47 protein-coding genes, 4 tRNA genes and 1 pseudogene (1 of these 52 running past the window's edge) are annotated in these 57,671 nt (G+C 46.3%); 29 read left to right on the top strand and 23 right to left on the bottom strand.

The features are described from left to right. The 9 genes from ftsH to ACJJI4_RS16575 form a co-directional block, all read left to right on the top strand. Positions 1-1,563 carry the 3' portion of an ATP-dependent zinc metalloprotease FtsH gene (ftsH, locus tag ACJJI4_RS16615; RefSeq protein WP_444896163.1) on the top strand. Its footprint begins 357 nt before the window's first position, so only the last 1,563 of its 1,920 coding nucleotides appear in the window; its start codon lies off the left edge, out of view; its stop codon occupies positions 1,561-1,563. Positions 1,564-1,654: 91 nt separating this feature from the next. After that, entirely contained in the window at positions 1,655-2,500 is an 846-nt protein-coding gene (gene folP / locus ACJJI4_RS16610) for a dihydropteroate synthase (RefSeq protein WP_444925835.1), read from the top strand. 94 nt (positions 2,501-2,594) lie between these two features. Further along, positions 2,595-3,947 (top strand): phosphoglucosamine mutase, encoded by a 1,353-nt coding sequence (gene glmM / locus ACJJI4_RS16605; protein WP_444896165.1) that lies wholly within the window; start codon positions 2,595-2,597, stop codon positions 3,945-3,947. Positions 3,948-4,066: 119 nt separating this feature from the next. Further along, positions 4,067-4,801: a triose-phosphate isomerase gene (gene tpiA, locus ACJJI4_RS16600; protein WP_444925834.1), complete on the top strand. Its 735-nt coding sequence runs from the start codon at positions 4,067-4,069 to the stop codon at positions 4,799-4,801. 70 nt (positions 4,802-4,871) lie between these two features. Further along, a complete protein-coding gene (gene secG / locus ACJJI4_RS16595) occupies positions 4,872-5,306 on the top strand; it encodes a preprotein translocase subunit SecG (RefSeq protein WP_413663227.1) in 435 nt (144 codons plus the stop codon). A 9-nt stretch (positions 5,307-5,315) separates the two neighbouring features. Beyond that, positions 5,316-5,401, top strand: a tRNA-Leu gene (locus ACJJI4_RS16590). Between the two features lie 156 nt (positions 5,402-5,557). Further along, complete coding sequence (locus ACJJI4_RS16585; protein ID WP_444925833.1) at positions 5,558-5,776, top strand: Arm DNA-binding domain-containing protein; 219 nt, start codon at positions 5,558-5,560, stop codon at positions 5,774-5,776. Next, positions 5,777-6,205 carry a tyrosine-type recombinase/integrase gene (locus ACJJI4_RS16580; protein ID WP_444928241.1) on the top strand — a complete coding sequence of 143 codons (429 nt, stop codon included), beginning with the start codon at positions 5,777-5,779 and terminating at the stop codon, positions 6,203-6,205. Further along, entirely contained in the window at positions 6,190-6,546 is a 357-nt protein-coding gene (locus ACJJI4_RS16575; protein ID WP_444925832.1) for a tyrosine-type recombinase/integrase, read from the top strand. The genes ACJJI4_RS16580 and ACJJI4_RS16575 overlap by 16 nt, the downstream gene beginning before the upstream one ends. Positions 6,547-6,994: 448 nt before the next feature. Here the strand turns inward: ACJJI4_RS16575 and ACJJI4_RS16570 are convergent, their stop codons facing one another. The 3 genes from ACJJI4_RS16570 to ACJJI4_RS16560 all read right to left on the bottom strand — a co-directional run bounded on the left by ACJJI4_RS16570 (position 6,995) and on the right by ACJJI4_RS16560 (position 11,145). Continuing rightward, a complete protein-coding gene (locus ACJJI4_RS16570; protein WP_444918128.1) occupies positions 6,995-7,534 on the bottom strand; it encodes a serine protease external chaperone in 540 nt (179 codons plus the stop codon). A 13-nt stretch (positions 7,535-7,547) separates the two neighbouring features. Next, positions 7,548-10,184 (bottom strand): S8 family serine peptidase, encoded by a 2,637-nt coding sequence (locus tag ACJJI4_RS16565; protein ID WP_444925831.1) that lies wholly within the window; start codon positions 10,182-10,184, stop codon positions 7,548-7,550. 835 nt (positions 10,185-11,019) lie between these two features. Beyond that, positions 11,020-11,145 (bottom strand): hypothetical protein, encoded by a 126-nt coding sequence (locus ACJJI4_RS16560; protein ID WP_444925830.1) that lies wholly within the window; start codon positions 11,143-11,145, stop codon positions 11,020-11,022. An 859-nt stretch (positions 11,146-12,004) separates the two neighbouring features. Here ACJJI4_RS16560 and ACJJI4_RS16555 point away from each other — a divergent pair. From ACJJI4_RS16555 to cas6e, 8 genes are all read left to right on the top strand, one after another. Next, positions 12,005-12,319, top strand: a complete 315-nt coding sequence (locus ACJJI4_RS16555) for a hypothetical protein (protein ID WP_444925829.1) — start codon at positions 12,005-12,007, stop codon at positions 12,317-12,319. Positions 12,320-12,347: 28 nt separating this feature from the next. Beyond that, positions 12,348-13,510, top strand: a protein-coding gene (locus ACJJI4_RS16550; protein ID WP_444925492.1) for an IS3 family transposase whose coding sequence is annotated in 2 segments (ribosomal slippage) — positions 12,348-12,606 and positions 12,606-13,510 — 1,164 coding nt in all. Because the reading frame shifts where the segments join, the coding sequence is not laid out codon by codon here. A 67-nt stretch (positions 13,511-13,577) separates the two neighbouring features. Next, positions 13,578-13,829: a hypothetical protein gene (locus tag ACJJI4_RS16545; RefSeq protein WP_444925828.1), complete on the top strand. Its 252-nt coding sequence runs from the start codon at positions 13,578-13,580 to the stop codon at positions 13,827-13,829. Positions 13,830-14,567: 738 nt separating this feature from the next. After that, complete coding sequence (casA, locus tag ACJJI4_RS16540) at positions 14,568-16,169, top strand: type I-E CRISPR-associated protein Cse1/CasA (protein ID WP_444925827.1); 1,602 nt, start codon at positions 14,568-14,570, stop codon at positions 16,167-16,169. Continuing rightward, on the top strand, positions 16,169-16,747 hold the full coding sequence (gene casB / locus ACJJI4_RS16535; protein WP_444896171.1) for a type I-E CRISPR-associated protein Cse2/CasB: 579 nt from the start codon (positions 16,169-16,171) through the stop codon (positions 16,745-16,747). Before casA ends, casB begins: the two co-directional genes overlap by 1 nt. A gap of 183 nt (positions 16,748-16,930) precedes the next feature. Then, positions 16,931-18,007 carry a type I-E CRISPR-associated protein Cas7/Cse4/CasC gene (cas7e, locus tag ACJJI4_RS16530; RefSeq protein WP_444915608.1) on the top strand — a complete coding sequence of 359 codons (1,077 nt, stop codon included), beginning with the start codon at positions 16,931-16,933 and terminating at the stop codon, positions 18,005-18,007. A gap of 8 nt (positions 18,008-18,015) precedes the next feature. Further along, positions 18,016-18,774 carry a type I-E CRISPR-associated protein Cas5/CasD gene (cas5e, locus tag ACJJI4_RS16525; protein WP_444925826.1) on the top strand — a complete coding sequence of 253 codons (759 nt, stop codon included), beginning with the start codon at positions 18,016-18,018 and terminating at the stop codon, positions 18,772-18,774. A 10-nt stretch (positions 18,775-18,784) separates the two neighbouring features. Further along, positions 18,785-19,555: a type I-E CRISPR-associated protein Cas6/Cse3/CasE gene (gene cas6e, locus ACJJI4_RS16520; RefSeq protein WP_413663212.1), complete on the top strand. Its 771-nt coding sequence runs from the start codon at positions 18,785-18,787 to the stop codon at positions 19,553-19,555. 512 nt (positions 19,556-20,067) lie between these two features. Here cas6e and ACJJI4_RS16515 read toward each other — a convergent pair. The 4 genes from ACJJI4_RS16515 to ACJJI4_RS16500 form a co-directional block, all read right to left on the bottom strand. Then, the gene (locus tag ACJJI4_RS16515; protein ID WP_444925825.1) at positions 20,068-20,217 is read right to left on the bottom strand and encodes a hypothetical protein; all 150 of its coding nucleotides are present in this window, start codon (positions 20,215-20,217) and stop codon (positions 20,068-20,070) included. A gap of 121 nt (positions 20,218-20,338) precedes the next feature. Continuing rightward, a complete protein-coding gene (locus tag ACJJI4_RS16510) occupies positions 20,339-21,697 on the bottom strand; it encodes a hypothetical protein (RefSeq protein WP_444925824.1) in 1,359 nt (452 codons plus the stop codon). Between the two features lie 343 nt (positions 21,698-22,040). Next, positions 22,041-22,544 (bottom strand): endonuclease V, encoded by a 504-nt coding sequence (locus ACJJI4_RS16505; protein ID WP_507021921.1) that lies wholly within the window; start codon positions 22,542-22,544, stop codon positions 22,041-22,043. Between the two features lie 42 nt (positions 22,545-22,586). After that, positions 22,587-23,321: a tetratricopeptide repeat protein gene (locus ACJJI4_RS16500; protein ID WP_444925823.1), complete on the bottom strand. Its 735-nt coding sequence runs from the start codon at positions 23,319-23,321 to the stop codon at positions 22,587-22,589. Positions 23,322-23,557: 236 nt separating this feature from the next. Here ACJJI4_RS16500 and cueO point away from each other — a divergent pair, with 236 nt between their 5' ends. Beyond that, entirely contained in the window at positions 23,558-25,129 is a 1,572-nt protein-coding gene (gene cueO, locus ACJJI4_RS16495; RefSeq protein WP_444925822.1) for a multicopper oxidase CueO, read from the top strand. A gap of 20 nt (positions 25,130-25,149) precedes the next feature. Here the strand turns inward: cueO and ACJJI4_RS16490 are convergent, their stop codons facing one another. Then, positions 25,150-25,584, bottom strand: a complete 435-nt coding sequence (locus ACJJI4_RS16490; RefSeq protein WP_282931385.1) for a helix-turn-helix domain-containing protein — start codon at positions 25,582-25,584, stop codon at positions 25,150-25,152. Between the two features lie 22 nt (positions 25,585-25,606). On the opposite strand from ACJJI4_RS16490, the gene ACJJI4_RS16485 reads away from it, so the two are divergent. Then, positions 25,607-27,118, top strand: coding sequence for an MFS transporter (locus ACJJI4_RS16485; RefSeq protein ID WP_444925821.1), 1,512 nt, complete (start codon positions 25,607-25,609; stop codon positions 27,116-27,118). 282 nt (positions 27,119-27,400) lie between these two features. Continuing rightward, positions 27,401-27,928, top strand: coding sequence for a hypothetical protein (locus ACJJI4_RS16480; protein WP_444925820.1), 528 nt, complete (start codon positions 27,401-27,403; stop codon positions 27,926-27,928). A 164-nt stretch (positions 27,929-28,092) separates the two neighbouring features. Here the strand turns inward: ACJJI4_RS16480 and ACJJI4_RS16475 are convergent, their stop codons facing one another. After that, on the bottom strand, positions 28,093-29,046 hold the full coding sequence (locus ACJJI4_RS16475; protein ID WP_444925819.1) for a hypothetical protein: 954 nt from the start codon (positions 29,044-29,046) through the stop codon (positions 28,093-28,095). 896 nt (positions 29,047-29,942) lie between these two features. On the opposite strand from ACJJI4_RS16475, the gene ACJJI4_RS16470 reads away from it, so the two are divergent. Then, positions 29,943-32,378 (top strand): glycoside hydrolase family 19 protein, encoded by a 2,436-nt coding sequence (locus ACJJI4_RS16470; RefSeq protein ID WP_444925818.1) that lies wholly within the window; start codon positions 29,943-29,945, stop codon positions 32,376-32,378. A gap of 147 nt (positions 32,379-32,525) precedes the next feature. On the opposite strand, the gene ACJJI4_RS16465 is transcribed toward ACJJI4_RS16470, so the two are convergent. From ACJJI4_RS16465 to ACJJI4_RS16445, 5 genes are all read right to left on the bottom strand, one after another. Continuing rightward, on the bottom strand, positions 32,526-33,341 hold the full coding sequence (locus ACJJI4_RS16465) for a NosD domain-containing protein (protein ID WP_282931390.1): 816 nt from the start codon (positions 33,339-33,341) through the stop codon (positions 32,526-32,528). 395 nt (positions 33,342-33,736) lie between these two features. Further along, the gene (locus ACJJI4_RS16460; RefSeq protein ID WP_444915619.1) at positions 33,737-34,960 is read right to left on the bottom strand and encodes a hypothetical protein; all 1,224 of its coding nucleotides are present in this window, start codon (positions 34,958-34,960) and stop codon (positions 33,737-33,739) included. 278 nt (positions 34,961-35,238) lie between these two features. Continuing rightward, positions 35,239-35,403 carry a hypothetical protein gene (locus tag ACJJI4_RS16455; protein ID WP_282931392.1) on the bottom strand — a complete coding sequence of 55 codons (165 nt, stop codon included), beginning with the start codon at positions 35,401-35,403 and terminating at the stop codon, positions 35,239-35,241. Positions 35,404-35,531: 128 nt separating this feature from the next. Beyond that, the gene (locus ACJJI4_RS16450; protein WP_444925817.1) at positions 35,532-36,890 is read right to left on the bottom strand and encodes a hypothetical protein; all 1,359 of its coding nucleotides are present in this window, start codon (positions 36,888-36,890) and stop codon (positions 35,532-35,534) included. Between the two features lie 511 nt (positions 36,891-37,401). Beyond that, positions 37,402-37,512, bottom strand: a complete 111-nt coding sequence (locus ACJJI4_RS16445) for a hypothetical protein (RefSeq protein ID WP_353057086.1) — start codon at positions 37,510-37,512, stop codon at positions 37,402-37,404. A gap of 1,177 nt (positions 37,513-38,689) precedes the next feature. On the opposite strand from ACJJI4_RS16445, the gene ACJJI4_RS16440 reads away from it, so the two are divergent. After that, positions 38,690-39,529: a right-handed parallel beta-helix repeat-containing protein gene (locus tag ACJJI4_RS16440; protein WP_282931394.1), complete on the top strand. Its 840-nt coding sequence runs from the start codon at positions 38,690-38,692 to the stop codon at positions 39,527-39,529. Positions 39,530-40,074: 545 nt separating this feature from the next. Here ACJJI4_RS16440 and ACJJI4_RS16435 read toward each other — a convergent pair. From ACJJI4_RS16435 to ACJJI4_RS16410, 6 genes and pseudogenes are all read right to left on the bottom strand, one after another. Then, positions 40,075-40,449, bottom strand: coding sequence for a cysteine peptidase family C39 domain-containing protein (locus tag ACJJI4_RS16435; RefSeq protein WP_282931395.1), 375 nt, complete (start codon positions 40,447-40,449; stop codon positions 40,075-40,077). 425 nt (positions 40,450-40,874) lie between these two features. Next, on the bottom strand, positions 40,875-41,969 hold the full coding sequence (locus ACJJI4_RS16430) for a hypothetical protein (RefSeq protein ID WP_444925816.1): 1,095 nt from the start codon (positions 41,967-41,969) through the stop codon (positions 40,875-40,877). Between the two features lie 156 nt (positions 41,970-42,125). Further along, a pseudogene (locus tag ACJJI4_RS16425) lies at positions 42,126-42,230 on the bottom strand (hypothetical protein); the annotation flags it as partial. A 1,049-nt stretch (positions 42,231-43,279) separates the two neighbouring features. Next, a complete protein-coding gene (locus ACJJI4_RS16420; protein WP_444925815.1) occupies positions 43,280-44,590 on the bottom strand; it encodes an autotransporter outer membrane beta-barrel domain-containing protein in 1,311 nt (436 codons plus the stop codon). Between the two features lie 492 nt (positions 44,591-45,082). After that, a complete protein-coding gene (locus ACJJI4_RS16415; protein ID WP_444925814.1) occupies positions 45,083-46,378 on the bottom strand; it encodes a hypothetical protein in 1,296 nt (431 codons plus the stop codon). A gap of 580 nt (positions 46,379-46,958) precedes the next feature. Continuing rightward, positions 46,959-48,254: a hypothetical protein gene (locus tag ACJJI4_RS16410; protein ID WP_444925813.1), complete on the bottom strand. Its 1,296-nt coding sequence runs from the start codon at positions 48,252-48,254 to the stop codon at positions 46,959-46,961. A gap of 583 nt (positions 48,255-48,837) precedes the next feature. On the opposite strand from ACJJI4_RS16410, the gene ACJJI4_RS16405 reads away from it, so the two are divergent. Continuing rightward, the gene (locus ACJJI4_RS16405; RefSeq protein WP_444915623.1) at positions 48,838-48,996 is read left to right on the top strand and encodes a hypothetical protein; all 159 of its coding nucleotides are present in this window, start codon (positions 48,838-48,840) and stop codon (positions 48,994-48,996) included. Between the two features lie 585 nt (positions 48,997-49,581). Then, positions 49,582-50,964 (top strand): MFS transporter, encoded by a 1,383-nt coding sequence (locus tag ACJJI4_RS16400; protein WP_444925812.1) that lies wholly within the window; start codon positions 49,582-49,584, stop codon positions 50,962-50,964. A 40-nt stretch (positions 50,965-51,004) separates the two neighbouring features. On the opposite strand, the gene ACJJI4_RS16395 is transcribed toward ACJJI4_RS16400, so the two are convergent. After that, a complete protein-coding gene (locus tag ACJJI4_RS16395; RefSeq protein WP_444925811.1) occupies positions 51,005-52,366 on the bottom strand; it encodes a hypothetical protein in 1,362 nt (453 codons plus the stop codon). Between the two features lie 661 nt (positions 52,367-53,027). Here ACJJI4_RS16395 and ACJJI4_RS16390 point away from each other — a divergent pair. Continuing rightward, complete coding sequence (locus tag ACJJI4_RS16390) at positions 53,028-54,188, top strand: NnrS family protein (RefSeq protein ID WP_444907373.1); 1,161 nt, start codon at positions 53,028-53,030, stop codon at positions 54,186-54,188. Positions 54,189-54,270: 82 nt separating this feature from the next. Here ACJJI4_RS16390 and ACJJI4_RS16385 read toward each other — a convergent pair whose 3' ends face one another. Together ACJJI4_RS16385 and ACJJI4_RS16380 are read right to left on the bottom strand one after the other, a co-directional pair. Next, complete coding sequence (locus tag ACJJI4_RS16385; protein WP_444896197.1) at positions 54,271-54,693, bottom strand: GFA family protein; 423 nt, start codon at positions 54,691-54,693, stop codon at positions 54,271-54,273. An 82-nt stretch (positions 54,694-54,775) separates the two neighbouring features. After that, positions 54,776-55,567, bottom strand: coding sequence for a PhzF family protein (locus ACJJI4_RS16380; protein WP_444925810.1), 792 nt, complete (start codon positions 55,565-55,567; stop codon positions 54,776-54,778). Positions 55,568-55,761: 194 nt separating this feature from the next. Between ACJJI4_RS16380 and ubiM the strand changes: the two genes are divergently transcribed. The 4 genes from ubiM to ACJJI4_RS16360 all read left to right on the top strand — a co-directional run bounded on the left by ubiM (position 55,762) and on the right by ACJJI4_RS16360 (position 57,525). Next, positions 55,762-56,928 (top strand): 5-demethoxyubiquinol-8 5-hydroxylase UbiM, encoded by a 1,167-nt coding sequence (gene ubiM / locus ACJJI4_RS16375; protein WP_444925809.1) that lies wholly within the window; start codon positions 55,762-55,764, stop codon positions 56,926-56,928. 288 nt (positions 56,929-57,216) lie between these two features. Further along, positions 57,217-57,293: transfer RNA gene (locus tag ACJJI4_RS16370), tRNA-Met, on the top strand. 41 nt (positions 57,294-57,334) lie between these two features. Then, positions 57,335-57,411: transfer RNA gene (locus ACJJI4_RS16365), tRNA-Met, on the top strand. A 37-nt stretch (positions 57,412-57,448) separates the two neighbouring features. Then, positions 57,449-57,525 (top strand) — tRNA-Met (locus ACJJI4_RS16360). Positions 57,526-57,671: the final 146 nt, after the last annotated feature.

Raw genomic sequence — 57,671 nt, 5'->3', positions numbered from 1 at the left:
ATGCGCCAAATGCAGGGCGGAGCCGGCGGTCGCTCAGGTCCTATGGCATTTGGTAAGAGTAAGGCGCGCCTGCTGGGCGAAGACCAGATCAAGACAACTTTTTCCGACGTTGCCGGAGTAGATGAAGCTAAGGAAGAGGTACAGGAGCTGGTCGAGTTCCTGCGCGATCCCACCAAGTTCCAGCGACTGGGTGGCAATATCCCCCGTGGCGTACTGATGTGTGGCCCTCCCGGTACCGGTAAGACCCTGCTTGCCAAAGCAATTGCCGGCGAAGCAAAAGTACCTTTCTTCTCCATCTCCGGTTCTGACTTTGTTGAGATGTTCGTTGGTGTGGGCGCTTCCCGGGTGCGGGATATGTTTGACCAAGCCAAGAAGCAGGCTCCCTGCATCATCTTTATCGACGAGATTGACGCTGTTGGCCGTCACCGTGGAGCCGGCGTTGGCGGCGGTCACGATGAGCGCGAGCAGACCCTGAACCAGTTGCTGGTTGAGATGGATGGTTTCGAAGGTAATGAGGGTGTGATCGTAATTGCAGCGACCAACCGCCCGGATGTACTGGACCACGCCCTGTTGCGCCCGGGTCGCTTTGACCGCCAGGTATTTGTTGGGCTGCCGGATATTCGTGGCCGCGAACAAATCCTCAAGGTTCATATGCGTAAAGTGCCTATGGACGACAAGGTGAATCCGCAAACTATTGCCCGTGGAACCCCTGGTTTCTCCGGTGCCGATCTGGCTAACCTGGTCAACGAAGCCGCCCTATTTGCTGCGCGGGCCAATAGACGCACCGTAACCATGGAAGAGTTTGAGCGCGCCCGTGACAAGATCATGATGGGTGCCGAGCGCAAGTCCATGGTGATGAATGAAAAGGAAAAGGTGAATACCGCTTACCACGAGGCCGGTCACGCCATTATTGGTCGACTGGTACCCGAGCATGACCCGGTACACAAAGTAACTATTATTCCCCGTGGCCGCGCTCTGGGCGTCACCCAGTTCCTGCCTGAGGAAGACAAGTACAGCCTGTCCAAGCGCGCGATTGAATCGCAACTGTGCTCCCTGTTTGGCGGCCGTATTGCCGAGGAAATGACCCTGGGTATCGACGGTGTTACTACCGGCGCTTCCAACGACATTGAACGGGCCACTGACTTGGCGCGCAGTATGGTGACCAAGTGGGGCTTGTCCGAAAAGCTCGGCCCATTGCATTACGGCGAAGATGAAAGTGGCCAGCCCGGTCAGGGCAATCCAGTTTCCGGCAAGACTTCCAATGAAATTGATGTGGAGGTGCGCCGTATTATCGATGTCTGCTACGAGCGAGCACAAAAGCTGCTGGAAGATAACCGCGATATTCTTGAAGCGATGAAAGATGCGCTGATGGAATATGAAACCCTGGATGCGGAGCAGGTGGACGATCTTATGGCTCGCCGCAAAGTTCGCGCACCAAGGGACTGGGAAGACAATAACTTCGGTTCTGGTGGAAACAGCCCGACCCAGGATACTGAAACCACAGAGGCCTCAACTGAGGCGGATAAGAGCAATACCGTCGGCGGCCCATTAAACGGCCACTGATTCTCCGAAGCGACTAACTGGACAAAACCAAATGCCGGGTTGGGGATAGGGCGATAGCCTGTTCCGATCCGGCATTTTTTTATTTCAGCCAATGAAAATTATCTGTGGTAACCACACCTTAGACCTCTCCCAACCGGTGGTTATGGGGGTTCTGAATACAACGCCAGACTCCTTTTCCGACGGTGGTAATTACTATGCCTCCGGTAGCCTGGACTTGACCCTGGCTCTGCAAAGAGCAGAACAGATGCTCTCTGAGGGAGCGAAAGTCCTGGATATTGGCGGAGAATCGACACGCCCTGGCGCATCGCCGGTCACCGAGCAGCAGGAGCTGGATCGGGTAGTGCCGGTGGTGGAGGCAATCAAAGCTAACTTTGACGCGATTATCTCTGTCGATACCAGTACTCCGGCAGTGATGCGTGAGTCAGCTGCGGTAGGGGCGGGACTGATCAATGATGTTCGTGCCCTGGAGCGCCCGGGTGCACTGGAAGCAGCCGTCGAGAGTGGCTTGGCGATCTGCCTGATGCATATGCAGGGTCAGCCCGGCACTATGCAGGATGATCCGTCTTACACTGATGTTGTAGAGGATGTCGCCAGGTACCTGCAGAAACGGGTCGATCTCTGTATCGAACTGGGGGTGGCACGGGATCGGCTCATTCTCGACCCAGGTTTTGGCTTTGGCAAAACCGATGAGCACAATTTGACGTTGTTGCGTAATTTGTCGCAGCTGGCGCCGGCGGATATGCCCATACTGGCAGGCTTGTCGCGCAAGTCGATGATCGGCCGCCTGCTCGATCGAGATGTAGATGGCCGACTCCCCGGTAGCCTGGCCCTGGCCATGTTGGCTGCGCAAAAGGGCGCAAGAATTTTACGTGTCCACGATGTTGCGGAAACCGTGGATGTGTTGCGCATGCAGCAATTGGTTTGCAGCGAAATTTGATGAGTGATGTCTTACAGAGACCTTAAGCCGCAGGGTCCTGTTGTGGTTTTCCGACAGAATAGAAAAGCGGCGAAGTACACAATTGAGAAGCGTTATGGAAAGAAAGTATTTTGGTACTGATGGTATTCGTGGTCGCGTTGGTACGGGAGCAATTACTCCCGATTTTATGCTGCGCCTCGGATACGCTGCGGGCAAGGTATTAGGGAGAACTTTCAAAGAGAAACATCACCGTCGACCTCGCATTCTTATTGGTAAAGACACCAGGGTTTCCGGCTATATGTTCGAGGCGGCTCTCGAAGCAGGTCTGATTAATGCCGGTGTTGATGTCGCCCTGTTGGGGCCAATGCCGACTCCGGCGATTGCCTACCTGACCCGGACTTTCCATGCCGGTGCAGGCATTGTTATCAGCGCTTCCCATAACCCTTACCATGACAATGGCATCAAGTTTTTCAGTGCTGAAGGTACCAAGTTGCCGGATGAGGTTGAGCTGGAGATCGAAGCCGCTCTCGAGCTGCCAATGGAAACTTCTGACGATCTCGGTCGCGCCTATCGTGTTGATGATGCAGCCGCGCGTTACATTGAGTTCTGCAAGGCTTCCACGCCCTGGGGTTTCTCCTTGGAGGGGCTGAAAATTGTTCTCGACTGCGCAAATGGTGCCACTTATCACGTAGCGCCAATGGTATTTCGTGAACTGGGAGCAGAAGTCAGCGTAATAGGGGCTGGGCCCGATGGACTCAATATCAATCTTGATTGCGGCTCCACTAAACCGCAGCAATTACAACGAGCCGTGGTTAAGCGCGGTGCGGACCTGGGAATAGCCTTTGATGGTGACGGGGATCGGGTGTTGTTCGTCGATGCCAATGGGGAATTGGTCGATGGCGATCAGCTGCTGTATATCATCGCTATGCACCAGCATAAATTCCTGGGCGGTTGCAGTGGTGTTGTCGGCACTTTGATGAGCAATTACGGTTTTGAGCTCGCACTGCGCGAAAATAAAATTCCGTTTGAGAGAGCCAAAGTGGGCGACCGCCATGTGCTTGAGAAAATGTCAGCTAATCAGTGGAAGCTGGGAGGCGAGTCGTCAGGCCACATTATCTGTGCCGATGCTTCTACCACCGGCGACGGTATCATTGCCGCACTGCAGGTACTGCGTAGCCTGTGTGAATTTGATGAGCCCTTGCATCAGCTTAAATCCCGTATGACAATGTTCCCCCAGCACATGATTAATGTGCAACTGGCTCATCGCGATGGTGTTCTCGATCACACAGACGTTAAGGCCATTGTTGTCGATGCAGAACGTCAGCTCGCAGACAGCGGACGTGTGCTGCTGCGGCCATCTGGCACAGAGCCTCTGATCCGGGTAATGGTTGAAGGCCGCGACAGCGCCCTGGTGGAACAGCTGGCCAAAGATATTTCCTCCGTGGTGGAGCGAATTGGAAATAACTGATCTGCTGCGATTTAACCCGTAGTAAATCGGTCCTCTTGGGGCGTAGAAGAAACTCGTATAATTTTGGTTGTATGTTGGCGTCAATGTCGCTAAGATTTGCGCCCCTTGAAGGAGCACACATGCGAACACCGCTAGTAGCAGCAAACTGGAAAATGAACGGCAGCCGCGAGTTTGCCGAACGTTTTTTTACCGAACTCAACCTCGAAGGTGTGAAGTCCGGTGTTGTTGTTTGCCCATCTTTTCCATATCTCGGCCTAGTGGCTGATGCGGCGGAAAAGAGCGGAGGTTTTAGCCTGGGTGCCCAGGACCTTAGCCAGGAGCCCAAAGGGGCGTTTACTGGTGAGGTTTCCGCTAGCATGTTACTGGATTGGAATACCCGTTACGTTATTGTCGGGCATTCTGAGCGCCGTAGTCTCTACGGAGAAACCAGTGAGTTAGTGGCGAAAAAATTTGTTGCGGCCCAAGAGGCGGGATTGACTCCAATACTTTGCGTCGGGGAAACCCTTGAAGAACGCGAGCAGGAGCGCACTCTCGAAGTGGTTGCAAAACAACTTCAAGCGGTTGCCGATATCATTGATTCGGCTGGCTGGAAGCAGTCCGTGATTGCCTATGAGCCGGTATGGGCCATTGGCACCGGAAAAACTGCTACTCCTGATGAAGCCCAAGCTGTACATGCATTTATTCGCTCGCAGTTGGGAGATTTGGGCGCTGAAGTACAGATTTTATATGGCGGTAGTGTAAAATCCGCAAATGCCAGGGAGCTTTTTGCCCAGGCAGATATTGATGGTGCCCTGGTGGGTGGAGCCTCGCTGGATGCCGGCGAGTTTGCTGAGATTTGTCGCGCTGCTGTTTAAATTGACAGCACGCGGGTTGGCGAATACTGAATAACGGGTTGTTTAGACCCCGGTAGAGAGTTTCCAGAAAATGGAAAAATTGGTATTAGTTGTACACGTTTTGACCGCATTAGGCATTATTGGCCTGATTTTGTTGCAGCAAGGTAAAGGTGCCGAAGCCGGTGCTTCCTTTGGTGCGGGCGCGTCTCAGACAGTTTTTGGCAGTCAAGGTAGCGGAAATTTCTTTTCCCGCTTGACAGCAATTTTTGCGACGGTATTCTTCGTCACCAGTTTCGGCCTGGCCATCCTGGCTAAGCAAGGTGCAGGCACCAATGTTGATGCGGACCTTCCGCAAATTCCAGCAGCGGTACAGCAAATTGGCCCAGCCGAAGAACTGCCGGCTATCGACAGCGATATCCCGCAGCTCGAAACAGATTTGGAAACTGGCGATATCCCGCAGATTCCTGCAGACAGCACCGGTTCAGAAGAGCCAGCTGCTAACCAGGAAAGTGAGGAACAGCAGTAAAAGATTTTTGCCCAGGTGGTGGAATTGGTAGACACGCTATCTTGAGGGGGTAGTGAGCTATGCTCGTGCGGGTTCAAGTCCCGCCCTGGGCACCACATCAAGATCCGAAGAAGTTCGGAATCATCCAGAAAGCCCCGTAAATCGGGGCTTTTTGCTATCTGGAGGTTACACAGCCCTCCGCTCTAGTTCATTGCCATCTGGTGCTACATTTGGTGCTACCTCGGTTCAATTTAGAAACTGGTAGCACCACCATGGCTCTGACAGATACTCAAATCAAGCAGGCCAAACCAAGCGACAAGGATCAGTGGCTTACGGATGGACAGGGGCTGCGCCTGTTGATCAAACCTACTGGCTCCAAGTATTGGCGGCTTAAATATCGATTCCAAGGAAAGCAAAAGACGTTGGCCTTGGGCGTTTACCCCTCTGTAAGTCTCAAACAGGCGAGGCAAAAAGTAGCTGAAGCAAAATAGCTGCTAGCAGAGGATCGTGACCCTTCAGCACAGAAAAGAGTTGAGAAGTACCAAGCCAGATCCAATATTGACCGGAGTTTTGCTGTTGTTGCTGAAGAGTGGTGGAACCAGCAGAAAGGAACCTGGACAGAGAACCATGCCAACCGTGTATGGACTAGGCTACGAGATAATACCTTCCCTCGAATTGGCCAAAGGCCCATAGCTGATCTTCAGTCCCAAGATGTAATAGCCATTGTCTGCGATATTGAGGAGCGGGATGCGATGGATGTTGTGCAACGGGTTTTGCAAGATATTCGCCGCGTTTGTCGCTATGCGGTTCAAGTTGGCAAGCTTACGCATAATTCCGCGATTGAATTAACGGGTTTTTTGCGTGGCCGAAAAGTAGCCATCGGGCTTCCCTCCCGCGAGAAGAGTTGCCCTGCTTTCTGAAAGAGTTAGATCTTTATCAGGAGCGAGGGCGGATATTAACCAAGCTCGCTATTCAGTTATTGATATTCACCTTTGTTCGACCTGGCGAATTGCGTTGCGCACGTTGGGAAGAGTTCGACTTTGAATCCTCTCTTTGGCGAATCCCCGTTGAGCGAATGAAGATGGGTGTCCCGCGGTCTTCACAAGCTCTTGCTGCACTTGAAGAGTTGAAGTCTTTAACTGGCCAATATCCTCTGCTTTTCCCCTCTAAGCGGGAAAGGGCTCGGCCGTTGTCCGATTACACTATGCGTAGGGCAAATTTTAAAATGGGCTGGGATGGCTCCCAAGAGAGGGGGGACTAAAGCAAACCCCTATGATTTCCATATTGCTGCTACCTCAGCCTTGAATCAGGTCTGCTTTGATTCTGATGTCATTGAAAGGTAACGGAAAGGAATTAGCAGCGAATCTCACTCCTATTCGTTCAATAGATGAGGGAAAAGAGATGATACAGTGATGGGCAAGTTTACTTCGCTGGGATGCGGGTACGGGAGCCGATATTAGCAATACCAAAGTAAGTACCCAAGAAAACCACGGTTTGCTTTTTTGCTTTTAAGTGGGGATAGATCTCTTGGCTTCACTCAATGATTTCATACCTTAAAAGTATGTTTTCTGCGTTAAAGTTCAATGTTGGAAACCTGAGTTTTTATTTTGTCGTTAGGGTATTTAAGCTGCAAAAAATAAAGAAGCACTACTTTATAAGTAGTGCTTCTTGCTTATTAAGGCATAAAACGCAACCGAAATAGGTTGTATTTATTGTGCCTCGTGCATGCTTTCAGTGACTTCGACTCGACTTTCAATTGTTAAGCCCGACTGCTTCATGGCATTGAATGCTTCCAGCAAATCGTTGCCTTCTTTAACTTTTAATATGGCAATGTCAGTGCCAGGAAATACCGATACTACTTCCATTCCTGTGGCTTCCGCTACTTCAGATGCAGTAACATTTTTACTTAATAAAATAGTTACATTGCCGGTTAACGTTGTTAGTTTATTGGTTATTATGTTCCGTACTATTGTACCTTTTCCGACAATGTCTGTTGCGGAATCAGTGTCAATATCTACGATGGCGCTTTCACCTTTGGTTGCAATGATTTGTTCTGGTGCAGCAAGAGATAAAGGAACCCTTGTTAGTGAGTGTTCAATCTTAAAGATACCAAATTCAGCATTCTCCTTTGCTTGTGTCGCTTTAACCTGTTTGCTCTCAGTGATAGCTCCTTGCTTAATATCATTTGCCTGTGCTATACCAGATATACACATTGTAGCAGTCAAGATAATTAATTTATTAATCTTCATAGTACTATCCTTCTTATTGAGCGGCTTGAGCAGCACGGCCGAATGTTCTTAATGAAACCCCCTCGAGAACGCTTTCTACAGGGTTATTTATCAGCCCCGTCGGTAGCTCCTCAGTCTCTTCATTGATAACAATTGTAGAGAGGTATTCCGTGTCTATGAACTCTAAATTAGTTTCACCAGTGTCTAGCGCTTTAAAAGTCCAGGTTCCCTTAGCATTTTCACCATAAAATGCATTAGAGAGGAACACAGCACCATTTAAGATATAACCCATGCTAAAACCATCAGCAGAACTCCAGGATGGATTCAATAATGCCTGCTTGGAAGACAATAAGACACTTCTGGTGCCGGAGGGAGAGATTACTTCAAGTGCCAAGTCATTTCCTGCAGAGCTTAATGAGGTTTCATTTAACAGGTAGCCCATATCATCATTACGGATGTCGAATTCAAACTGCATAGCTTCAATAATAATATCTTCAGCTACTTCAATTTGCAGGCTGACACCATTTGCGCTGTTATCCGGGATGGTTTCTTCAAGTGCAGCTTCACCAGCTGTCGACCCCAGGCCTCGCCACTCAGTGATCACTTGCTCTCCGAGATCCTCCGAGTAATTAAGGGCCATGTTTACTGCAGCACCGGCATCTACCCGACCAAATCCATATAAGTTATTAAATTGATAGCCAGCCGCATTTTCAACCCAGCCGTCATGAGCAATAAAGGAGTCTTCACCAATTGTTATCTTAACCGCTTCATTATCAGCATCAATTAAAGTGCTTGTTGAAGCCAAAATATGCCGAACATCACGCCAAGTTAACTCGGGGTTTGCAGATAAGATGAGAGAGACAACACCTGATGTATTAGGTGCTGCAGAAGATGTTCCATTAAAGGTGGAGGTATAGTTACAGCTAGTATTCTCCGGATGGCCAGGATAGTTGAATGGGAACTGGCTAGCCACAAAGTCTAGGCCATACGCTTCTCCCCAAATACTTATTGTTTCGCCATTAAAACCAGAGTACCCATTAATGCAGGTCATTTGGTCTGTGGTTACCATCGCTGGAGCCCATCGCCCATACTCTCCCGCTGGGGCTGAGACCATAGTGCTTGCACCGGCCGTTGAGTAGCTGGTATGTTTGCCATTAGCATTCACTGCTGCAATACCCAGGTAATATGGGTGTGCCTGACTGGATTCAAACGCTGCGTTATGACAAGTTAGGCCTAATGCAACAGCACCATTAACTTCACATAAATAACCATCACGACTACCGCCCTCAAAACCATTACCGTTAGATTTTATATTTAAGGCGCCTTTACCATTTCGAAGCACAAGGTTGGGGTAAGATTCAATAGCTTCATCCAAATATGAGTAACCTATAGAGCCGGGCCATGTAATGCCGTAACTGCGGTTGAATGCTGAAATTTCTTCATCGGTAGAAATACCACTTCCAGGAAAGCCATGAATTAATAGCTCTGTTTGTTCTATTGTCTCATCACCTAAATAATTCATACCGATGAGCCCTGTATCTGGGGCTACACCACGGGTACCAATATTGTTCCAGCCTTTAGCTGCAATTAACCCTGCGACACTAGTTCCATGATCGCCACTATTAGAAAGGCTTGTTGGATCTGTTCTGTCAGATGCTAATTCGGATAAGTTGAGGGAACGATTTACTAGTACATTGTCTATCAAGTCTTCATGACGAATTTCTAAGCCTGAATCTACAACAACTGCTGTAACACCCGTACCAGTCACGCCTTGAGCAAAAGAAGCGGCTACATTCATATCTTCGCCAGCAATAAGCTCTTCTGCTAAATGGGTTTCATATTTTTCGCTGGCATATTCGGATGTATAGAAACCTATATCAACCATCCCTTGTGGTACCGAATCACTCAGTGCGAAAGCTCTTTGACCAGTATTGCGTAAGTGCCATTGCTGATAAGCTAAAGGATCACTTGCAACATTGATAATTTCGATTACTGCAGATGCAGATGAATCATTCGCTGTTACTGTATAAGAAATGGAAGCGTTTTCCCCTGAGAATGAGGTGTACTCGAACTGATTTTCATTTAAGGTTAGTTCACCGTGACTAAATGTATATATATCATCTACTGGATTTACAGCTGCTTCATTTTCAGAAAAACTATACGTTAAAGCGTCGCCATCCTGGTCGTTGCCCTGCAATTCTCCAGATATTGGAATCCATTGTTTGGCTCCATCTACAGTTACATCGACAGCAGTTGGGGGTATATCTGCAATGATTTCAATAGTTGAAGATGCTGAAGCACCGTTAGCGGTTACGGTATAGGTGATGGAGGCATCTTCTCCAGAAGCTGATGTATATTCGAACTGATCACCGCTTAACGTTAGCTGACCGTGGGAGAACGTATAAACACCATCAACTGGGTCAATAGTCCCATCATCACCAGAAAAGCTATATGTCAGGGTGTCTCCATCCTCATCATTGCCCAATAGTATCCCTGATACAGGAACAGACTGTTTTACACCCTCTATAGTAACTGTGCTAGCAGTTGGTGGGATGTCGGCCGGTTCAGGCGTTGGAGTGGCCCCAGAAGAACTACTATCACTACCGCAACCCGACAAAGTTAATAAAATGGCTGCATGAATAGCAGAAAATTGAAATATTTTTTTATTCATTTAAATTCCCTATATTTTAATACTTATTGAGCAAGGCGATTATAAGTCAGCTCGTTGGCACCTGGTCAAATAAATTTGCTCACTTGACTTTTAGTGGTGTTTTTAGATTTGGTATCTGGTCTATTGACTTGGTGTGACTGTCAAGTGCGGACAGAATTAAAGAGGTCTTTATGAACGACTGTTGGTTCTATACACGGTCTGCAAGCGTCAGTTGGTGCTTATGGGGAGAGTACCTATTCAGTACAGTTATAGGGTTATAGTAGCTAAAGTCAGGATAGGCAGGCTGGGCGTAAACTTTCTAATATGAATGATAATCTTGGGTGATTGGCTGTTTGTTTATCTCACTGTGTTTGTCTGAAGTGAGAAGCTTTGAGCGGGCGACAGTCAGATTTTACCCAGTGAGAGTTATGAAGATAAATAAAATGTTCTTGTACGATAAAAAATCAGGCGGAGATTTAATAATATAAAATTTTTTTGGCTGGAATTAATGCGGAATAGTCCATTGGAAGTTTGATTTTCAGTACTTTGTTGGTTTTTACCTGTCTTTGAAAGTGATGCGGCTCTGCTATTTTTCTTTCAAATGGAGCTAGATGATGTAGGTTTCCATAGGTTCCTGATTTATTTATCCTTAAAAGTTAATTGGTCTATAGACAGTTAACTTTCCTCTTAATCACCAGGGGAATTGATTGTTGTGTAGTTTAGAGTGTTACGTATTCGGTGCATATGTTTGTATTACAGTCTCTACGACCTTGCTATGACTGATGCGCTATATGAAATTAACTCTATGAGTGTTTTTGTTCAAATTTTTCTTAAAAAGAATAATCAAGCTCGACAATTATATTTCATTCCCTTTTCTCCTTTTCTCCTTTTCTCCTTTTCTCCTTTTCTCCTTTTCTCCTTTTCTCCTTTTCTCCTTTTCTCCTTTTCTCCTTTTCTCCTTTTCTCCTTTTCGCTTTCTCATGATTGAGACAGTAATGGATAATTGTCTTTATGAGTTTTCTTTGGACTTTATAGTGTAGGGCGGCAGTGCCGCACCTTTCAGGAAGCTACACTTCCTTCAGTTGGTGGTTCACCCGAATTTAATTCTGAAGCGTATCATCTAATCATTTGTAAAATAGGGATTAGTTAGAGCTGATATTTTCCATTTTTTGTCAACTGTAGATTAAGTAAGTATGGAAGCTTATGGAAAAATGATCGAAGGATAACGATGTTGGAATAGGTGCAAAAGAAAAATGGCAGATGCGAGAGGGGTTGAGATTAATCGGTTTGTGATATGTAGGTAGTTAGGTCAAAGTCGATATTGCAGTGCTTATTACTTCAAGGAAGCTAAAAGAGTAACTGAAGTTTCCATGCCAGACAGGAAAATTATATGTTGGCTGAATTGAATGTTTGCTACTCTATTTTTTATGGCTTGTATCTATCAGAATGTCTATACAAGTGTCATCGATATGTGTGATACGGATGAATACTACCTTTGCTTCATTAATTGTTGCTTTTCAAACATGGGTGTAGGTCAAAATAAAAGTTAAGTTCTTATGAAAATGGCTTTCTGTTGTTTGAAGGGATTGTTGTGTTTTGCAGGTTTGTGGTGAGGTAAGAGAAGCTGGAGTTTTAAATGAGCAGTTAATTTAAGTTTAAATATATATTTTTAAATGGTGTGATATGTGGGGTATGACTAATCTGAATGTAGCCTGAATGTTTTAAATTTATCAGAATTTTTCCTGAAATATTTTAAGTGTTAATTATATTGGTGAATTATCTTGCTACTTAATAATTGGATATTTATACTGCTTGCATGATTATTTTTTTAAGGATGAAAAATGAAGTTTTTGAAGTCTATGTTACCGGTGTTTGTCTTGTTGTTACCGGTGTTTGTCTTGTTGTTAGCGAGTCAGTCTTTTGCAGAAATGAATTTTATTAGCGGCGTTAAACACAATGTTACTGAGTACTCTTATACTTCGGATACTCGGCGAATTGCTGAGATTGATGTCTTGAGTGATGGTGCGCAAGAAATCAGTTTCGATATTACTGCGATTGTATCTGGTTTGGGAGGGTTGAGGTCAGATGTAGTTTGTCGTTATTCCCATAGGGGAGAGCGTTGTGATCCTACCCACCAAAGACGGACACTCTCTTAAGCGATAAACTACGCAGCAGAGGTGCCCTATGACACGATCAAGTAAATCAACCAAAACCACTCGTAAAAAATACTCAGAGGAATATAGAAAAGATGCCCTAGCACTGGCGGTCAAGGTAGGGGTAAGCGTTGCCGCTAAACAGCTTGGGTTACATCCTTCCCAGATTTACGGATGGCGAAGCAAGGCTAAGTTACATCAGAGCCGAGGGGATGCCGAGAGAGAGCTGGCCACAGAGAATGCTCGCCTTAAGCGGCAGCTGGCTGAGCAGGCAGAGGAGCTGGCGATCTTAAAAAAGGCCGCAGCGTACTTTGCAAAGAGCCTGAAATGAGGTACGCCTTCATGCTAAAGCACAGGCATAAGTTCAGCATCAAAGCGATGGCTAAGGTATTGAGCGTATCTCGCAGTGGGTTTTACGATTGGGTGTCAAGATCGGCCGATCAATCCAAGCGCCAGCAGTACCAAATGGAGCTTGATGGTTTGGTACAGCAGCGCTTTATAGCCAGTAAAGAACGTAGTGGCGCCCCTCGCCTGACGAGGGAATTGGCCAGTGAGGGGAGTAAATATAATCAAAAAACAGTTGCTGCCAGCATGCGTCGACAGGGCCTACGGGCTAAAGCCGCCAAGAGATATAAAGCCACAACCTACTCAAAACATGGTCTGCCAGTGGCCCCAAATCTGCTCGAGCAGAACTTCAATACTGAAGCGCCGAATCAGAAATGGGTCGGGGATATTACCTACCTACGAACAGAAGAGGGTTGGTTATATCTGGCTGTAGTGATAGACCTATATAGTCGGCTGGTTATTGGTTGGGCGATGTCAGAAACGATGACAGCTACATTGGTCTGTGACGCCCTTCAAATGGCTTTATGGCGACGTAAGAAACCTACAAATGTTATCGTGCATACTGACAGGGGAAGCCAATATTGCTCTACAGATTATCAATCTTTAATTACAGCTTATGATCTGCGGTGCAGCATGAGCGCCAAAGGTAACTGCTATGATAACGCCTGCGCAGAAACGTTCTTCCACTCACTTAAGGTAGAAGTAATCCATGGTAACCGCTTTCCTACAAGGTGCCTCATGCGGGAAACCGTATTTGAGTATATAGAAATAGACTACAATCGAAATCGCTTACACAGCGCCAATGGCTATCTCAGCCCTGAGGCGTTTGAGGAACAACTAGTCGCTTAGTGGTGTGTCCGTTGTTGGTGGGTAGGATCATTGCTACACTAGAAATCATTCTAGAATTTTTGACTATGTGTATGACGTTTCGATCACGGCAAGTTGTGTTGCCAAAGATGGTACTCAAACTGCAATAGGGGTTGATAGGGACGATAAAAATATTTATACGAATGTGCCCATTTCAGATTTTCGCAATGAAGTAGTCTTAACGATAGATAATGGTTCAATTGCCGCGGATATGTGCGATACCTTGACGGTTGATATTCAGGGTGATTTAGAGGCTATTGAAGATGTAAATTTAAAAGTTTTCACCTACGAAATTTTCTAGTTAATAGTATGAAAGTGTCGGTAATAATTGCCGGCACTTTCACAGTCGAACTCCAATCTAGTATATCCATACAATCAAAAGTAGTGGATCACCGCACACCTAATAGAAATGATGTCAGCTCTGTAGCAGAGTCAGAAGCAGTTAATAAAGACTTTTCTTTTATCTGAAGTCGGTAAGGGTTGAACGGCTTAGTAGTGGCGATTCAGTGCCGATAGCTACCGGCCGGTTAAAAGTGATGAACTTATATTGAGCTGGATACCGATTCGTTAAATTTCCTTCACAATAGAGTCTGTCGCTAGTTTTGAGCCCCATCAAGGGGCTTTTTTGTATCTGTTGATTAACAATTGAGGTCAATAGCTGATGCAGGCTAAAGGGTGGGGGAATTGTCTGTACAGGAATACTCTCATATAGAGAGGCGAATGGGATTAATACCCTTATCTTGTGTGTGGTCTATGGGATAACTGAGCACTTTTCTTTGTGTGAGGTAGTAGGCGCTACCCTGATTTCCGGTGCGGAAAGTGAGAAAGATGCCCAGACTTGAGCCAGATCATTTTTCCCCAGTCAGAGTGGCATAAGGTAACGGAATTAGTGTCCCGGCAGTGACGCTGAGAGATTGAGCACTCAAAAATGAGGCAGAGGCGCTCGCACTGCTCTGAGTGTAACTGTTCCCTCTAGCTCTTGAAAAAAGCATGGCTATAACGGAGTAAGAGGGCGGAGACTGGATCAGGGAGGATCGTGGTGAATTTGGTTGAAGATTCCTGGCTGCCAATTATCCGGCGATGCGGTATGCAGGAAAGAATTGCTCCTTGGCAAATTGCCGAGGTGGATAATCCTGTCGTAGACATTTGCACGGTACGACCGGATTTTCGCGGGGCGCTGTTCCAGTTTTTAATTGGCCTGTTGCAAACAGCTTTTGCACCTGAAAGTGTCGATGATTGGGGAGTCTACTGGAAAAAGGCGCCTACTGAGGAAACACTGAAATCACGGTTGCAAAACTACGCTCCCAATTTTGAATTGTTTCAAGAGTCCGGGCCTGCATTTATGCAGGACTTGGAATTGAGTGTGGGGGAATCAAAGTCGATTGCTGCCCTACTGATTGAGGCGCCGGGCAGTAAAACCTGTAGAGATAATCAGGATCTATTTATTAAGGGCGGTAGGGTGCAGGGTGTATGTCCCAGCTGTGCCGCTAGTGCATTGTTTACCTTGCAAATTAACGCCCCCTCCGGAGGAGTGGGGCATAGAACCAGTTTGCGTGGTGGTGGTCCTCTGACCACATTGATAATACCAGAGGCAGATGATGCCAACCTTTGGCAGAAATTGTGGCTCAATATCCTGCCACAAGAGGAATTTGGGTCAAGGTCTGAAAGCTCTGATAGTTGCATCTTCCCCTGGCTCGCTCCCTCCCGCCTCTCTGACAAACAAGGTTCCTCTACGTCTCCCAATGATACCCATCCCCTGCAAATGTACTGGGGTATGCCGCGCAGGATACGTTTCCATATCCCGAGAGAAAGCAAGGGTTACTGCGATCTTTGTGGAGAGCAGACGAGTCAATTAATTCGGGAATATACCACTAAGAATTATGGTATTAATTACGAGGGTCCCTGGATTCATCCCCTTACGCCCTATCGACGTGATCCCAAGAAAAAAGCCCCACCCTTGAGTTTGAAAGGTCAACAGAGTGGCCTCGGTTATCGGCATTGGTTGGGGCTTATGTGGAATGACCATTCAAATGGCGATGCAGCGAGCCGGGCGGTGCGCTTATTCCATGAGGAATATGCAGAAATTCTCGAAGAACTTGATTTGAATGTCGATGTACGCCTGTGGGGATTTGGCTATGACATGGACAATATGAAAGCGCGTTGCTGGTATGAACAGGAAATGCCAGTACTGCCTATTTCCCCTGAGCATCAGTCGCTATTTATTCAGCTGGCAGGGCAGCTTTTAACGGCTGCAAAAGATACTTTGAAAGAGCTGCGATTTAGGGTAAAGGCTGCCTGGTTTAATAACCCTAATGAGGCTAAGGGGGATTTTTCATTTGTCGATCAGGCGTTTTGGCAGGCGACGGAAAGCCAGTTTTATCACTCGCTCAAGCAATTATCCCTCGAATCCAAGAAATCCCAATTTACACCTGCACCGGTGGCTATTGCCTGGGCACACATATTGAAAAAAACGGCCTTGGCGCAGTTTGATCATTGGTCAATGGAGGGCTCTGCGGAAGACCTGAAATTGCAGCGAGTGACCCGGGCGCGACGTTTTTTAAGAAATAAGCTCGCCAGTCTGGCAAGTTTAAAGGCTCTGGATAATACAGCCAAAGTTGAGCAACAACAGGAGGAATTGTGATGGCCGGATATCAATATCTTAGCGATACAGATGTGAGCCGACTGCGCGAGTGGCACCGCTGGCTCAATGACAAAGCTGGCAGGGCCGATCGAGCGCGTTTGCGCCGTGCGGTGGAGCCTATGGATGTAATGCCTACTCCAGCCTTTATCCGTTTTTTAAAGGATATGCCTGAGCGCTGGCAGAAAGATGAGCAAATTCGTATCGAAGATGCGGCTCTGGTAGCCACCGTAATTGCACACGTAAAAACTGATAACACCAGCAAAACAATTGATGTTGATAGCAGCGAGGCTATGGATATCAGTTTTGCCCGGTCCCTGGCTATGCCCCGGGAGAGAGGCGGGCGCCCCCCTTTAAGTGAGCTACGTTTTTTTCAGTTGCAAAAAAGTCGCGATACGGCTGAGTTTTACCGCCGCATAGTACGGGCCCTGGCCCTGCTGGATGGCAGAGCCAATATAGCTTCTCTTGCCAATGATTTGCTGCACTGGCAAAGAGAGATGCGCACGATTCCGGCACGGCATCCACAGGAACGCCTGGCTGTGCGTTGGGCAACTGATTACTACGCCGTATTACCAGATTGAGAAAAATTCAAAAGTTTCCAAATTAAAGGGGTCTTAGGGGCCTAAAGAATTTTTAAATGCTATTCCCATAACAACACTAAGCACAGAGCAAAGCCTGACCGATTGACAGTGACTGTTGATCAGATACCTGAGAAATGAATCGAAGTAATGTGATGGCCTGACGGTCGCAACAAGGAGAGATTTATGAGCCGCTTTATTCAATTGCATGTATTGACCGCCTATCCCCCTGCGAACCTGAACCGGGATGACTTGGGGCGGCCAAAAACAGCGAAGATGGGAGGTTGTGATCGCCTGCGAATTTCCTCCCAGAGCCTTAAGCGTCACTGGCGAACGTCGGAGTTGTTCCAACAGGTATTGGCAACGGAGCAGGGGGATAGCCTCATTGGCACCAGAACCAAGCGTCAGGGGGTACTGGCCTATGAGACTTTATTGGAACTGGGCGTCTCTGAGAAAAAGGCCAAATTGTGGGCGCAGAAAATTGCCGAGCAATTCGGTAAGTTAAAAAAGCCGGAAAAAGATAACCCTCTGGCCGATTTGGAAATCGAGCAGTTGGTTCACCTCAGTAGTGCCGAGCAAAACGGGATCAATGCACTACTGAAAACCTTGGCAGAAGAGGGGCGGGAGCCGGAGAAGACAGAGTTGGATTTATTGCGCAAGGAAAACATGGCAGTGGATATCGCCTTGTTTGGCCGTATGCTCGCTTCCAAGCCCACCTATAACGTTGAAGCGGCGTGCCAGGTGGCCCATGCACTCTCGGCTCACTCTGTAGTGATTGAAGATGATTATTTTACTGCGGTAGACGACCTGAATGATCGCAGCGAGGATGCCGGTGCTGCTCACTTGGGGGAGGCGGGTTTTGCTGCGGGATTATTTTATTCTTATATCTGCATTAACAAAGAGCTGCTCATTGAAAACCTGGGCGGGAATAAACCCCTGGCCGATCGAGCTGTAGCTGCGCTGACTGAGACAATCCTTAAAGTTTCTCCCAGCGGTAAACAAAACAGCTATGCCAGCCGTGCCTATGCCTCATATGTCGTGGCCGAAGCCGGTGACCAGCAACCGCGCTCTCTCTCTGCGGCCTACCTGAAGCCGGTTGATCGCTATAGCGAGGATTACGCCCATGACGCTATTGATGCACTGCAAAAGCAATTGCAGAGTTTCGATAAGGTGTACGGGGATTGTGCCGATAGCCGCTATGTTCTCAATGCCGTAACTGGCGAAGGTAATATCGAGGAACTTTTGGCCTTTGTCAGCGAATAGGTGGCGCTATGGAATACCTAGTATTTCGTCTTTACGGTGCCATGGCTTCCTGGGGGGAAGTGGCTGTGGGGGAATCCCGCCACAGCGCACACTACCCGAGTAAATCCGCTATCGCGGGACTATTTGGTGCGGCACTGGGGATACCTCGGGAGCGAGAGGACTTACACCAGAGCCTGGCCCGGCAATATCGCCAGGCGGTAAAGGTGCTGAATGTCGGTACTTTGCTAAAGGATTTCCACACGGTGCAGGTCCCAGATTCCACTGGCAAGCGCCGCTACCATACGCGCCGGGATGAGCTGGTTGTAGGGAAAGCGCGTCTGGGAACCCTGTTATCCCGCAGGGAGTATCTGGTGGATGCGCAGGCGATAGTGGCCCTGAGATCCTGTGAAGAGGCTAACTGGTCTCTGGCGGAGCTGTGTGAAGCCCTGGCCCGGCCAAAGTATCACCTCTATCTGGGGCGAAAAGCATTTCCCCTTTCAGCCCCCACTGCCGCACGGGTGATCGGTGCGGACAATTTCCGCAGCGCCCTGGATCATTATGAATCCCCGGAGTTGCTGGATTACCAACCGGAATGGGCCCGGCAGGAGCGCTGGTTGCCTACAGAAGAGAGTTGTCGTTACTACTGGGAGGGTAGCTTGGATGATTTCTCTGCGGAAGATGGAGTGTTTTCAGCAGGATCTGTACAGCGGCTTAGCCGTCTCGATCAGCCCCTATCTCGCAAGCGCTGGCAGTTCCAGCCGCGTATTGAAAATCTCTGGCAGTCATAAGGGAGCGGTTATGTATTTATCCAGAGTTCAACTATCTCCCTCGCTGGCGGTGCAGAAGCAGCTGGCACGGTTGCTCAGCGAAAACAGCTACGGTATCCATCAAATCTTGTGGGATCTTTTTGATGGTGATGAGCGTTTTTTATTTCGTGAGGAATCCTCGCGGGAACAGCTGCTTAGCAAACGCAATCTACCGGTGTATTACCTGCTGTCTAAAGTCCGGCCTGCGCAGGACAATCCGATATTTTTGGTAGAGACTAAAATCTTCGAGCCCCGCTTAAACCCCGGCGATCGGCTGGCCTTCCGCCTGCGGGCGAACCCTACAGTTGCTCGTAAAACTGAAGGGCAAAAGCGCGGCAAGCGGCACGATGTGCTGATGGATGCCCAATACCATTGGTTGAGGGAGCAGTGCGAATTGCATGGTTTACCTGTTGAAGGTGGCAAAGGGCAGCTGAAGCAGAGCTTGGTGCAGGAAAAGCCGGAGCAGTTTGACCAGGGGCAGATTGAAACCCGGTTACAGGATGTCAGCCAAACTGCCGCCCGCAGCTGGTTAATTCACCGGGGGACGCGCCTCGGCTTTGATATTTACCCACCAAAACTTCACTGCAATGGGTATCGTTGGAATTTGTTACATAAAAAGCAGCGCGGTGCTGGTTTCAGTTCTGTGGATTACCGGGGAGAGCTTTTGGTTACTGAACCCGAATTATTTATAAAAAATATTTTTGCGGGTATGGGGCCGGCCAAAGCATTTGGTTGTGGATTGATGTTAATCCGCCGAATCTGATTGGGATAAATAGAGTTGTTATACAACTGGAAGTGTTTGAGAGCGAGGGCTGGGATTCAAAAGTAACGGCAACGATACTGAGACTTTAGAGGATAGCAAATAGGCATATTTAGAGAGTTCCCCGCATCAGCGGAGATAAATCGACCGGTGAGATGATGGTCAAACCAGCTTCATACTGTTCCCCGTATATACGGGGCTAAACCGGAGGGTATCCCGTTATACACTCCTTTCCGAATAGGTTCTCCGCATAAGCGGAGTTGCACCGGTAATTGCGCAATAAGGCGATCTTAACCGAGGCTGTTCCCCGCCCAGGCGGGGTTAAACCGTGGAAAATCGTCAAAGCTGCACGGTAATGATTCGGGCTATTCCCCGCTGCTGCGGGGGTAAACCGAGTGTGGGGTTGGGTTGTGCCGACACCTGAGTTTGTTCCCCCGCTGGGCGGGGTTGGACCGTAGCCGATAGCGCACGGACATTAGTTCTGAAAATGTTTCCCCGAAGGCTCGGGGATGTAATTAGGGTGTGCTATGATCGCGCTCCATTTGCGCGACTGTTCCCTGTTTGTACAGGGGTAAACCGGATAAGGCATGGCCTTTGTGCTCTGCGCAAGGTGTTCCCTGAATACTCGGGGATAAACCGACGATGGAGAAGTTGTCGGAGTGCATCCTAGTTGTTCCCCGCTTTCGCGGGGCTGCACAACGACTTTTCCCTTCTTCTTTTTCCTGTAGATTTCGCAATCGAAAGCCCCGCAGTGTATTACCGGGGGCTTCTGAATTTTGGCTGAAATTATTGGATGATTACGCCGGTATTACTCTCGCCGCCGATCTGGAAATTAAAAGCGCGGCCATTAGAACCTGTCTGAGTAATTTCCTTGGTGTGATTGTTACCAATTTGCAGGCTAAAGGCTGAGTTGGAGTCACCGCTCTGGGTGATGGTGATGTTATTACTATCGCCAAACTGGCGGGAGCTTATTGAAAGAGACTCACCAGCCTGTTCGAACGTTGCCCGGTTATCGAAACCCAATTGACGGGTGAATATATCTACCTCTGTTCCAGCCTGCTCGATATTGGCAACATTCTGCAACCCGGTTTGTTCATTGGTCGCGCTGATCAGTAAGCCGCCTTGATTAATAACAACCACATTATCAATCAGGAACTGTTCGCTGTTCATGGAGTTGAATTCGGCACCCAGCTGGGAACCCGTAATCTGGTTGGTGGTACCGGTCTGGCGTACATCGATACTGCTACTCAGTGCAGATTGTTCTAAAGCCGCGTTGTTGCCCCCACCATTTTGGCGTAACTCAAGGGTATTAAAGGCACCGGTTTGGGTAATCGAGGTGATATTGGCATCGCCGAGTCTTTGGATAATCAGAAGGTCATTGAACAGACTGTCTACTTGGGTTGCAAAGGCGAAGTGGCGATTGTTTGTTTGCCGTAAGGTCATACTGCTGCTGACACTGGCAAATTGTGCGAGCCCGCCATAGATATCGCTGCCATCCTGCAGTATGTCCAAGGTGCCATCGATTGTGGCAACCAGGCTGGCGGTGGCAAAGTCGTCCCGATCAAACTGAAAGATTAAAACGGAACTGCCTATATTGCCTGCAGTTTCCTCTACCACGGCACTTTGCCTTTCGCCATCCTGGAATACAAAAATGCTGCCGTTAGCACTGGCTTCCTGGCGACCAATAAAAAAGTGACTGTCTCCATCCTGGATATTGGTAATGGTATTACCGCTGCCAAAGCGCTGTTCGATAGTGGAAGCATTGGAGGTACCAAGTTGCAGAATAGAGACCTGGCTGTCGAGAGAGAGTTCTTGGGTGATCTCGGAAGTATTTTGCGATCCGATTTGTGTATTGGTTGCGCTTAGAGAAGCACCACCGGATTGAGATATCGTGGTCTCGTTTTGACTGCCGATCTGGGAACTCTGAATACTACTGTTAATAACACCGCCACTTTGAGTGGCGGTAGCGGTATTAGTATCACCTATTTGGCGTTTGATAATAGTATTGCCGAAACCCGCTTCAGTTTGGTCGGAATTTGCTGAGTTACCTGAACCGATTTGTTCCAAGTCAGTAGAGTTGGTGCCCAGCGCATTGCCGCTAAAGGCAACCAGTGCGAGTGTCGCAATACTGGCGCATAACTTCATGAGTAACTCCTTTACTACAAAACTTCCAAGGAGCCCATTCGGGGCTGCTAATGAACATCGTCCACTCGCACTTCACAAGTAGACATCAAAAACTACGAGCCGAATACATCAGTATGGGATCTTAGCTACTGCTAGCCGTCTATCTAAGCGCCAAATTATCCCTATGGGATAAACGGATGCCAGGTAGCTTTTACTTTCAGTAGCTATTTCCCGCCGAATAGAAAAATTATTGCTGGCATCGAAGGGGTAGGATATGAGAAATAAGTATTGAAAATGTAGGAAGAAAGTCCCAGGGATGTGACTGGGAAATGGCGGCGATAACTGCCTTTCATTCTCTCGGGAATTATCGTGGGGACTTTCGACACTCGCGGTCCACGCGTTTTAATAAAGTGGGGATACGGTGGTCTCCATGCATCTTTTTCACCAATTTTTTGGCTTCCGGCAAAGGGAGACCGAGGCTGCTGATATACAGCGGTTTTACACTTTTTCCCCGCAGCAGCTCCGCCTCAACAGGGGTGTCCTTAAACGGTTTCTTGGCGACACCGATGATGGGAACTTCCTGCTGGAGAGCGGAGTAGAGATGGGCACCCAGACCCGGTTTTTGTTCCCCTCCGAGAAATACATAACCATCGATAACAATCAGTTCTGCTTCTATCTTGTGCTCCTCGATTAGGGTGAGGATACAGGGGAGTTCTCTCTTGTAGAAAGCACCGGGCTCATAGGCCAAGGTACTCTCTATTTTACTGAGATAGAGTTGCTCGGGCTCAGGAGCTGACCAATTCTCAAAGCCGACCCCGGCTACCATTGCTCCGGGGTCCCGGTAATCTACATCTACCGCCAAAATCATATTGGGAGCCTTTTTACCATTGAGTCGAATGTTGCAGTTGGTTCAGGATACTTCCAGTTTTGCCTGCTTTAACAGCTGCTTATGAGTCGCTTTGTAGTGCTTGCCCAGTGTTTTGGATTTCTCAAGGATTTCATTGAACAAGACATTGGCCTTTTCCACCTGGGATTGATCTTTCAAGAATAAGGCAAAGTAAAAAGTTGCTTCTGGTCCGCTATAGTATTGGTACAGCGTTTCATACTCGTGGTGGGCCTCTTTTACTTGCTTCAATGCCGCTAGTGTACGAGCGTAAAGTAAGTGAGCATCCTGATTTTTAAAATCGGGGTTCTTTTCGATTAATTGGTCCAGTGTTTCCTTGGTCAGTTCAAACAGATTGAGAGCAAACTGACAGCGTGCCAACCCAAACATCAGCTCAGGGTCATCCTGATGAACCCCCTGGAGGCACTTTTCATAGAGAGTTTTTGCCTCGTGATAAAGGCCGCGTTTCACGCATTCATCGGCCATGCGCATAGAGTTTTCCACATTATTGGAACGGGACAACTCTTGTGCAGCCTGATGGATATCCCGATTGGGATTTAGAGTTTCCCGCACCGTCCTGCGCGCATTTTTGGCACTGCGTGACTGGTTTAATTCCGGCAGGATTTCCAGGACCAGGTAAGCAATAACTCCGGCCATGGGCAGCATCACCAGAACCCAAATCCAAGTGGTGTTGCGCCCGGTTTTGAGCACGTGAATTACAAAAGCTGCCTGAATAAGGATGGATAGAATAAGAAACGGCATAGGGATTACTCTTCTTATTTTCGCTACTAACTTTTCGTGGGCAAGGTTAACCGAGTTCGCTTAGAGCACAAGAGCTGTGGATCACGGAGTTGTGCACCGGGGTACCACTCTGTATTGAGTGCACAGTTGTCGCAATATACTACTGGGCCACTGGAATAAGCCGTCTAAGATTTCTGGGGATAAAAGTGACCAGTGCCCTAGACACTTGAAACTATGGCGCATAGGGAGGTGAGCCAATGGCTCAATTGTCGCGACGGGAATTTTGTTTTGCCACTGGGGCATTGGGGGCGGCCTTGCTAACAGGGGTGTCGACTTCCAAAGCTGCCCAGGCACAGAAGGGGCGCCGTCAGGCTCTACCAATTCCCCCGGAGTTGCGTGCAGATGGGCAAGGCCGGATTAAATTGGCAGCGCGCCCGGGCAAGCAGTCTTTCCTACCGGGGGTGACTACGCGTACTTATGGGTTCAATGGTCCGTTTTTAGGTCCGGCGATACGGGTGCGCAAGGGCGAGAAAGTAACCGTCAGCGTGGTCAATCATCTGCCGCAAAATGTAACTGCGCATTGGCATGGACTAATCGTACCCGGCAATGCCGACGGTGGTCCCTATATGCCATTGAAACCTGGAGAAACCTGGACCGTAGATTGGAACATAATTCAGCCCGCCGCCACCTTGTGGTTTCATCCCCACCTCTACCCGACAACCGCCGAGTTGGTACTCAAAGGCTTGGCGGGATTGATTATTATCGATGATGAAGAAGGCGATGCACTGCCGATACCTTCGCGGTGGGGTGTGGATGACATTCCGTTAGTGATTCAGGATCGCCGCTTTACCGATGATGGTCAGTTCTTCCATCGCTTTAACGAAGTGACGGTTGCGGCGGGCTATTGTGGGGATCGACTTCTGGTTAATGGCGTTATTAATCCGGTGGTCAGGCCACCTAAAGGCTGGGTGCGCTTTCGTATTTTGGATGGCTCCAACGGACGCAACTATCGGCTTGCCACCAGTGACAAGCGACCACTCTACGTGATCGCCAGCGATGGCGGTTTTCTCTCGGAACCAGTGAAAGTAGATGTACTGCCTATTGCTGCAGGAGAGCGCTATGAAGTCATGATCGACACCCGCGATGGCAAGCCTTTCGACTTCCAAACACTGCCAGTGCCCCAGCCAATAATGCGCCTGCCACCATTTGATCAGGCCCACAGTTTTCTCAGTGTGGTGCCTGGAACATCTGAGGGAAAAGGACAGTTGCCGGAGAGCCTGGTATCCCTGCCGACAATTCCCCAAAACCTGCCACCAATCAGTCAGAAGCTGGTGATGCAAATGAACCGACAGAGGCAGGCGCAAGCAGTGATTGGTGCAACGGGGCTACCACAGATGGTTGCCGCCGGTACGACCAACCCCGATGTGGTGGCCAAAGTATTGAAGCTGATTACTGAGGGGCCGGCATTGCCGTTAAAAGAGCAGCTAACTGCGAATGCGATTAATGGGGTTTCCTTTGCATTTACCGAGCCAGGATTTAAGGTTGCGAGGAATAAGGATCTGCGCTGGGAGATCTCAGAGGGACAGGACCAAATGCTACACCCGGTACATATCCACGGCTGCCAGTTTCGAGTCACAAAATACAATAATGCAGAACCGCCACTCTATATGCGCGGCTGGAAAGATACGATGCCTATATCCGATGGCGGCAAAGCGGAAATATTTGTTCGTTTCCCGCTGCCGGCGATGCCGGATATGCCCTATATGGCGCACTGCCATGTTTTGGAGCACGAGGACTCGGGAATGATGACAGAGTTTAGTGTCTCCTGACTTTATTCGCTGCTATTCTGTCAGCGTCGCTTCTGTTTCCTGTCTTCCTTATGCTGTAACTTGGTAGCTTTCCTGATCAGGTTTTGGAAGTTGGGGCACTCCAGCTGATTGACCTCGGGACAGTTGGCCACATGGCGTAGCCCATCGCGCATAGCTTCGAGTCGGCGGATATTCTTTTCCAGATCGTCGGCCCTGGCGAGGAGCTGCTCCCTGTCGATAGCGGGGTTGCCATTAGAGGAAAACATCTCGCCAATTTCATCCAGGGAAAAACCGGCGTAGCGGCCAAGGGAGATAAGGGACAACTGTTCTATCACTGTGGCTTTAAAAATTCGGGTAATTCCCCGACGACCACATGACTTTATCAGGCCTTTTTCCTCATAATACCGAAGTGTGGAAGAGGGGAGTCCCGACAGTTTGGAGACTTCGCGTATATCCAGTTCTTCCCTGTTATTCATCGCTTATTGACCTCAAGCTCACTTGAAGTTGTATGCTAGTTTCACGCGTCATTACTGGCAAGTCAAAGTTCAGCTTATGCACACCGCGAAAAGTTATTCCGAAGACCCAATTTCCCAAGAGGCTGCTCAGGTTTCCAAAAGAGGAGTCCTGGTCACCTTGTGTTTGGCGACCTTGCTCGCAGCCTTGGGAGTCAGCGCAATTAATATGGCGCTGCCTGTACTAATCGAAAGCTTGGGGGCTTCCTTCAGTAATACTCAGTGGATTACCGTGGCCTACATGATGTGTATGACTGCGACCCTGCCTATTGCCGGAAGCCTCAGTGACAAGCTGGGTCGCAGGAAATTGTTTCTAAGTGGCGGATTGATATTCACCTTATCGACATTACTTTGCGCGCTGTCTTTCAATGTTTGGACTCTGGTTTTTTTCCGCGCAATACAAGGGGTCGGTGCCGCGATGTTCGTGGCTGTGTCTATGGCTATTGCCAGCGACGTTTTCGATAAAAGTGAAACGGGAAAGATAATTGGATTACTGGGCAGCCTGTCTGCGGTTGGGACTGGCATGGGCCCTATTGTGGGCGGCTTGATTGTCGAAAACCTGAATTGGCAGGCTATCTTTTGGTTGGTAGTGCCGGTGGGATTGGGGGTGTTCTTTCTCGCATATCGAACTCTGCCGGAAAACATAGTCAGCGAAGTTGTTGATGGCAGAAGTCGATTCAAACGCTACCTGGCCGCAGCATTCCTGTTCTTTAGCATTGTTTTTTATACCCTGGCGATTAAACCATTGGGAGAGGGATATTCCGCAGTTAATGGCATTGCTATCGCTCTATCGGTGATATTTGGTGTGGGGTTGTTTTATGTCAGGCAGAAAGTACAACCCCTGCGTGAAGGATTTACGGAATCTTCTGGAAAGCAGACATTCTTGGCGAATGTGGCTGGAAACTTTTTGGTGGCTTCATCGGTAATGAGCAGCCTGATTGTAGGGCCTTTTTATTTGACTCTGGCACTGGATCTGGACCTTTTTATCGCAGGGCTGGTGATGACAACCGGATCATTTATGGTGGCTGCTTGTTCAAATCTTGCCGGTCGAGCCGTGGATCGATTCAATAGTCGAGGTATCGTATTACTGGGTCTGGTAATTTTGCTTTGTGGAGCCTTGGGAATGGGGCTGCTCAGGGTGGAGCAGGGCTTGGTAGGCTATCTGGTTTTTTCCGTCACTATGGCAATGGGTTACGGAACCTACCTTTCGACAGTTAATACCATGACCATGAATAGCGCCCGGGCCGAAGTTCGTGGGCGTATTTCCGGGTTTCTCAGCCTTTCACGAGGTTTGGGTTTATTGACCGGAGCTTCAGTGATGAGTGTGATTTTTGTAGGGCTTGTACCCAGCCAGCCCCTGCAAGACATGAGCCCGTCACAGATAGCGGACGGCCTCAATGCCGTTTATCGCCTGGCATCAGTGTTCTTGTTAACCGCATTAACAATACAGATCGTGTCTATTCTTGCCAGCAAGCTTGCTTCCAAAACGCAAAATTAACGATTACCTCCAGAGCTATAAAGTAAACCCATTAGCGAGTGCTTCGTTTTAGTGAGCACTCGCGGGTATTAATAGCTGCTGGAGCTATTAATACCCATCTCTATTTCCTGATTTATTCCTATTTTCCAGGCCAACGCTTTTACACTTCACCCACGACTTAAATAGCTAAAAATACAGGCACAGATCTGGTTGACTTAAAGCTGGCTTCAAGTTGTATCTTGAATTTGTGGATTCGCAGTAATTTTCAACAAGATATCGAGAGAGCTTTAGGAGGACCAATCAGTGACGAATTCTTTGAGACAGTGTGTTGAAGCACTTAAAGCGAATTGGCAGGGACTTGATACTTCATCAATTGTGAGATGTCGAGAAGCCCTGGGAAAATTGGCGGCATCAAATCCTGATGAAGCATGGTTGGCTGATCTACACAGTCGCCAAGAACCCAGTGTAGAGTTATACCGGGATGAAGATAAGGGTTTTATCTTACTGGTTCATGTGGAGCCTCATGGGCTCTATCGCCCACCACATAATCATGGCAATGGCTGGGTATTTTACGCAGTGCAACATGGTGAAGTGGAGATGTCTACCTATGGTTTGCTCAATCAAGACGATGGTGAACAACTGGTGAGCCGGGGCTGCTATCAAATGAAGCCCGGTGACTGTAGTGCGTTCTTACCAGGGGATATTCACGATACTCGTTGCCTTTCCGACTATGTGTTGATGTTTAGATTGACCAGCTGTGACTTTAGCGAGGAGAAGCGTGAGGGTCGACTTAGAGTGTTTTCACCAAGTTTTGAACCTATCAGCGTATAATTTTTGTTGGCCATTAGGTAGCAGGTGTGCCAGAGAGGAAGTGTAAAGAAAATAATCTCAGGCACAAAAGCCCTTAAAGTATTTCCCTTTGTGTTTGGGGGGCACATTAAGCTCTCTGTAAGTCAACGGAAAGTGAGTGTTCCCCCGGTTTACTCCTACTATTACTACTGAAATATCATTCCGGTATTCCCGTTACCCGCCTGATTAGCGGTGATATTTCCATTCATCTCATCTTGTGAAATTTCCATAAAATTATCCAGCCCATTTTGCTGAGCTGTAGTAAAACTCAAAGAGCCACCCTGATTTGCTGTAATCTCATTAGTCATACCGACCTGTGTCGTGCTTATATTCATAAATTCTCCCTCTTGTCGGGTAAATAAAATATTGTCTGATCCAATTTGACTTGATTGGGCGTAGCTATTTTCAATGAATATTTGCAACACACTCGCATTATTACTATCGCCGCTCTGGGTTATCTCATTCATAATGGATTCGCCAAAATTCTGTGCGCTTGTCGCATCGTTTCCTATTCCATTTTGTGTAACTGTTGCCGTGTAGAAGGCACCTCGTAGTTGAATAAGGGCACCGTCATTTGAAGTTCCTGTTTGGAATAATGACCCGGTATGGAATTCACCACTCGTGGCGCGAACAAAGCCTATATTGCTCTGTCCTGATTGAAATAGGTAGCCAGTATCATTGAGTGAGTCAGTTTGGAGCATCTCAGCATCGTTCAGCTGCCCTTCCTGGTAAATCTCCCCGACAGTATTTTCTGTGAGAAAATGGGTGCTCAATGCAATTTGGTTATCGCCAACCTGTTGTATCAATATCATTGTTGAGTTGCTTTCTTCCTGACTGGAAGAGGCATCATTGCTGTTGCCGGTTTGTGTTTGAATTATCGAGCTAAATGAAGAGTTTACAGTTTGTATGGCTTCAGCTGAATTGGTATTACCTGTCTGCGACTGATCTATCAGGTTGTTTTCAACGGAGGGATCGGTTTGATCTGCGACTGCCAGATTTCCATCGCCCGTCTGTTCCACATTGGAAGTATTGCTGTCGGCGCGAATAGCCATACTTGGCAAAAGAAGTATGACCGCAAAAAGGATATGGTGTTGCTTCACAGAAAACTCCCAATGTTGAATTGACTAAAATGCATATTTGTTTGAGGCTTATGGCGATGATTTAATAATGTTGATAAGGTGAAGGGTTGCTAGTTTCGGCTTATTACTACTGATATTGCCGACTTAAGTGTCGTATGAAGTGGGGGGAATGCCATGGGATATAAGTACTTTAAACTTGAGAATAAAGTCACTTTTTAGAAGGTTGGTACTTATTGAGTTTATTATTTGCTGACTGTGGGTCACAGTGATATTGGGAGATTATTCTCATTTACCCATAAAATAAGTACATTGTTTCAGTAATAATGACGGATGCGGCTACAGAAGTTCTCAAAGTAACATTGGGTCGCAACTATCTCTTCCCTGTTCATATACTTCCCGGTCGATCGGTTAGGATAATTTGCCAATTAAAGATACATTTTAGGCTTACAAATCCCTTGTGCTGTATTTTTTTGCAATTAATTCCTCGTTTAATAATATTTGCCCACTTGCGCACATCATCTATGTCTAGGTGGTCACGAAATATTTTCTGTATGTCTGGAACCATTCCCCCTGGGGTTTATCGAATTTGCTGTGTACGTATGGGGTTATATGAACAGCGTACAAAAATAAAGTAAGTATTTGTAAAGGTTTTTAAGGGGCGCAAAGGCAGCTGCATTTAATCGAGTGAATAATAACGGGAGAGGGGATGTTGCCCTTCGCTGAGTTCAATGACTTTGATCGCATAAAACAATTTCATAATTGTCTACTGCTCAAATCGCAAACGCTATCCGTTACAGATCATTCACACGAGCTCTTAATCTCTATTTTTACAAGTAATACCTAGCAGTTCGGTGGTTGCCTCATCGCATAAAACTGCGTTTTTAAATAGAACCCTAAAAACGACAATTGGAGATTCTATGAGCCATATTTTTATTCGCACAGCCATAGCATCGGCGCTGATGCTGGGCGCTCAAGGTTTGAGTGCGGCACAACCCGCCGACGACTACGTTGCGGGGCAGAGTTATTCCGGTGGCAGCCAGGTTTGCTACGGGGGAAACTTATATAAAGCTCAATGGTGGGCAACAGCTTCTCAAATTCCCTCGGATGCCCTGACAGCAGAAAACCGCTGGGACTCCCCCTGGATTTTGGAGGAGTCAGGTGCGTGCGATACCAGTGGTGGCGATGACTCCAATTCTGGTGATGGTGATAACAACGACTCTGATGATGATACTGATACCGGTAATAACGGAGATACGGATTCTGGTAATAATGATGATGCAGGTTCCGGCAGTGGTGGTGGCACTGGTGGCTCCGATGACTCCGATACTTATATTTCCGGTCAAAACTATCGCAAAGGCGAAGAAGTTTGTTACGACGGCGACTTATTTGTTGCCCAGTGGTGGGCTAATGGTGACGACCACCCCACCGATGCATTAACGGCTGAAAATACCTGGGGTTCCCCTTGGCTTCTTAAGGAAGCGGATGGTTGCTCCAGTGATGGCGGCTCAGATGACGACACCGGCACCGGTGGCAACGATGGCGGCAGTGATAACGACGATAACGACAACAGTGACGATGGCAGCGATAATTCCGATAGCACTCCGATTACGGTCAGTGCTTCAGTGTCGCAGTCACAAATTACCGGTGGTGGAACTGTAACACTTGATGCCAGTGCCTCCGGTGGGGACGGCAATTTATCTTACAGCTGGGCCCAATTATCCCCGGCCTCTCCTGAAGCAGATATTGCCTCTGCGACCAGCGCATCCACCACTGTTACCCTACCTTCAAGCACCTTTGATGTGAGCTATGTCTTTAGCTTGATCGTCAGTGATGGTGACACTACTGAAGAAGCACAGGTAACCGTGCAAAACCTCGCGGTGGACGATACCGATGAAGACGACGATGATGATAATACCGATGGTTCTGAAAGCTCAGTAACCGCAAATATCTCGGCCTCAAGTATCAATGTAGGCTGTAGTGGAACGGTTAATCTGGATGGCTCAGGCAGTACCGGCGGCAGCGATATCTCTTACATTTGGAGCCAAACCAGTGGCCCGGTTGTAAAGATGACCAACTATACCGGCAGCGCTACCTCAGTGACCCTGTCTGAGGTATACAGCGATGTAACCTACACCTTCCAGCTGACAGCTTCTGACTCCACTCAAGCCAGTGATGTGGACGAGGTCTCCATTAGCCAGGATGGCTGTGCCGCAGCCGATGGCTATGTGATGGGCATCAGCGAACTGGAAGCTGCGGAAGAGTCGATTACCAGCAGTGATTCCCTGCTTCAGGAAGTAAAGGATACTGTTGAAACCCGAGACAACGCTGTGGTTGAGGCGGTACAACCTGGCCGCAGTGCAAACCCCGAAAATGTCCTCCGCGTTGAGAGTATCCTGTCTGAAGAAGACTGGGATTACCTTTTTGCCCTCAGAGCGGAAGAGTACACCTACACCAATTTCCTCCGTGCCGTAGCCAAGTTCCCAGCTTTCTGTGGTGACTATACCGATGGCCGTGATGCCGAGGCGATCTGTCGCAAGTCGATGGCGGTAATGTTTGCACACTACGCCCAGGAAACCGGTGCCCACGCAACAGGTTGGGAAGTGCCGGAATGGCGCCAGGGCCTGTACTGGTTGCGGGAAATTGGCTGGACAGAAGATACTTCCGGCGGCTACGGCGCCTGTGATGCTAGCAGCAGCTGGGCAGCAGAAGCATGGCCCTGTGCGATCAATGATGACGGTGGCTATAAGAGCTACTTCGGTCGCGGTGCCAAGCAATTGAGCTGGAACTATAACTACGGCCCTTTCTCCCAGGCGATGTATGGCGATATTTACACCCTGCTGGAAGCGCCGGAGTTAGTCGCGGATACCTGGTTGAACCTGGCCAGTTCCATCTTCTTCTTCGTCTACCCACAGCCACCCAAGCCAAGCATATTGCATGTAATTGATGGCACCTGGGAACCGAATAGTGTGGATCTGGCCAATAACCTGACTGCAGGATTCGGTGTTACCACCAATATTATTAACGGTGCGATCGAATGTAGTTCAGGTACTGAAGACTACCGCTCACAGTATCGGATCGAGTACTACCAGAGCACAGCGGAATACTTCGGTGTAGAAATTCCTGCAGATGAAGAACTCGGTTGTGCCAATATGGGGCAATTCCAGACTGGCGGTGCAGCCTCCCTGGATATTTACTGGGATAAAGATTGGGGATGGTCTGCGGATACCCCAAATAATGAGAGCTACGCATGTCAGTTGGTGAATTACCAGACTGCCTACTCAGCACTGAATGAGGGCGATTATGCCAAGTGTGTTGAAGGAAACTTTGATATGACCGTCGATTACCAAGACTAAAAACCACGGGGCTAAATAGCCCCCACTCAAACCCTTTCAGTGACCTGGTTCCCCCCCGCAGCCAGGTCACTTTTTTATTACCTTTCCTTCGGTGTTATCTTTCTCTAAACCTATCTACAGGCATATACATTCCTGTTAGACAAAATTTTAATCCAGGCAGTTGGGGTTAGCCGTTGTAAAAGTGTTGGAGATCCATGTATTGGAAGATGTACAGGCATCGGCATTGGCATCATTAAGGTCGAAGCCAAGGCCAAAGCCGCCCGCATCAACTCTGTTGCCAGTAATAAGGTAATTGGTTTGCGCAAATTCCTGCATCAATATGCCGCTAAAAATAATATTTAAAACGGTATTTTGCGTAATAATACCCCCGGACGAACTGCCGATAACGATACCATTCTCTCCTGTGTTTACCCCTTCAGCTACAGGCTCTATGGTGTTTTGTGAAACGAGAGCATAGTCCCCTTGGATAACAATAGAGTCCCTCCAGTTACCTACAATTTCATTTGAAAGTATGCTGTTAAAATCCCCATCGGAAGAGATACCCATTTCGGTATTTAAAGAAATTGTAGAACTGCTAACAAAGTTGTTATTGCTGGTTAGGGAAATACCTATTTCGTTAGTTTGCGCTAGGATATTGTAAATTCCATGAAATCCCGAGTCCTCTGCGCTGACGCCGGTATAACAATTTTCAATAGTCCCGTTTGAGAGAAAAGCCCCCTGACCAGACAAAATAATGCCAGTATTCAGCACGGGAAGTTCGGCACAGTGCACGGTAAACCCGTTCATATCCAGATTGCCGCTGGGACCGGATATGGTGATTGGCGGTGTGGCAGTGCAGAATAATATGTCTTCAGTCATTATTTCAGCGGTGGTAATGGTATCGCCGCACTGAACGTCGGCAAAAGATAGGGCTGGTAAAAGCACGGGTGCAAAAATGAATGGGAAATATTTTCCTGCCTGCATAGGGTTTCTTCTCTGTCAGTTGCTTTAAGGAAGCGCTTAAAAGAGATCCTTTGAGCGGATCTTCTGAGAAAAATATAGATATGATTGATTGGTGTGTGAGGTAATAGGTGACGGAGATCAGGCGTGGGAAATGGGTGCATGTTATTGATGTTTGCATAGATTCCAGCCAAACAGGGAGGAATAATTAGCGGCTAAGAACTTCCTGGATCGGCTGTTTTTATACGTACAGATTACTCTTTTTATTCTGTGGTATTGTGCTTGCGCCTTGTGTATAAGGCGGAAATATACGATAGGGCTAATAAACTATAATGCCGCCGGATATCACAAAGGATATTGGCGGCATGGTGTTACAACATATTTAAGAGCTACTTAAAAATAGGGGTGCCGGTTTACTCCTACTGTGTGACCTGGGCAAAGTTGGCGCTGCCGATTTGGATCGTGAAAGAGGAATGACCTTCACCAGATTGTGATATCTCCTTGTAATGCCCTTCGCCAATTTGTAGGAGTGTGAGGGAATTATTCAGGCCACTTTGTGAGATCACTGCTTCATTGGAATTGCCAATTTGGGCAACATCTGCACTGAGAATAGTGCCATCCTGCTGTAGGCTGACGGTATTAGCTGTTCCGATCTGTGCAACCAGCAAGTGTACATCAAGCCCTAACTGATCAGTATCCACTGCATTTTGGCTTCCGAGCTGAGCAATCTCACCACTACTTATCAGTGTATTTTGGTCGGCCTCAACACTATTTCCTGAACCGCCTTGGGTAATGATTAGGGAGCCATCTTCAGATAGATTCTGGTTAGTAGTTGCTGTATTTAAGGTTCCTAGCTGGGCAATAAATACACTATTAGAGTTACTAATAGTCTGGGTAGTTTCAGCGGAGTTCTGAGTGCCATTTTGTAATACTTCTGCACTATCAGAAGTGGCATCCAGCTGAGAAATCTTCGCATAGTTATTACCTCCAATTTGGGTAATAGACCCTTGAGCGGTGTCGCTGTCAATTTGATCAATACGGCCTGTATTTAATGATCCGACCTGAAGCAGAGTTCCAGTGCTACCAGACCTTAGCAGTTGCAGAATATTCCCCGTATTTGATACTCCAAATTGTTGAAGTGTGCCACTAGCAGAACTTATATTCTCCTGGTAAATTTCCGCAGAGTTTTGTTCTCCCACTTGAGTGGTGAGTGATGAGATTGAAGAGGTCACAACCTGTTGGGAGGTAGCGGTATTCGATACGCCGATTTGATTGACGATAATCGATCCGTCTGATGAGCTTCCCTGGCCAGCATTAGCGCTGTTACTATCCCCTGTCTGAGAAGTGTTGATATGCCCATTACTGGTATTTTCCTGGGCAGTCTCACTGTCATTGGCGACACCGATCTGGCTTTGCACGATGGTGCTTTCACTGGTTCCATCAATTTGGAGGGCATCCTCGCTGTTATTGACTCCAATTTGAGTTTGTACTATTAAGCTGTTGTTAACATCAGAGTCTGCATTATTGGCTGTGGCGGTATTACCTATGCCAGTTTGGTTTTGGATTACAAAATTGTTTTCGGCAAAAACCACACTGCTGATTGCCAACGCAAGTGAGCTAAAGATAAGTGGTGAGATTTTCATAAGTTACTCCTTTAAACTAAAAATCCCTAAATCATTGTCCGTTCAGTTACTGCTTCCTCCTTGTAAATCGAATTGACCACTGATATCCACTAGAGGCTCTGCCGATGAACGATACTGCATACAGAGCCTAATCCTGTGAGTTTTGGATATAACTATTGCTGCACACTGGCAAAGTTGGCATTACCAATTTGTAACGTAAATGAAGTTTGGTTTACATACACTTTGTGAAATTTCTTCAGAATGACAGCAGCCAATCTGGATTAATATCATCAAATTTCTCAGATCCGTATGGGTATTGTCTGCCTCATGGTACTGCCATTTTGTGTTACAGCGGTGCTCAGAAAGGCCCTACCTTGCTGTGAAGTAACAAAATTATTCTCGGCGATAGCAGCACTGCTGATGGTCAGCGCCAGGGAATCGGTAAGGAAGGAAGAGATTTTCATAAGATACTCCTTGACTACAAAATCTCTATGACAGCATATGGTGATGTTTAGGCGATGTGCTCATTAACTTTTGCATATTGAGTAGGTTAAGATGCCCAAAGGGCACCTTAACGAAAGTCTCTATCAGTCTACTGTATAAATGTAGCGCTATTGCCGTCTCCAAGTTGGGTAACACTGATAGCATCATTAAAGCCAGTTTGCGTAACCGATATGTAGTTACTGCTACCGTCTTGAGATAATGTTGCAGTGTTTTGCATGCCGCTCTGGGCCAACTCAATCAAATTCAAGTTACCTGCCTGCAGCATGGTTGCTGTCTCCATATCTCCATCCTGTGTTGAGGTAATTTCGTTCTCATCACCTTCCTGGGTGATATCCAGTGAGCCACTGAATGCTGATTGGCTAGCTGAAACCATATTCATATTTCCAATTTGTTCAACAGAGGATGTATCCGATGAACCGCTTTGTGTGACAGTAGCATCGTTTTGTGTACCGTCCTGGGAAATAATATTGGAGCTATTGTCAGTCGACGCCTGTAAGGCTGTAGCCATATTGGATGAGCCTGACTGATAAATTTCAATGTTGTCACTGGCTCCTGATTGTGTTGCCAAAGCCATATTATTGTCATCACTTTGGCTAATATAAATGTTACTTTCAAAAGCACTACTTTGTGTGGCAACCGCTAATTGATTATCCCCATATTGGTAGATGGATAATGTATTGTCTGCAGTATCAAAACTAGTAGCACTGGCAAAATTGGAGTCTCCGGACTGTACTACGATAGCACTATCGGAACTTGAGGTGTTTCTGTTAATTGAGGCATTGTTGAAATCACCAACCTGACTTATCAAGTCTGAATTGGTAAAGGAGTTAAGGTGAGATATCCCAGCAGCATTTTGTTGCCCGAATTGAATTGTGGTAGCGCTGTTACCAGAGCTTGCTGTGTTTTGCAATGTAGTTGAAATATTTAAGTCACCGGATTGGGTAATGACTACAATATTGCTGGAACTCGTGTCCTGAGTACTAGTAGCCAGGTTTTGATCGCCATACTGGCTGATTGAAATAGAATCAGAATCTGAGGAGGTTTGTTCAGAGCTGGCAAAGTTAGTGTCACCATTCTGGAGGATTTCACTGCTACCGTTTGAAGCGGTTTCCTGACTGGTTAAAACGATATTGTTATCCCCGACCTGGAGTGCTGATGCCGTAGTGCTGGTTGTGGCATCTTGTGTCGAGGTGACACTATTATTATCCCCCTGCTGTGTTTGATAAATGGCGCCGCTGACATTGCCATTAGTTTGACTGGCATCAGCGTCGTTGTTATCACCAATTTGTGTTTGCACAATAAGGTTATCAAATACGGTCGGATCACTTTGATCAGCTGTCGCGTTATTATCTGTACCCATCTGGTTCTGGATGACAGTATTTTCCGCATAGGAAATCCCACTGATCATAAAGGATAAGGCCGTGGCTATAAGGGAATAGGTCTTCATTGGATAACTCCTTTACCAATTTGGACTTTGGGTGGTAAGCATATACTCTGCCTTTAACATCCATATAAAGGCAGAGTGTTTTTCGTGTTTCTACGAAAAATTATGTGCGGTCAATAATGATTGGGAATCTAAAGTGGAGGCTAGTACATAAAAAATATCACTCTACTACACGATGATATGGTTTAAAGCCATAGTTTGGGTTGTTAGCCATTTGATTTATAGCGTCAGATCAATCAAAGGCTACTTTAATTTTTGTCGATGAATTGGTATGTAGCTATGAGAATTTAGTTTGGCAAAGTTAGGAATAAAGTCGAGTTTATGTTTTGACTGACTACGTACTGGGCTGATCTATATTTTATAGATTGACAAGAATATAGGGAGGTTGCGCCCTGATGATCACATCAGCTCACCGATCAGCACAGCTTTCGAGACAACCTTGAAAGGGCTAGGTTATTGCTGCTGGTAGTTTGCGCTGTTGTCACCACCTATTCGTAGTATGTCAGCACTGCTATTAACCCCCAGTTTGCATCATTTGTATAAAGTTATTGCTACCAATTGGGGAGAGTTCGACAGTATTTTGTCTCCCACTCTGGGTTAGACTGAGCCTATGATCGCTACCTATTTGGTGAGTGTAGAGGTGAGTCTCTTCTCCACTCTAAGTGACGTTTAAACTATTAATATATCCCTCCTGCAGTAGTTGCAGTTCGCTACTTGTGCCGCCCAAATTCACTGTTTTAATATTACTACTGCCGAGTTGATTAATAATGACCTCATTATTAGCTGTAGAGATAAGACTAATATCGATAGTGTGCCTGGCCCCAGCTTGTATAATCTCTACTTTGTCATTATCACTAACACTGTGAATTAGAAAAACCTGGTTGTCCGCACCAACTTTCTTGATATAGTCTATGGCCGAGTTTGTCGTGCTAATAAATACCTAGTTTTGATTGGTATCACCGATTTGAGCGGAAAGTGTACTATTATTAGAGCCATTGTTTGAATCTAGTATTGTTGGTTTGTTACTAAGTCCTATCTGATGAAATTGCATTTCTCCATTAATAATATTACCTTGTGAACTAGTGGCAGAATTTTCTGTGTTTTTTTGATAGATAGAAATAGAAGCATTTTTAGAGTAGGTTTGAACACCTTGGGCGTTATTTTGATGGTCTAACTGGATATAGTTAAAATGGCTGTTAGTAATGGAGTCTTGTAGTGAACTTCCCTGGTTGCTATCGCCAATCTGGTAGCCAATACTAGTAATATCGCTTTGGTCAGTAGTGGCACTGTTAGCGCTACCCTACTGATACAGTGATGTACTATTTGCTTCAGCCAAAGAATTTGTGGCAATAAATGAAGATAGAGCGACGTAAATACCAGCCTTGGTGTACATGATAATTCCTTTCTATGACCGAACATTAAGTAACAGTTTCCCGAAGTTAGTACTTCTATCATGAGTAAATTTTATATAAATAACCTAAGTTTTTCATAATAAGCTGCAAGCACTAGCTGGCGAATAAAATCGTACTTTTCAAAATTGGATCAGAGTATGGTGTTCTGGATTAAATGCTAGTAATCATTAAAAAGTAATTGCGCCAGCTTAAGATTCTATTTTTAATCGTTGCTATCGATATGGCTGCGCTAGCTTCTTCAAAAGAATGACGTAGTTTTTTATTCGTTCGAACGTCAATTATTTTAGGCAATTTTTCTTATGGTGGAAGCTATTATTGCATCCAAACTTAGGGGACTCAGTATCTCTGTGCTGAGATGTATTCTTTATTCTGAACTGATAGGAGTTGGATGTGAAAATTAAGCAGTCTGTAGATAAGGTGGCACTATTAGCGATAATGGCTTTTTCGGCGTCTTCATATTCATCAATTGCCTTGGCTGAAGTGGCTTGTGGCGATGTAATTACAACTGCAGAAGTGCTCACTGAGGACTTATCTTGTGATCTAACTACCGATGAACCTGATGCACTTACTATTGTCGGCCCAAGTGGCAGCTTAAATATGGGCGACTATTCCCTGACCTGTACTACAGGAGGAGACCTAGGTGGTGCAGGAATTCGAATCGAAGGCAATGGCGCCACCCTCACTGGAGGCGTTATAGATGGCTGTTTTGATGGAATTTTCTTAGAGGGAGAGGGGTATCACAAAGTACTTGGTACCGAAGTTGTTAATAGTGTTAATGATGGGATAGATATAGATAGTATTTACAATACTATAAATGACTGCGTTATTACTGATAGTGGTAGAGTCGGAGTCGATATGGATGATGACTACAATACTTTTTCTGGCTGTACCGTAACAGGTAGTGTTGCCGACGGAATCCAGGTGGATGATAGTTTTTCACGAGTTTTTAACAACACTTCAAGTGGAAATGGAGGAGCTGGTATTCTGATAGAAGGATCGTCAAATAATGTGATATCACAGAACACAACTACCGATAATGGCAACGGTGATAGCCAAGATGGTGGTATAGTTCTTATTTTTACTAATTCCAACTTCAATATTATTTCTGCGAACTCTTCTCTTGGTAATGATCCTTTTGATCTGAGGGATACAGTTGACCCTGATTGCAGTGGTACTAATATTTGGGTAAACAATGAATATCTCACTAAAGATCCAGATTGCCTGGATTGAAAATTTTTTTCGAGCGAGTCTTTTTTCAAAGTCTCTTAAACTGGTGGCTACATCTTGTAGGATTTCATAGCGGGCTTTATTTAACTTGTCTATAAAATTTATCAATCAGTTGTCTATTGGGAGCTTGTATGTTAAATATATGAGCTTCCTTTTTTGTGATTAGATTCTGGTAGAGTTCTACTGTACTTTCACATAAAGTAAAAAGCGTTCAAGATCAGTAGCTTATATAAGGCTCTCGAGTACGTGGCTGGTAGCATTTTCTTTCATTAGATGTTGTTGTATAAATCAAATTATACTTTTTCCTTAATATTAAAGCCTATGGTTCATCTCTTCCGGATAGCTGCATTTTTTAGTGGTTAATGCCTTGAAACTGCCCGATATTGTAAGCAATATTCCAGTTTTGTACGGCTCGGCTGTAAACATCCAATGTCCTTGTAATTAGTACTATAGATTCTGATTTCATCCATAGCTTTACGGTAGTTCGACGTTTTTCTTTCTTAGCGGAAGTGGGTGGTTTTCTTACATCAATAATATCCACTTGGACATTATTGGAAATCAGCAGATGCCTCACCATCGGATAGGCATGCCACAATAAAATAACTGCCATCGTGTGCCTTAGCGATAGCGGGCAGCATGACATTACTCAGATCGCTGACATCAGACGCTAGCTGCTTGGCCTTTAACGTAAGAACCTTGGCTGCTTGTAGGAGCTGGGTATCAGAAAAGGATTGTCCTTCATGACCAAACTGGTGGGAAAGTTGATCAGGCTCAGCAGGCAATTGATGGAAACGCGCTATGGCAACCAGCGCATGCAATCCTGTGTCGATCCCTGAAACTGCCTCCATCTTACTACTACGCCGCAACATCCATGTTAAATACAACTTTATAGCAAGCAAAAGCCCTGCTATACCATCTGCCATCCCGGAATCATTCCAGAGCGCACGCAGTATAAACAAACTTGAGAATCGATCTCAATAAATAGAAAATAAAATAAAATATAGTTTATGTGACTAACTTATCAGTCATTGTGTAAACAATTCACTTTCTTCGTCGGCCTATGATCTTGCCCCGTTTTAACGGGCACCAAAGTCAAACAGACGAGGTGTCCGTTAAAAGGGGCAAGATCAGTAGGTTTTTGTTCGTTTCGACATACAATGTTCTTTGGTTCAAAAGAGGAAGCTGATGTTTACGTGTACTACTGATCCAGAAGGAATACACTGTTTCTGAGGGCTGCTGTGAATGCACATCGGTAAGCTCGTATTTGGCATCCACAGCTCATACAGCCTTAAATACAGTTTTTCTTTCTCTCCTGACTTCTTGTAGTTGGTGACTCCTAAGGCGCAGCCTACTGCTGTTGATAGCTTGCGCTATTGTTACTGCCAAGTTGCAATATGTTAATGCTGCTATTAATTCCTGTTTGCATCAAATAGATATAGTTGCTGTTACCAAATTGGGAGAGTGTGGCAGTATTTTGTCGCCCACCCTGGGTTAGATCCAGCTCATTATTACTACCTATTTGATGGGCGTATAGGTTAACTCCCTCTCCACCCTGAGTAAGATTGACACTATTAAGATATCCATCCTGTTGCAGTTGCGTTCCGTTACTTGTGCCGCTCAAATTTAAGGTACCAATATTACTACTACCTAATTGATTAATAGTGACTTCATTATCAGCCGTAGAGATAAGACTAATATTGAGTGTTTGTTGCGTCCCAGCTTGCAGAATCTCTACTGTATCATTGTCACTGATACTGTGGACCAGGAAAATCTGGTTGTCTGAACCGGTTTGCTGGAGATGATCTGTTGCGGAGTTTGTCGCGTTAAGAAACACATTGTTTTGATTGCTGTCCCCGCTCTGGGTAGAAGTTAATCTGTTATCAGAGCCGTTATTGGAATCCGCTACTGTAGATTTATTGCTAATACCGGTTTGGTAAAACTGCATTTCTCCCCTGGTAATAGTGTCCTGTGAACTAGTAACTGTATTTCCTGTGCCCTCTTGCGCGATAGAAATAGAAGCATTGTCGGAATTCGTTTGGACGCCTTGAGCGCTATTTTGACTGCCCAACTGGGTATAGTTGAACTGACTGTTGGTAACTGAGCCTTGTAATGAGCTTCCCTGGTTGTTATTACCAATCTGGTAACCACTGGAACTTGTATCTCTTGTGCCTTCTTGTGAAGCAAAGGCGTTGTTACTATCACCGATCTGCGTCTGTAATATGGAGCCACGCAAATTGCTGTCGCTCTGTGTTGCCTCTAGTGAGTTATCGTTACCAATTTGTATTTGCGTAATCTGGTTGCCAATACTGGTAATGTCGCTTTGGTCGGCAGTGGCACTATTATCACTTCCTTCCTGATAGAGAAAAGTATTATTGTTTTCAGCCAGTGAAAATATGGCAGAGAATGAAACTAGAGCGGCGCAAATACCAACCTTGGTGTGCATGATAACTCCTTTCTATGACTGAACAGCAAATAGCAGTTTCTTGAAGTGAGTACTTCTATCATAAATACAGTTTATATGGAGATATCTAGAATTTCATGGCCTATTTTTTCTTATTTATTTTTAAACGTTGTATCTGGAGATGGCTCCCCACTTTATTTAGGAAAGCCATTTAATCCATTTTTTAGTAAAAATAGCGCTATTGTTATCTCCCTGCTGAGCAATGTGTATACTCTCGTTCGCACCCATTTGGGTAAGCATTAGAAAATTATTGTTGCGATCCTGAGTTCAGGTGGCGGTATTTTGTTGGCCAATCTGCATGAGATCTAACTCGTTCATCATTGCGGTCAAAATTAGTGTTGCTATTTCATTAACACTATCTTGGAGTAAATTGATAAGATTCTATTCTCTATGTTGTTCGGCCAAAAGGTCAAGACCAGAACTGAATTGCTATTACCGATTTGAAAAATTACTACAGACATATTTGAGGTGCTATCTTGAACAGAAACAATAAAGTTATTATTTCCCTCCCGGGTCTGGATAATACCTCCTCCAGTATTTCCATTTATCTGACGTGCATCTATATCATTGTGATTTCCAGTTTGTGTCTGGTCTATAAGGTTATTACTAATAGTTGGCTCTGGTGTGTGCATTGTGGCCGTATAGCTTTCTGAGCTACTTAGAGGTTCCCGGGTGGGAATATATTTTCAAGTCATAGTTTCGCGAACAATCGATTAAATTAAAATATAATACCTACTGAACTTGAGGTATTAAATTGTCACTCTAAATGGCGATAAATGGCGATAAATGGCGATAAATGGCGATAAATGGCGATAAATGGCGATAAATGGCGATAAAGGTCGATATGGCTTTGCACTGCAAACTTCGAATCCATCTAATTGCTATTGATGTCTTAATCTGCCTTGGTATTACTCGCATACTGGCTGTTTAGATGTGAATCGATAATCTCAAGAGCGCTACTAATATATCCCTAAATCGATATTTCTATATGGGTCACCTCCTGTGGTCAATGAGCCAGTCGCATCGAGTGTTGTCAGGCCTGGCTGTACCTTTAATTTGTGCGGATAGTAAATTGCTGATCAGAATCTCTGGGATGTTGAAAATAATGACGCTCTAAAAAGTTATTGTGCAGTAAAGAATTCTTAGCAAGTTGGAAAAGTATGGATTTGTTAGGAAAAAATTCCTGGAGAGATGTTGCGACATCTCTCCAGGTGTGAGTATTTGATGCGGGCTTAAATAAAATCAGGTTATCGGTAGGGTGCTTGCTGTTTGTTGATTGCCCCTAAATTCAATTACTGGGAAATGGTGCCGCTATTGTTATCCCCCAACTGGATCGCGGTGATAGTATCGCTGGTGCCAGTTTGAGCAACGGTTAAAGTATTGTCATTGCCGTTTTGGGTGAGGATGGCGGTATTCAGCGTGCCGCTTTGGGTCAGATCTATCTCATTGACCGTGCCGGTCTGGCTCAACATAGCTATTTCACTAACGCCATTCTGCACCGCATCGATCAGATTATCTACACCATTTTGTAGAGCGTACAGGCTGTTGTCGGCGTTATCTTGGTCGACATTTATGTTACTGGAGTCATCCATTTGGATAACTTCCGCCATATGACCGGAACCCGATTGATTAACTACGGCAACATTTATAATATCGCTTTGGGTAACCGATACATAACTATCTGAAACGTTAGTTTGAAAGATTGTAAGATTATGGAAGCGCCCACTCTGAAGGGCAACCGCTGTACTATTGTTTGCATTGTTTATTTCTGCATTGATAGAGTTGCCATTCCCATTTTGTACTAAGTTGTTGGTCTGATTAAAGCTCGAGGCAATGGTGGAGTTGGTAAGGTGGGAATTTCCAGTCTGGGTAAGGCTGCTGATATTGTTGGCGCCGCCAGTGCGATCTTGTACAGTGCCAACATGGGTGTTGCCCGTTTGAAAAATCGTAATGGTAGAATTTGAAACATCAGTTTGGATTGGAGTGGGATCGTTGCTATCGCCATAAGTTTCCGAAATTGCTGTTGAGGAATCCGAATTCTGCTGATTTAAATCGGGGCGGTTACCCTCACCAACAACGGTAAAACTAGCACTGACATTGCTGTTATTCGCTTGAAATGATTCCCCGTCGTTATTATTTCCTTCAATGGCATAGATCACCGTTGTATCTGAATTTCCTGTTTGCATATTTTCTATTTCATTGCCGTTTCCTGTTACATAAACGCCGATAAAGCTAGTGGCGTTGGAAGTCTGAGTGGTTTCTAAGTCGTTGTTGTCACCGATAGCACTGGTTTCTACCGTTGAGTTAGTGTTGCCGTCTTGGGTGCTAAGCGATACATTATTGCTGCCCTCCTGATACTGGCTAATGGTGCTACTGTTATTGCCATTGGTCTGCGATGCATCGACGGAGTTGGTTGTTCCGATCTGGACTTGTTCAATCAGGTTGTCGCTAATCGTGGGGTCGCTCTGATCCGCGTTAGCGGTATTGCCGCTACCATCTTGAAAAAGAATATATTCATTGTTGTCAGCATAGGTGGGGCCACTGATGGCGAGGGCCAGTGCGGTTAGGGGTAGTACAGTCGCGGCGATGGGTAAGATTTTCACAAATAAGTCCTTTATGTTAATTGGCTATGACATATTAATTGCAGTCGCAGCGCTTCCTGCATCACACAGGCGGCATCGATATCCAATTCCGGTGTTGGTTAACAACAAATTAGTCTGCCGTTGTAATTCGCCCAATATCGGGGAATTTTATTGCCTTAATGGAGAGAAGTAGTGAGACTGCTGACTGGCACTGATTTCAAGCCATTATTGTTAGCATGAATACTTGGTTATGCTGGGATATTGACCTTTGACTTCCTTCTCTACAGTCTCTGGACCGAATAAATCCGCGCTATTTGAATCCCGAATTATTGGTAGAAGTATTAAAAGAAGGCGTAGGAAAGGAAATGGGATAAAAGCACTGAAAAACTAGTAATAAAGTAGGTCTGGACGTTTTCGTAAGTGTGTCTATTCTATAGTGATTTTCTAGGATCAGAGCTAGTTGACAGTAGGGGGGGAGTCTATATGCGACGTATACAGACTCCCTTGGTCAATTCATTGTGTAAAAGTAGCGCTGTTGTTATCACCTAGCTGGGTGACACTAATGGTATCGCTAAAGCCGGTTTGAGTAACCATAAGGAAATTACTGTTACCGTCTTGCGAAAGGGTGGCGATATCCTGCTGGCCGCTCTGGGTGAGGTCTATCTCATTTAAGGTGCCGGTCTGGTTCAGTGTTCCTGTCTCACTATCGCCGTCCTGCAGAGAATTGATCAGGTTTTCCTCACCGTTTTGCAGAGCGTACAGATCGTTATCAAAGCTTTGTTGATCCGCATTGATTTCGTTCATATCGCTCATTTGAATCGTTTCTATCGTATGATCAGAGCCGGTCTGTTCCAGAAAAACAGAGTTGCTATCGCCAAATTGGCTGAGGTCAAAACTGTTATTGGAAACCGTCTGTATTATAGCGCCTATGGAGTTGTTGTCCCCCTGCTGCAAAACAATCCCGGTACCGTCACTGGAGTCTGTTACCGAGGTGGACACCACATTGCTATCGCCAATTTGTTCGAAATAGTTGTTTTGCGAGAAGCTGTTGAAGTTGGCAAAGCTGCCAATATTGGAGTCGCCAACCTGGACGATGGTGCCGGTATTATTGGCGCTGCCAGTTTGATCCCCCGTGGTTCCCGTATTGCCATTTCCGGTTTGGAAAATCATAACGCTGGTGTTGGAGCTGTTACTTTGGGTGGTGGAGATAATATTACTATCGCCGTAGCTTTCTGAAATCAGTATCGCTGAGTCGGAATCTACTTGCAGGGACGATGCGATATTGCCATCACCAACAAAGGTGAAATCCATCAAGCTATTCGATAAGTTCTCCTGGAGCGAGATCCCGAAGTTGTTATCCCCATCCATGGTATATAGCTGCGATGTATCGGATGTCGTATCTTGGGTGCCGCCCCCGGTATTACTATTACCCGTTATATATACGCCCATGGTGCTATTGCTGGTAGCCGTCTGCGATGTATCTGAATCATTACTATCACCGGTCAGATAGGCTTCTGCGGTTGAATCAGTGGTGCCATTCTGATCGCTGGTCGAGGTGTTGTTGTCACCTTGCTGGTACTGAATTATCACACCGTTGGTATTGCCGTTAGACTGGGTGGCATCCGCATCGTTGTTGTCACCAATTTGGGTCTGCTCGATCAGGTTGTTAAAAATGGTGGGGTCGCTTTGATCCCCGCTGGCGGTATTGCCGGTACCATCCTGGTAGAGGATATATTCATTGTCATCTGCATGAACCAGACCACTGATGGCAAGGGATAGAGCGGTAACGGCTATAGGTAAAATCTTCACAAGTAACTCCTTTACTTCAACTCGTTATGGGGCATTGACTGCGCCCACAGTACTTCCTGTACAACACAGGTGAAATCTGTATCCAATCCCGGTGTAAACGAACGGCGACTACATTCCGCCTCTACCGTCCGCTGGGCATTGGGGGGTGATTTGATCGGCCCTAAATGGTGAGAGAAGTAGTGAGACTGCTTACTTACACTGGCTCCAAGCCATTGTCATTGGCATTAGTACTTGGATATGCCGGGGCTTTGATCATTGGCGGCTTTCTCTAAAAAGACTCAATGATTCTCTATCTGGTTATTTATTCACCTAATAGGTGAGAATTTACCTCCTTCGTAATGTGATTTGTAAAAAATCACCAAACATTCATTTCTCAATGGTCGTGCCTGTTAATGTCCTTACCCAGTATTGGCAGTATTCGTCATTGTGTGTATAGAACAAAAGTACTGAGATACTAGTAATAAAGACTGAAGGGTAAGGTACGCCTTGAATGAGTATATTCGCTATGACTTAGGTTGCGGTTAAGAATGGGGCAGTCTTACAAGGGCCTACATGACTTATGTAGGCCTTCTAATTTAGCTTACTGCATATAAGTTGCGCTGTTATTGTCACCAAGCTGTGTAACATTGATACTGTCGTTGAAGCCTGTTTGCGTGACCATCAAGAAATTGTTATTGCCATTCTGAGATAAAATAGCAGTATCCTGCTGTCCACTCTGAGTTAAATCTATTTCATTTAAGCTTCCTGCCTGGTTCAGAGTAGCTGATTCGGAATCTCCATCTTGCAGGGAGTTAATTAAGTTGTCTTCACCATCTTGCAAAGCGTAAAGGTTTGCATCAAAACTGCTTTGTTCAGCGTCTATAGTATTCAAATCATCGATTTGTATGATTTCTGCATAGTGAGAAGATCCACTCTGAACAAGAAATGAGTCGTTGCTATCTCCTGTTTGGGTCACTGAGGAATCGCTATCAAAGGCTTGATTTAATAATGTATTAGCATTATTACTTGAGCCTTCTTGAATGATTGAGGCAGTTATATTTGCTGAATCATTATATAGGATAAAGGAGTCATTTTGATCGCCTACCTGTAACAAATAGCTTGTGCTACCGCTGGTGTTGTTTGAAGATGACCCAGAAAAGTTGTCGTCTCCATATTGTTCAATTGTATCATTTTGGTTAAAGCTTGCATTGTGAACAAAGTTGATAATATTTGAGTTGCCTTGCTGGATATTCACAACGCTGTTATCAGCACTGCCATCATCATCAAAGCCGCTAACGACATTCGAGTCACCGGTTTGCTGTATTACAATACTGGTATTAGAGCTGTCTTCTTGAAAAGTAGATGCAATATTATCGTTACCGTTGGTATCAACTATCAAAGATACAGAGTCAGAGTTTTGCTGGAAGGAGCTACCAATATTGTCATCACCAGTGATGGTGAACTCCATTAAGCTATTTGAAGTATTTGTTTGAGAGGAGGCACCAATATTGCCCGAACCTGTAATGGTAAATTCCATTGTGGTGTTACTGGTAGAGGTTTGCTGGGTTGCTCCCTGATTGTTATTTCCAAAAATGGTCATGATTCCGGTGGAATCAGTTGTTCCATTCTGGAAGGCAAAAGCATCATTAGTATCGCCCTCCTCATACTGAATGATTACTCCGTTGGTGTTGCCGTTGGATTGTGACGCTTCAGCAATATTATTATCGCCGATCTGGGTTTGTTCAATCAGGTTATTGGTAATCGTGGGATCACTTTGGTCTCCCATGGCAGTGTTTCCTGTACCTTCTTGATAGAGGATATATTCATTGTCATCTGCATGAACCAGACCACTGATGGAAAGGGATAGAGCGGTAACGGCAATAGGTAAGATCTTCACAAGTAACTCCTTTACTTCAACTCGCTATGGCGCTTTGATGGCGTCCACAGTACTTCCTGTACAACACAGGTGAAATCCATATCCAATCCCGGTGTAGACGAACGGAGACTACATTCCGCCTCTACCGTCCGCCGGGTACTGGGGGGTGATTTGATCGGCCCTAAATGGTGAGAGAAGTAGTGAGACTGCTTACTTGCACTGGCTCCAAGCCATTGTCATTGGCATTAGTACTTGGATATGCCGGGGCTAAGATCATTGGCGGCTTTCTAAAAAAGACTCAATGATTCCAAATTCTGGTGGGCATAAGTGCTCACCGTTTGTCATAGATATTTCTCCTCTGTAATCCGTTTGATTGGGCTCTCCAAAAGTCGAAATCCAGCTCGTTTCAGATATTGGAGCCTTGGAAAAAGTATTGACAATGAGACTCCTCAGGGGAATGAGATAAAAGCACTGAGATACTGGGACTAAAGTCGGAAAATATCTGATATTTTCAGTGTGTTAGGATGTGGCTGCTGGGAGGAGAGTTGGATGATAGATTCTGGGAGATAGCTGTCTGAACATACAAGTTCCTAGAGATTGGCACATGGCTTTACTGCAGAGAAATCGCGGTATTATTACCAAATTAAGTAGTGGTGATGCTATCGTTAATTCCTGCCTGCGTGGGCATTATTTAATTGTTGTTGCCGTTAAATTGTGTTGCTTCAACGTTATTATTGTCACCAATCTGAGCTTGATTTATTAAGTTGTTAGTGGTTGTTTTTTCAATTTGATCTTCAGTAGCAGTGTTGCCAGTTCTTACTTGGTTGATGAGTAAGTATTGTTCGCCAGGGCCTGATGGCCATGATTGATCGAGAGAATGGTAATGGCTAAAGATAGTACCTTGATGGGAAAATCTTGTCAGTCTTTGATTTTTGATTTATAAGAATTGGAGAAGGGGCCCCGCTCAAGCCTGTCGATCAATCCTGATTGATCATCGGCTGATAGCTTTAAATACTTCTGCTACCGGATACTGCTTTTGGACTGATTCGATCTGCTAAACATGGAATGAGGATTAGTGAGACTGCGGACTTACACTGACATCAAGCCATTGTTGTTGGCATTAATGCTTGTCTATGCCTGAGCTGGGACCTAATCAGAGTATTGCGGAAGAAAGTAATTCTGGATATAGGAGAAAAGCACCGAGATTCTAGTAATAAAGTTTATGAGAACCCCATTGGTTCTAGGCTGTTACTTGGTGTTGCCTGATAATTTGCGCTGCAGTTGGTCCTTCATTGGTCCAAGCTTATATATCCATTGCATAACTTGCAAAGTGTGAAGTTTGGCATTTATGGCAGCCTCAAAGACCCCGCTATCGCGATCACAGATTATTGGCTTAACAGCATTGTCGTTGGCAGTCTTTTTGGTGGCCAATGATTTTACGGCCTTCTCCGTCGCTATCCCTGCAATGGAAAAACATTTTAACGCAGATATCTCCACCCTTCAGTGGGTGATTAACGGTTATGCATTGGTGTTCGGGATTTTTATAGTTACTGGCGGGCGCTTGGCGGATATGTTTGGTCGGCGCCGGCTGTTTTTTGTAGGAACCTCAATCTTCATCTTTTTCTCAGTTTTGGGTGGTCTGGCCGTCAACGAATGGATGCTACTGGGAAGCCGGGCATTAATGGGTGTTGGTGGTGCTCTGATGTGGCCCGCTGTGCTCGGCATGACCTATCAGATCATGCCTGATGACCGCGCCGGTCAGGCAGGCGGTTTGATAATGACGGTGTGTGGCTTTGCGAACTCTGTAGGGCCACTGTTGGGTGGTTTCTTTACAGATTTTCTTAGCTGGCGCTGGATTTTTTTTATTAACTTACCCATCGCTTTGGCGGCAATGTTGGTGGGTTGGAAAGTAATTGAAGATGATAAGCCCGATGAGAGCAATGAAAAGGTTGACTATTGGGGGATGGCCTCATTATCAATTAGCCTTTTGGCTTTAATGTTATCTCTGGATTTTGTTATCGATGTAGGATTTAGAAGTCCTTTAGTGATTGGACTTTTAGTAACATCGGTGATTTTCTTTTTGGTATTTGCCTGGGTTGAGCCTCATACTCGCTCTGACCCACTTATTCCCCCGGATGTAGCTACTAATTGGCGCTTTTTTTCTATCTGTGTGGTGACTTTGCTTCTATCGGTCACTTTTGTATCTATGTTGCTTTATATTCCTCAATTTTTAATTAAGGAGTTGAGTTATTCTGCAGTTTGGTCTGGTGCGGGTTTATTGCCGGTGATGATTACCTATGCGGTAGTCTCATATATAGCAGGGTGGCTATATGAATTTTTGGGGGCTCGCCTAATTTTAGCGGGAGCGGCACTCTTTTTAGGTTTGGGAATGTTTTTACTTTCTGGCCTAGTGGTTCGCGATCACTATCTGCACCTGGTACCGGGAATGCTCACTCTCGGTATAGGATTAGGCTTATATTTTCCTACGATAACGACTACTGCGGTTACGGTATTGGGGCCTGCCAGGGCAAGCTTGGCGGCGGCCTTAATTTATATGTTCCAAATTATCGGCGGTGCTATTGGTCTGGCGATGAATACAACGGTTGTTGCGATGGCTCCGGAATTATCTGAGGGTATTGATCGGGCATTTACTGTTAATGCGTGTTTGGCTGCTGCAGCACTGATTGTAAGTTTGCTATTTGTGAAAGGGGATGTTTTCCAGAAGGAATGAATCTGAGCAATAAATAATATAGTTTTCTTAGCTTCTTTCTCTACTGAATGTATATCGCAGAATTGTTACTGCCAATCTGTGAAATGGAGATTGTAGCACCAAAACTTAATTGAATTACCTGGAGAAAGTTATCTGTACCTAGTTGTAGTAACTCAGCACTATTAAAGCTGCCGGTTTGAATGAGATTGATAGTGTTTAGCTCACCCAGTTGAATGATATCTGTATCATCAAAATTACCAGACTGCGTTGAACTTACTTGATTCTGTGTGCCTTGTTGTAGTAACTGTAGTCTTGCACTAAAACCATCTTGTATAGCGATTACTGTATTTTGATCAAATTCCTGGTCTATAGCTGTTTCTGAGGCGGATCCACTTTGGCTAATATCAGCGCTATTATCCGATCCACTTTGTGTGACAACACTACTAACGCCTTCAATAGCGAGTTGTATTGACGTGGCGCTATTGCTTGTTCCTGTTTGTGTTATCTCGGAAAAATTATTGATGTTTATCTGGTTGATTGTGGACCCGTTGTTTGTTCCACTTTGAGATGTAAAGGCCTGGTTGTTTTGAGCAAGATTAACAATTATAGAAGCGCGATTACTCTGTCCTTGCTGGATGGAACTGTTAAATCCCTGAATAGAGTTGCTTGTTTGGATGCTAGTAGCACTGGAATCTGTCAGTTGTACTATTGAGTTGGTATTAAAGGCGCCGTTAGTATTTGTTATCCGGGCAGTGTTGTTATTGCCAAATTGTTGAATTTGATTATTGGTTCCCAGAGACTGTATCAGGGTAATTCTAGTATCAATATTCTGGCTTCCACTTTGGATAATACTGGCAGAATTTGCTATGCCACTTTCTTTATCGATAATCTCAGCTCTATTAAAATTACCTAACTGGCTAATAGAGACATCACTAAGAGCAACATCATCTTGGATAGATTCCGAAAAATTTAGGGTTCCTATCTGCGAGATGTTAGCAGTTGTACCAGTGGAAAGGTTTTGTATGCTCGTAATTTGATTTAGGGATTGTTCCTGACTGATGCTTATAGTGCTAAACAGTGTACTTGTCTGTGAGGTTTCGGCCTTGTTGAGAACATTAAGCTGGGAGACTGATGTCGTGCTACCCAGGCTGCTGGATTGGACTGACATTAGCTCGTTTGATGCGCCTCTCTGCAACTGGATAATAGATCCTTCAGTATTGCCGTTGGATTGCTGAGCCACCACATTATTAAATTCACCATCTTGTGTTTGCATGATGAGATTGTTAATGATGGTTGGGTCGCTTTGGTCCCCTATAGCCCGATTGCCAATACCCTGTTGTGACAGGATATAAGTGTTGGTTGCGAGGGCCTGGCAGCAGAATAGTAAGGTTGATGCCGCGATAAGATAGCCTGGTATGAGCATAATTCCTCCACTGCACAGGCTGGCGTAAATCTTTAACTTAGGCTGTATCTTGCCGGTACTGGGCACCGTGTAATGATTGCCATATAAAATTATGGTGAAAATATAATGGTTTGTATATGAGAGATAAGTACTGAATTACTAGGGAAATAGGTTCAAGCTTTATTCCTGGTTGAGTGTTTGTTTATTGGTGGCTCCGTGTATGTTTCTGTAAATGGAAGTGCTTCCCAATTTGAGTAAACTTGTGAGATACTTCAAGTCCACTTCACCTTTGCCCAGTTTTTTCTGAAAATAGAAATAACCCTATAAAACGTGTGGTTTTTTTCAGGTTATCTACACAGAAAAAAATTCTTCACCCCAGTTAGAATAATTCACAGACTACTCATTTTTTTGTTAACTATTTTTGTTAATTGAGTGAGAATAGGGCTCTTTCCCAATCCCTGGAAATGGAATCTCGGGCGATATCCCGCACTGATGCGGATGACTGAAAAGTCGGCGCTTTTGCCTAGGTTGCGGCGCCGCCGGACAGATAAACCCCTGTGTCCTGCTTTTTTTAGGACGCCTTTGATTCTCCAAGCAAAGCAGGCCTGTCGGGGTGGTCTTGTACTGCGAATTATTTGTGTAGGGAGCCTGGTGTTCCCGTAGTTGGTAAGGAGAATGGATTTTGATACCTATCGTTGACCGCGCGCGCGCGGAGTCTATTGCACCTATTTGGCGTATGCCGTTTCGCCCTTTTTTCTGGGGAGCTGCTCTGTGGAGTATGGTTGCCCTGGTTATCTGGCAGGGGCAGTTATTCGGTTGGCAGATGCCGGCTTTTCGAATGGGGGTAGTCTGGCACTCCCATGAGATGCTGTTTGGGTTCGCGGCTACCGTTGTTGTGGGTTTTCTCGGCACGGCCATGCAAACCTGGACTGGTATCCCCTCGCCAAAGGGAACCCAGCTTATTGCTTTGGTCGGCCTGTGGCTCTTGGCCCGTTTGGGCTACCTGTTGGCGGCGGTTCCTATTTGGATGCCGGTAATTGCTGAAGTCTCCTTCTTCCTGTTCTCAGCGTTTTTGCTCGGAGCCAGGGTGTTGCGAACCAAGCAGTGGCGAAATATGTTTGTATTGCCTGCGATGCTGATGTTTGCCGCATTGTCCGCTAGTCACTGGTTGCTGCCAGGGGCACAGAGCCGAATCGCCTTGCTGGCTTTGCTGTTGGTGACGGCGATTATTCTGATAATCGGCGGGCGGGTTATACCCTTCTTTACGGCGCGCCGCTTTCACTTGAGCCCAAGAGATAAGATACCGGCTGTAGAGTGGGGTACCCATATTGCTGCGGTGGGCTTGTTACTGTCGGTGGCTGTTGGTTTGCCGCAAATGGTTTGGGCCTTTTTTGCGGTCTCTCTGGGTATTTTGCAGGTGATCCGGGTAGTGCGCTGGCACCCTACAAAAATATGGGCAGAACCGATGGTTTGGTCTCTGCATGTGAGCTACTGGTTGGTTATTTTGGGGTGTTTTCTCGCGGCTCTGGCCTGGAGCCAAATTGCCCCTTCCTGGCAGAGTCCCGCCTTGCACGCATTTGCCGTTGGTGGTATCGGCGGATTGATCTTGTCTATGACCAGTCGCGTCAGTCTCGGCCACACAGGTCGGATATTGAAGGCGCCGCGCTTGATGCCCCTGGCTTTTATGGCCCTGGCGTTATCTGCTCTCGCACGTGTGTTTTGGGCACCCGCCCCGAGTGGTTTGCTCGCAGCAATTATTGCCTGGGTAGTCGGTTACACGCTTTTCTTACTGTATTACACCCCGGTGCTTTTCCAGCCGCGCGTTGACGGTCATCCCGGCTAATTCTCTCTATGTGATCTTCAGTTGCTGCGAGAAACCTTATCATCGCAGCAACTGTGGTCGAGTAAAGCCATCATTAACTGGTCTATTCAGAGTCCGCACTAGCTACCTGGGGTAGTTTGTCTACTTTAGGTACTGTTTCCAGTTCCCGGTCCCACTCGGCTTTACTGGCCATAAAGATATGGGCATTAGGCCTTACATCTATTGGGCGATCCAGGCTGCCAGCGGGAACCGCTAAGAGGCCAATTTCAGGATCTTCTCGTGGCACTGCGGAACCGCATTGATTGCAAAAGCTTTTGCTGTGCCTCGTCCCTGCCAGCTTAAAGGTTTTGACTTGTTCTGCACCGGATAGCCATTCAAGTTTCGCTGATGCGAAGAATAGGTTTGCTGCATGGGCTGAACCGGTATCTTTGCGGCAGTAACTACAGTGGCAGAGAAAGAAGCCGCCAAAGTCACCTTCAATTTCGAAGTTAATAGTGCCACATAGGCACGATCCTTTTTGTTCCATTGCTCAATGCTCCTCTGTTTAGTTGTACTTATCGTAATTAGGGGAAACTGTGATTTATTTTGGAAATCCCGGCGTTGGGGTATCAAACCCGTATGGTCCCGCTCAAATAGGGTACTGCTTTGCCTGAGATAATGACCCTGTCCCCGGCGATGGTGCAATTCAGCAGGCCGCCGCGCTTGGAGGCTTGATAGGCGATCAGCTCTTTCTTATCCAGAATTTGTGACCAGTAAGGGGCGAGCCCTGTGTGAATAGAACCGGTCACCGGATCTTCGGCACCACCATTGGATGGCCAGAAGTATCGGGAGATAAAATCGTACCTATCGGATTTTGCCGTAACGACCACATCGTAGGGGGCGAGCTTTCGCAGGCTGCTCGCATCCTGCTGCACATCCAAAACGTCTCGCTCACTATCGTAGATGGCAAAGTAAGCTTGGTTGTTAAGTAACACCTGGCTTGGTGTTATTGAAAGCCCCTTCAGTAATTCCGGCGGTATGCGATCTATGGGTTGTGGCTCCCTTCGTGGGAAGTCCATGGAAATAATTCCATTTTCCCCTCGGCTTATTGTCATTTTGCCCACAGGGGCAGCATGGAGCTGGAGTTGCTCGCATTGAGGGTCTTGAGAAAAAAGAACATGGGCTGACGCCAGGGTGGCATGACCACAAAAATCAATTTCCGTTAACGGTGAAAACCAGCGAATTCCATAACTGGTATCCGGGCGTTTTACCAGAAACGCGGTTTCGGAAAGATTATTTTCTGCAGCGATGGACTGCATTAAATTTTCATCCAGCCAATCCTCAGTAACAACAACTCCGGCTGAATTTCCGTGAAAGACTTTGTCGGTAAAGGCGTTAATGAAATGAATTTCAAGTTCCATATTTGAACTCCATGGTGCTCCAGTTTTTCAGAAGCGCTGGTGGCGGGCGTGATATTTTATACCCCTAAAGTTCACCAATTTATACCTCTGTAGAGCGGCTTGGGATTGGCTTTAACCTGATCTGGATCAGTTTATCCCGGATGTGAGTCACTAGAGTGACTTGTATTTGTTGCGTGCAAATCAGGGGTGTGAAAATGACGGAGTCCGATGTAGCTATCGTAGGTGCTGGACCGGCGGGACTTTCCTTGGCGGTGATGCTCGCCCGCAAAGGGTGTCAGGTGGCAATTATTGAGCGCCAGGATAAGTCGGCGCTGTCCGCTCCCGTTGATGATGGCCGCGAGATTGCTCTGACACATAAATCCTACAAGCTGCTGCAAGAACTGGGGGCTTGGCAGAGATTATCCCCGGAAGAGATTAGCCCGCTAAATGCTGCCGAAGTAGTCGACGGCAATTCCCCTTCGACACTCCACTTTAGCCCGGGAGAGAGGGGGCCTCTGGGTTTTATTGTCTCCAACTCTGCAATCCGGCGAATCTTATATGAGACAGTTTTGGAGACTGAGAATATAACGCTGCTCGATAACTCGACCGTTACCGGGATGACATTGAGTGGCGCCATGCGTCATCTTGAACTGGCAGAGGGGGAGGGCGTGCGCGCTTCCCTGGTGGTTGCAGCCGACAGCCGTTTTTCTGAAGTGCGACGCATGGCGGGAATTGGCGCCGATATGCGCGACTTTGGCCGAGTGGCGATTGTCGGCCCTGTACGCACCGAATTACCCCACGATGGTATTGCCCGGGAGTGTTTCCGCTACGGCTCGACACTGGCGCTGTTGCCTTTGCCCAAGGCAAATATTTCATCGGCCGTGGTTACTGTTCCCGCCAGTCTCTCTGCCCAGATTATGGCGATGGGTAATGAAGAGTTTGCCGGGCACGTATCCCGCGAAAGCGCGTCCCAGCTCGGCGGTGTCGAAGCTTTTGGTGAGCGCCACTGTTATCCATTGGTTGCGGTATACGCACATCACTTTTTCACTGAGCGCTTTGCCTTGGTGGGAGATGCTGCTGTGGGGATGCATCCAGTGACTGCACATGGATTTAATTTGGGTTTGGCCGGTGTGGATACTTTGGCCCGTCAACTGGATAGTGTTAGTCGTCTATATAACCCGGCCAAGCTGACTCGGGCCCTGGCCCGTTACCAGATGCTGCACCGGGTTGAATCCAAGCCGATTTACTCTGGAACTAATAGGGTGGTGGATTTGTTTACCGACGATCGCCTGCCGGCCAAATTGCTGCGTAAAATGGTGTTGCGAGTCAGTGATCGCTTCCCCCCTATTCGAAAAGCAATAGTGCACCAGTTAACTCGCTAGCTTATTTAGAGGCCCCTTAAGAGAGTTTTACTCTTCGTTCTTTTTATAAAAAGTACATGTGCAAGAAAGAAGACGGTATATGAAGGTGGCCTGCTTGCGGGATTTTCTTCCTTTTCTATACTGATTTGCGAGATGGTAGAGACGGCTTTAACCCCTCGGTGAAAACAAATGCCAATTACGGCTTGACTCACCGGGTCAGCACCAATAGAATGCGCAGCCTCTTGAGTGGTTGGGCAGGTCCCACCGCAGGGAAACAAAGATCAACCAGGCTTTGTTTCTTGGAGTTGTTGCGGGGTGGAGCAGCCTGGTAGCTCGTCGGGCTCATAACCCGAAGGTCGTAGGTTCAAATCCTGCCCCCGCTACCAATTTTACCTTCGGGTAAAATATTTGATTGCGCATTTGTTGTTGCGGGGTGGAGCAGCCTGGTAGCTCGTCGGGCTCATAACCCGAAGGTCGTAGGTTCAAATCCTGCCCCCGCTACCAACTTTCCTTTGGGAAACTTTGATTGCGCTTTCGTTGTTGCGGGGTGGAGCAGCCTGGTAGCTCGTCGGGCTCATAACCCGAAGGTCGTAGGTTCAAATCCTGCCCCCGCTACCAAATTCGGGTACCAGTGGTACTTAGGTCGATGCCCGACGAATCGGGCTCCCCTTTTACCTCTGGCGGCATGGCCGGGCGAAGGTCCCAGATTATATCTGCCCCCGCTACCAAATTTTGCATTCGTGCACACTGACTGCACGAATGTG

Source organism: Microbulbifer maximicatervae (SeqCode) (assembly GCF_052467305.1).
Note: the sequence above shows the minus strand (reverse complement) of the source record. Positions and strands in the feature narration are given on the sequence as shown.

What these genes read in the sequence shown, in the direction of transcription:
- ACJJI4_RS16465 (WP_282931390.1), bottom strand. Translation starts at nt 33,341, where the DNA reads ATGCAGGCAGGAAAATATTTCCCATTCATTTTTGCACCCGTGCTTTTA.
- secG (WP_413663227.1), top strand. Translation starts at nt 4,872, where the DNA reads ATGGAAAAATTGGTATTAGTTGTACACGTTTTGACCGCATTAGGCATT.
- ACJJI4_RS16515 (WP_444925825.1), bottom strand. Translation starts at nt 20,217, where the DNA reads ATGCACTCCGACAACTTCTCCATCGTCGGTTTATCCCCGAGTATTCAG.
- ACJJI4_RS16505 (WP_507021921.1), bottom strand. Translation starts at nt 22,544, where the DNA reads ATGATTTTGGCGGTAGATGTAGATTACCGGGACCCCGGAGCAATGGTA.
- ACJJI4_RS16510 (WP_444925824.1), bottom strand. Translation starts at nt 21,697, where the DNA reads ATGAAGTTATGCGCCAGTATTGCGACACTCGCACTGGTTGCCTTTAGC.
- ACJJI4_RS16450 (WP_444925817.1), bottom strand. Translation starts at nt 36,890, where the DNA reads ATGAAGACCTATTCCCTTATAGCCACGGCCTTATCCTTTATGATCAGT.
- ACJJI4_RS16570 (WP_444918128.1), bottom strand. Translation starts at nt 7,534, where the DNA reads ATGAAGATTAATAAATTAATTATCTTGACTGCTACAATGTGTATATCT.
- ACJJI4_RS16500 (WP_444925823.1), bottom strand. Translation starts at nt 23,321, where the DNA reads ATGCCGTTTCTTATTCTATCCATCCTTATTCAGGCAGCTTTTGTAATT.
- ACJJI4_RS16405 (WP_444915623.1), top strand. Translation starts at nt 48,838, where the DNA reads ATGGCTTTACTGCAGAGAAATCGCGGTATTATTACCAAATTAAGTAGT.
- ACJJI4_RS16455 (WP_282931392.1), bottom strand. Translation starts at nt 35,403, where the DNA reads ATGAAAATCTCTTCCTTCCTTACCGATTCCCTGGCGCTGACCATCAGC.
- ACJJI4_RS16460 (WP_444915619.1), bottom strand. Translation starts at nt 34,960, where the DNA reads ATGAAAATCTCACCACTTATCTTTAGCTCACTTGCGTTGGCAATCAGC.
- ACJJI4_RS16560 (WP_444925830.1), bottom strand. Translation starts at nt 11,145, where the DNA reads ATGAGAAAGCGAAAAGGAGAAAAGGAGAAAAGGAGAAAAGGAGAAAAG.
- ACJJI4_RS16395 (WP_444925811.1), bottom strand. Translation starts at nt 52,366, where the DNA reads ATGCTCATACCAGGCTATCTTATCGCGGCATCAACCTTACTATTCTGC.
- cas5e (WP_444925826.1), top strand. Translation starts at nt 18,016, where the DNA reads ATGGAATACCTAGTATTTCGTCTTTACGGTGCCATGGCTTCCTGGGGG.
- ACJJI4_RS16490 (WP_282931385.1), bottom strand. Translation starts at nt 25,584, where the DNA reads ATGAATAACAGGGAAGAACTGGATATACGCGAAGTCTCCAAACTGTCG.
- glmM (WP_444896165.1), top strand. Translation starts at nt 2,595, where the DNA reads ATGGAAAGAAAGTATTTTGGTACTGATGGTATTCGTGGTCGCGTTGGT.
- cueO (WP_444925822.1), top strand. Translation starts at nt 23,558, where the DNA reads ATGGCTCAATTGTCGCGACGGGAATTTTGTTTTGCCACTGGGGCATTG.
- ACJJI4_RS16585 (WP_444925833.1), top strand. Translation starts at nt 5,558, where the DNA reads ATGGCTCTGACAGATACTCAAATCAAGCAGGCCAAACCAAGCGACAAG.
- casB (WP_444896171.1), top strand. Translation starts at nt 16,169, where the DNA reads ATGGCCGGATATCAATATCTTAGCGATACAGATGTGAGCCGACTGCGC.
- cas6e (WP_413663212.1), top strand. Translation starts at nt 18,785, where the DNA reads ATGTATTTATCCAGAGTTCAACTATCTCCCTCGCTGGCGGTGCAGAAG.
- ACJJI4_RS16565 (WP_444925831.1), bottom strand. Translation starts at nt 10,184, where the DNA reads ATGAATAAAAAAATATTTCAATTTTCTGCTATTCATGCAGCCATTTTA.
- ACJJI4_RS16470 (WP_444925818.1), top strand. Translation starts at nt 29,943, where the DNA reads ATGAGCCATATTTTTATTCGCACAGCCATAGCATCGGCGCTGATGCTG.
- ACJJI4_RS16400 (WP_444925812.1), top strand. Translation starts at nt 49,582, where the DNA reads ATGGCAGCCTCAAAGACCCCGCTATCGCGATCACAGATTATTGGCTTA.
- cas7e (WP_444915608.1), top strand. Translation starts at nt 16,931, where the DNA reads ATGAGCCGCTTTATTCAATTGCATGTATTGACCGCCTATCCCCCTGCG.
- ACJJI4_RS16380 (WP_444925810.1), bottom strand. Translation starts at nt 55,567, where the DNA reads ATGGAACTTGAAATTCATTTCATTAACGCCTTTACCGACAAAGTCTTT.
- tpiA (WP_444925834.1), top strand. Translation starts at nt 4,067, where the DNA reads ATGCGAACACCGCTAGTAGCAGCAAACTGGAAAATGAACGGCAGCCGC.
- ACJJI4_RS16430 (WP_444925816.1), bottom strand. Translation starts at nt 41,969, where the DNA reads ATGCACACCAAGGTTGGTATTTGCGCCGCTCTAGTTTCATTCTCTGCC.
- ubiM (WP_444925809.1), top strand. Translation starts at nt 55,762, where the DNA reads ATGACGGAGTCCGATGTAGCTATCGTAGGTGCTGGACCGGCGGGACTT.
- ACJJI4_RS16555 (WP_444925829.1), top strand. Translation starts at nt 12,005, where the DNA reads ATGAAGTTTTTGAAGTCTATGTTACCGGTGTTTGTCTTGTTGTTACCG.
- ACJJI4_RS16435 (WP_282931395.1), bottom strand. Translation starts at nt 40,449, where the DNA reads ATGGCAGATGGTATAGCAGGGCTTTTGCTTGCTATAAAGTTGTATTTA.
- folP (WP_444925835.1), top strand. Translation starts at nt 1,655, where the DNA reads ATGAAAATTATCTGTGGTAACCACACCTTAGACCTCTCCCAACCGGTG.
- ACJJI4_RS16385 (WP_444896197.1), bottom strand. Translation starts at nt 54,693, where the DNA reads ATGGAACAAAAAGGATCGTGCCTATGTGGCACTATTAACTTCGAAATT.